This window comes from Pseudomonas sp. 9Ag, from assembly GCF_902506445.1.
In the GTDB taxonomy this organism is placed as follows: Bacteria; Pseudomonadota; Gammaproteobacteria; order Pseudomonadales; family Pseudomonadaceae; genus Stutzerimonas; species Stutzerimonas stutzeri_AB.
On sequence record NZ_LR733836.1, the window covers coordinates 3,222,920 to 3,279,053 of the forward strand.

The following is a 56,134-nucleotide window of genomic DNA, read 5'->3' on the forward strand; positions in this document are numbered from 1 at the left end:
GTCCTGCAGGGTCTTGCCTGCTTCCAGCGTGCACATGGCCATCAGCTCGGCACGGTTGGCTTCGAGCAGGTCACCAAGGCGCTCGAGGATCTGTGCGCGCTGTTCGATCGGCGTGGCGTTCCAGCGCGGCCAGAAAGCGGCCAGACCGTCGATAGCCTGCTTGGCCTGCTCGGCGGTGGCGAACTGAGCGGTGCCCACCTCCTGGCTGAGCTGATACGGGCAGTGCACCTTGTGCGGCGCACCGGTGAGTTTCTGTCCGGCGATTACCGGGGCGGCCTGCCACTGGCGGCCAAGGAACTTCTGATAGGCGCTGGACAGTTCGTTCCACTGGGTCTGGATGTTCATGTTGATGCCTTGCGAGTTGGTCCGGTTGCCGTACAGCGCCGGCGGAAGCGGAATGCGGTGGTTGCCGAGGGTCTTGAATTGACGCAGCTGGGTCACCGGGTGGTCGATCAGGGAATCGACCGGTACGCGCGGGTCGACCAGCTGGTGGACGAACGAGGAGTTCGCGCCGTTCTCCAGCAGACGACGAACCAGGTACGGCAGCAGGTCTTTATGCGCACCGACCGGCGCGTAGATGCGCACGTTCTTGCGGTACTTCTCGATCACGGTGTCGTAGAGCGCGTCGCCCATACCGTGCAGACGCTGGAACTCGAATTCACGCGGCGTCTTCAGCGCGCCGACCATCGACAGGATGCAGCTGACGGTGTGCGCGTTGTGGCTGGCGAACTGCGGGTAGATCACGCCGCGTGTCTGTTCGGACAGTAGGTAGCGAGCGCAGGCCAGATAGGAGGTGTCGGTGCCTTCCTTGCGGGTGTAGACCGGATAGCCGTCGAGGCCCTGCACCTGGCACTGCTTGATCTCGCTGTCCCAGTAGGCACCCTTCACCAAACGCAATGGAATCCGTGCATTCAGCTCCTTGCCCAGCAGGGTCAGCCAGACCAGCACCGGCAGACAGCGCTTGGAATACGCCTGAATGACCAGACCAAACTCGCCCCAGCCAGCGATGGCTGGGTCACGCATCAGCTTTTCATAGAGTTCCAGCGACAGCTCGAGGCGATCGGCCTCTTCGGCGTCGATGGTGATGCCGACATCCAGGCGGCGCGCCAGGATCGCCAGTTCGCGGACGCTGGCGAACAGCTCGGTCAGTACGCGCTCACGCTGAGCCACTTCATAACGCGGATGCAGCGCCGACAGCTTGATCGACACCGACGGACGTGGACCGAGGCCTACCTGGGGCTCTGCGCCAACGGTTTCCACGGCCTGACGATAGTCGGCCATGTACTTGCGCGCGTCCTCGACAGTAAGTGCCGCTTCGCCGAGCATGTCGAAGGAATAGGTGTAGCCCTTCTCGCGCTCGGGGCGGCCATTCTTGAGCGCTTCGGAGATGGTCCGGCCCAGCACGAACTGCTTGCCCATCAGCTTCATCGCCTGATTCATCGCGGCGCGAATGACCGGCTCGCCGGAACGCTTGACCAGGCGGCCGATGACATTCTTTGGGCGGCCGTCGGCGTTTTCCGGATCGACCACCTTGCCGGTCATCACCAGGCCCCACGCAGCGAAGTTGACCAGCACGTTGTCGCTCTGGCCGAGGTGGCGTTCCCACTCGGCGGCATTGAGCTTGTCGCGGATCAAAGCGTCAGCGGTGGCCGAGTCCGGCACGCGCAACAGCGCTTCGGCCAGGCACATCAGCATCAGGCCTTCGTGGGTGTCCAAACTGTACTGGCGCAGCAGCGCGTCGAGGGTGTCGACGGCGTTATCACGGCCGCGTACGGCCTCGATCAGGCCACGTGCTTCGCGGCGAATGGCTTCGATGCCCGCCTCGCCGGGGTCGGCGAGTTGCAACAGCTCGTTCAGGTAGGCCGCCTCGTCAACGCTGTAATTCGCGCTGATGGCGGGGAAGAATTCGGCGGCTTTCAGATTGGCGAAATCGCCCTGCAAGACTTGACCGGCTTTGAACATCGCGCCGCTCCTCTCGTGGAGTGTTGTTGTGATGAATCAGGCCCGGCGGGTCGCCCACACCAATGATGGCGCAGCGGTGGCCGCCAAACGGGTAGGGGAATCTACGGCGAGAGAGTTTTGCGTTGTTGCAGATATCTACTGAACTTTTACAAAAACCTACGGCTTTACGTGGCCGTCTAAATACGGTCATAAAAGCTCACTAGAGCGGTGCAAAAAGTTAGCTGAAAAATGAAAAACGCACCGATGCGGTGCGTTCTATAGTTCTAGCCGTCGCTGTGTCGCAGCTTTTTAGGCGTCAGCCCCAGATAACGGCGTGTCGCCGTCGTCAAGGCACTCTGGCTTGAAAAACCGCACTCCTCAGCAATCCGAACCAAGGGCAGCGGACTCTCGCGTAGCAGCCGTGCGGCACGGTTGAGGCGACTTTTGAGCAGGTATTGATGCGGCGTCAGGCCGACGCTGTCTTTGAATTGCGCGTGAAAATGGCTGGGGCTCAGGCAGACGACCTGCGCCAGCTCGGCAACGGTAATCCGTCGAGCAAGATTGCTTTCGATGTGTGCATCCAGCCGGGCGACGTCCAGTGGACCAGTCGGCTGGCGCGTGCCTTCCCCGAACACCCGCAGGTGCAACGCGCGCAACAACACGCCACCCAGCGCCCGCGCCAGCAAGGGGTCACTGCCGTAACGGGCCAGTTCGGCACCGGCATAGTTCAACAGGTTGTGGAAGTCAGCGTCGAGCGCGGGGTAACGCGGGGTTTCGAACAATTGCGCCAGCAGGCGTGGGTCGTCGGCACTCAGGTCATTCTCATCGAGATCAATGATGAGCATGCGGTTGTCACCCTTGCCGGCGAACTCGTGTTCGGCGTATCCCGGCACAAGGCAGGCACGCATACGGCACACCTCTCCACCCGTCCCGTCCACTTCAAATTCGGCGCAGCCCGACAGCGACATGACCAACTGGTGGTAGTCGTGAGCGTGTTCGTGAGCCTGGTCATCGAGGCGAAGCAGACGTGCGTTGAGCATGGGGGATACCTGACGTATTGCCGCACTCTACCGGAGGCAAACCCGTTTTTACAGCCAGCCCCCACGGTCGATGACGGGATTGGATTGAAATCATTTGTCGGATACCCATCTAAAGAGCACGTACTCGCCACAGGTGCCGCATGAACGACGACATCCATCAGGACCTCGAGCAGGACCATTCATCTACCGGGCTGGTGTTGCCGGACCAGGAGCAGCCCGACAAGCTGTACATCATCCCGATCCACAACCGGCCGTTCTTCCCGGCCCAGGTGCTGCCGGTCATTGTCAACGAAGAGCCCTGGGCCGAAACCCTGGACCTGGTCTCCAAAACGCCGCATCAGCGCCTGGCCCTCTTCTTTATGGACTCGCCGGCGCAGGATGCTGCCAGCTTCGACCCGGACAGCCTGCCCGAGCACGGCACCATGGTTCGCGTGCATCACGCATCGAAAGAAGGCGGCAAACTGCAATTCGTAGCCCAGGGCCTGGCGCGGGTGCGAATCCGCGGCTGGCTGCGGCGCAAGCCGCCGTATCTGGTGGAAGTGGACTACCCGCAAAGCGACGAAGACCCGCGTGATGAGGTGAAGGCCTACGGCATGGCGCTGATCAACGCGATCAAGGAGCTGCTGCCGCTCAACCCGCTGTATAGCGAAGAGTTGAAGAACTACCTCAACCGTTTCAGCCCGAACGCGCCCTCGCCCCTGACCGATTTCGCCGCCGCGCTGACCACTGCGCCAGGCCCGGAACTGCAGGAAGTGCTCGACACCGTGCCGGTACTCAAGCGCATGGAAAAGGTCCTCCCGCTGCTGCGCAAGGAGGTCGAGGTCGCCAAGTTGCAGAAGGAGCTGACCGGCGAAGTGAACCGCAAGATCGGCGAACGCCAGCGCGAGTTCTTCCTCAAGGAACAGCTAAAGATCATCCAGCAGGAACTCGGCATCACCAAGGATGACCGCAGCGCCGACGCCGATGAATTTCGCTCGCGACTGGAGGGCAAGGTCGTGCCACCCGCGGCACAGAAACGCATCGACGACGAATTGCAAAAGCTATCAGTGCTGGAGACCGGATCTCCGGAATACGCCGTCACCCGAAACTATCTGGACTGGGCCACCTCCATGCCCTGGGGCCTGTACAGCGAGGACAAGCTGGACCTCGAACATGCGCGCAAGGTGCTCAATGCTCACCACGCCGGGCTCGACGACATCAAGAGCCGGATCATCGAGTTTCTCGCCGTCGGCGCCTTCCGTGGCGAAATTTCCGGCTCCATCGTGCTGCTGGTGGGCCCGCCCGGCGTGGGCAAAACCAGCATCGGCAAGTCCATCGCCGAGTCACTCGGGCGCCGCTTCTATCGCTTCAGCGTCGGCGGCATGCGTGACGAGGCCGAGATCAAAGGCCATCGACGCACTTACATCGGCGCCTTGCCCGGCAAGCTGGTCCAGGCATTGAAAGAAGTCGAGGTGATGAATCCGGTGATCATGCTCGACGAGGTCGACAAGCTCGGCAACAGCCATCAGGGCGACCCGGCGTCGGCGCTGCTGGAGACCCTCGACCCCGAGCAGAACGTCGGCTTTCTCGACCATTACCTCGACCTGCGCGTGGACCTATCCAAGGTGCTGTTCGTCTGCACCGCCAACAGCCTTTACTCGATCCCCGGCCCCCTGCTCGACCGCATGGAAATCATCCGGCTGTCCGGCTACATCACCGAGGAAAAGCTGGCGATCGCCAAGCGTCATCTCTGGCCGCGGCAACTGGACCGCGCCGGTGTGCCGAAGAAACGGCTTTCGATCAGCGACAGCGCTCTACGCAGTCTGATCGAAGGCTATGCGCGAGAAGCGGGTGTACGCCAGCTGGACAAGCAGCTCGGCAAGGTGGTGCGCAAGGCAGTGGTCAAGCTGCTCGATGAGCCAGAGGCCAACATCAAGATCGGTCCGAAGGACATCGAGAGTTACCTGGGCATGCCGTTCTGGCATCCCGAGCAGTTGCTCACCGGGGTTGGCGTGGTCACAGGTCTGGCCTGGAACAGCATGGGAGGCGCCACGCTGCCCATCGAGGCGACGAGGATCCATACGCTCAACCGTGGTTTCAAGCTCACTGGCAAGCTCGGCGATGTGATGAAAGAGTCGGCCGAAATCGCCTTCAGCTACGTGAACTCCCACCTGAAGGAGTTCAAGGGCGACCCGAAATTCTTCGACCAGGCCTTTGTGCACATGCACGTGCCGGAAGGCGCCACGCCTAAGGACGGTCCCAGCGCCGGCATCAGCATGGCCAGCGCCCTGCTCTCGCTGGCACGCAACCAGGCGCCCAAGAAAGGCGTGGCCATGACCGGTGAGCTGACCCTGACCGGGCTGGTCCTGCCCATCGGCGGGCTGCGGGAAAAAGTGATTGCCGCGCGGCGCTTGAAGCTCTACGAGCTGATCATTCCCGAGCTGAACCGGGGTGACTTCGAAGAACTGCCGGATTACCTCAAGGAAGGGCTGACGATGCATTTCGCCAAGCGCTTCAGCGACGTGGTCAAGGTCCTGTTCTGACAATGCGGGGCCGTGAACCCAGCACCACGGCCCCGCTGCCCGGACCCTCGGCCAGCAGAGAATGGCTTTACGCGCGAGTCTGCGGGTCTTATGGTTCAACCGACGCCCGAGCGTTTCCTTTCCCTTGTTTGAGTCGGTCGCCTATGCCCGTAACCCGCCTGCTGTCGTCGTTCGCCCCTTTGCTCCTGCTTGCCGGCTGCGCCAGTGGCCCGTCCAGCAGTATCGCGCTGAGCGATGATGCTGACTGTCCACTGACCTTGCGGCCCGGCCAGATGCTAATCCTGAGCCTGCCAAGCAATCCCGCCACGGGTTATCGCTGGAACCTGCGCGAGGTTTCGAGCGAACAACTGAAAAGCCTCGGCCCGGAAGTGTTCAGCTCGCCCGAAAGCGACGTCATTGGTGGCGATGGTCTGTCTACCTGGCGCTTCGAGGCAGCCGAGGCCGGCAGTGGCCGCCTCTACCTCACCTATCAGCGACCCTGGGAAGCCGACGCCGAACCGGCCGGGCTGTTCGACTGCCGCATCGACGTCGAATAGCCGGGAACGGACACCGGCCGTCCACTCGGGCACGGCCATCGGCGCGGCTTTCCGCTACAATGCCGCCCCTGTTTTTCAGCCTGCCCAGACGCCGCCGTGAGCCACGAACCCGATCGCCTGTTCGCCCAGCCCCTTGCCCAACCCCAGGACTTCGTCTTCAACGAAGACGTGGTGCGGGTGTTTCCCGACATGATCAAGCGGTCGGTGCCGGGCTACCCCACCATCGTCGAGAACATCGGCGTGCTGGCGGCGCAATTCGCCCAGCCGAACACATGCCTGTATGACCTCGGTTGCTCGCTAGGGGCGGTGACACAAGCGCTGCGTCGGCACGTCAAGATCGATAACTGTCACGTGATTGCCGTTGATAATTCTGCGGCGATGGTCGAGCGCTGCCGTGAGTATCTGCACGGGCAGGATTCGATGTTCCAGGAGCTGCTCCCGGTTGAAGTGATCGAAGCCGACGTGCTCGCTCTCCAGTTCCAGCCGGCCTCGCTGGTCGCCCTCAACTTCACCCTGCAGTTCATCCCGCCTGAACAGCGGCCTGAGCTGCTCAGCGCCATTCGCCAGGCGCTGGTGCCGGGCGGCGCGCTGATTCTCTCGGAAAAGCTGCGCTTCGAAGACGACCAGGAACAGGATCTGCTGACAGAGCTGCATATCGCCTTCAAGCGTGCCAATGGCTACAGCGAGCTTGAAATTGCGCAGAAACGCAGCGCCATCGAGAACGTGATGAGACCCGACAGCCTGGAAACCCATCGCCAGCGATTGCTGGACGCCGGTTTTTCCAAAGTCGTGCCCTGGTTCCAATGCCTGAATTTTGCCTCCCTGATTGCCCTGCCATGAATCTCGACCTAACTCCCCTCGCCTGGCGCCTGGCCGGCACCCCGCTGGCGGCCTGGGCCAACGGCCTGCAAGCGCAACTCGACGCCAAACTCGCCATTGGCCACGGCGACTTGCCGCGCTGGCGACGTGCCGTCGAAGCACTGCCTGATATCCAGCCTAGTGGGGTGGAGCTGCGTGATGCCTTCCGACTGGACTCCGACTGCGACGAGGCCACACGTGCCATCACACACGATGCCCTGTTCGGCCTGTCGCCCTGGCGTAAAGGGCCCTTCGATGTGTTCGGCGTGCATGTCGACACCGAATGGCGCTCGGACTGGAAGTGGGACCGCGTCTCCCCACATCTGGACCTGACCGGCAAGCGCATCCTCGATGTCGGCTGCGGCAACGGCTATTACATGTGGCGCATGCTCGGCGCAGGCGCCGACTCGGTTGTCGGTATCGATCCGAACTGGCTGTTCTTCTGCCAGTTCCACGCCATGAAGCGCTACCTCGATGCCCTGCCGGTCTGGCATTTGCCGATGGCGCTGGAGGAGCTGCCGAGCAAGCTCGAAGGCTTCGAAACTGTGTTTTCCATGGGCGTGCTCTACCATCGGCGCTCGCCTGTCGATCATCTGATGGACCTGAAGGACTGCCTGATCAAGGGTGGCGAACTGGTCTTGGAAACGCTGGTGGTTGACGGAAACGAGCACACCGCTCTGGTTCCCGAAGACCGCTACGCGCAGATGCGCAACGTCTGGTTCCTGCCATCGGTAGCCGCGCTGGAATGCTGGCTGCGCCGCGCCGGGTTCGTCGATGTACGCTGCGTCGACCTCAGTATCACCAGCGTAGAGGAGCAGCGCAGCACCGACTGGATGCGCTATCAGTCGCTCCCCGAGTTCCTCGACCCACAGGATCACAGCAAGACCATCGAAGGTCTTCCCGCACCGATGCGCGCCGTGATAATCGCCCGTAAGCCTTAACGCCGAGCCCGCCCGTTTCGCTGTTCTTGCACGATTTGCCGCAACGGCGTCGAAGCCTTCGCCAGCAGAAGGGGGCGGCTGAGGTCACGCAAGCGCAGCTGCCTGTCGCTGAGGAGAAGCAGACGCCGATACAAGCGGCGCTTGCGCCATGCTTTGAACCAGTCCAGCGCTAACGCGTGCATCTCCACCGGCCACATCGCGGGTAGATACACGTTAGGAATGGACGGCTCTTTTATTCCCGCTGATCGATCACGCTTCAACTGCTCTTCTGTACAGTTCATCAGATGCTCCTGGCTAGAAAGGATGCATTAATGCACCCGTTGCCTGCCGACGACTTGATGTCGACAGAACCAGACTGAGCCTCGTTGACACTTCAAACAAACGACTAGAATAGAATCGTCACTTAAGAAATATTGAAGGGTCGATCAATGTCCGGGATGCCTGAACGACTGCCGCAATCCGCCATGCCTTTACTCGAGATCGATGTGCTGCGCACGTTCGTATCCATTGCAGAAAGCGGCAGCTTTACCCGCACGGCCGCGCAGATTTTCCGCACCACGTCCGCCGTCAGCATGCAGATCAAACGCCTGGAAAACACGCTGGGCTGCGCCTTGTTCAGCCGAGAGGCCCGGCGCGTCGCCCTTACCGCTGACGGCGAGCGACTCCTCAATTACGCTCGGCGCCTGCTCAAGCTAAACGAAGAAGCCGTGGGCGCTTTCATCAAGCCAAGCCTGAGTGGCCAGGTGCGCTTCGGCGCGCCAGCCGACATCGGCACACATATCCTGCCGGGACTATTGTCGCTCTTTGCACGAACGCATCCCGGCATCGAGGTGAACGTGTCGGTCGGGCGCAGCGTCGACATGATCCAGCGAATCGATGCAGGTGAACTGGACGTCGCCTTGATCAGCGTTGGCAATCTTGGTCAGGACGACACCCGCGGCGAGGTCGTCCACCGTGAGCCGCTGGTCTGGGCCGGTCGGGCGGGTGGCGTTGCGATGAAGCGCAACCCGTTGCCGCTGGCACTGGCCAGCGCCGAATGTGCCTGGCGCCGCCAGGCTCTGGATGCACTCGACCGTGTCGGTCGCAGCTACCGCATCGCCTATTCCAGCGAGCAATGCGCCGGACAGGAGGCTGCCATGGTTGCCGATCTCGCAGTTGCGCCCTACCCGCTGAGCTTGGTCAGACCACCGCTCAGACGGCTGGACGAAGACGCCGACCTGCCAGCACTCGGTGAGTACCAGATCAAGTTGCTAAGCGCCGCACAATGCAGCGAGCCCGTAAAAGTGCTGTCGCAGCAGGTAGTGGCGGCCTTTGCGGCGTACCACTGATGAGCAGATTAGCGAATGCGCGCAGGAGGGGGAGCGGAAATGGCTAAATGGTTGATCGGCGCAGGCGTCGTGTTGCTGTTGCTCGGCGTTGCCCTTCACTACGCGCCCGGCCTGCTGAGCTGGTTCGGCAAGCTGCCAGGCGACATTCGCCTCGAATCAGAACGCAGCAAGACGTACATTCCGATCACGTCGATGATTGTGCTGAGCGTTGTGCTGACCGTACTGGTAAACCTGTTCAAACGCTAGGGTGACCCGCCTTATGCGGGCCACCTAGCGTTGTCAGCCGCGAGCTGCGGCGGTGAGGATCAGGTGCTTCATCTCCTTAACAGCCTGTTTGAACCCGACGAATAAGGCATGAGCGACTATCGCGTGGCCGATGTTCAGCTCGTTCACTCCACGAATCGCGGCTATCGCTTCGGCATTGTGGTAGTGCAGACCGTGGCCAGCGTTGACGATCAGACCATGGCTCACCCCGGACTCGACACCGTCGCGAATGCGGGCAAGCTCGCAGGCCCGCTCGGCCACGCCATGCGCATCGGCGTAACGGCCGGTGTGCAGCTCGATCGCCGGCGCGCCCACACGAGCAGCCGCTTCAATCTGCCGCGGATCGGCGTCAATGAATAGCGACACCTCAGCACCGCAACCAGCCAGGCGGTTGACCGCTTCTCGAATCCGCGCTTCCTGGCCCGCGACATCCAGGCCGCCCTCAGTAGTGAGCTCCTGTCGTGTTTCAGGCACCAGGCAAACGTGTTCGGGCCGCAATTGCTCGGCAAATGCCAGCATCGCTTCGGTGACACCCATCTCGAAGTTCATCCGCGTCTGCAGCGCATCCTTCATCATCAGCACGTCACGCTCCTGGATGTGCCGACGATCCTCGCGCAGGTGTACCGTAATGCCGTCGGCCCCGGCCTCCTCGGCATCCAGCGCAGCCTTGACTGGGTCAGGGTAGCGGGTACCACGCGCCTGTCGCAGGGTGGCGACATGATCAACATTGACGCCGAGCAGGATTCGATTCGCTTCAGTCACGCGGGACCTCCTTGATGTTCATGAACAGTTCGCGGCTAACCAATGGTCGACCGCCCAGATGCGGCGCCAACGCCTGACGCATGAGTCTCTTTGCGGCGGCCAAAGCCCCCGGCACACTCCAATCGGCCTCTGCCATGGCCAGGAGTTCCGCGCCATTGAACAGACCCGGCTGAAAATGCCCGACCGGCTCAAGCCCGGTCTCGGGCAGCAAACGATATAGCCCATCCCCAGCGATGGGCTGGTCAGCCACATCCCGGTCCAGGGCAAAGCCATAACCAAGCTCGGTCAGCAGGCGCCATTCGAACGAACGGAGAATCGGCTCCAGCGGTCGTTTAGCCGCCAGCGCTGGCAGAGTTGCAGCGTAATGATCGAACATGGCGGGATGAGCATCTTCGGCCGGCAGCAACCGGATCAGCAATTCGTTCAGGTACATGCCACTGAATAGCGCGTTGCCATCGAGCCAGTACGCCAGGCCGGCACTGTCTAGCCGTCCGACGCTTTTCAGATCCCCGCGACCACGAAACTCGACCTCGAGTGGCACGAAGGGACGCGCCAACGTGCCCGCCTTGCCGCGCGCACCGCGCAACACTGCCCGTAGCCGACCTTCGGGCGTGAAAAAATCCACAAGCGCGCTGCTTTCACGATAGGGCCGGCTGTGCAGCACAAAAGCGGTTTGGGCGGTCATGAGAGGTAGGTCACGTGCAGAGACGGAACAAATGCTGGTTGCCCGACCGCCAAAGGCTGCGGCAGTCGGGCAGGTGTCGCAGAACTTGCGTCAGCTGTAGCCGAGCGAGTGCAGTGCGCGCTCGTCGTCGGACCAGCCGCTCTTCACCTTCACCCAGAGATTGAGCATGACTTTGGAGTCGAACAGCACCTCCATGTCCTTGCGCGCCTCCTGGCCAATGCGCTTGATGCGCTCGCCCTTGTCGCCAATGATGATTTTCTTCTGGCCGTCGCGCTCTACCAGAATCAACGCATGGATATGCAGCACATGGCCCTGCTGCTTGAAATCTTCAATCTCAACGGTGATCTGGTAAGGCACCTCGGCGCCGAGTTGACGCATGATCTTTTCACGCACCAGCTCTGCGGCCAGGAAACGGCTGCTGCGATCGGTGATCTGGTCTTCGGGAAAAAAATGCTCGCCCTCGGGCAGGTGCGAAGCTACCAGCTTCTCAAATACATCCAGATTCTGCCCGTGCTGGGCGGAGATCGGCACGATCTCGGCTCTTGGCAGTTGTTGAGCCAACCATTCGAAATGCGGCAGCAACTCGCCCTTGTCTTCGACGCGATCGGTCTTGTTAACCGCAACGATGACCGGACCTTCGACATACTGGACACGCTCAAGCACCAACTGATCCTCATCAGTCCAGCGAGTGCGATCGACCACGAAGACGACCACGTCGACGTCCTTCAAAGCTGAAGAGGCGGTGCGGTTCATATAGCGGTTCAGCGCCGTCTCGCCATTCTTGTGCAGGCCAGGGGTGTCGACGTAGACCGCCTGAACGGCCCCCTCGGTCTTGATTCCAAGCATGTTGTGACGGGTTGTCTGCGGCTTGCGCGAGGTGATCGCGAGCTTCTGGCCCAAGACGTGATTAAGCAGGGTCGACTTACCCACATTGGGCCTTCCGACAATGGCTACATAGCCGCAGCGGGTGATTTCTTCACCTTCAACTCGTTCTTCAGTCATTACCGTTCTCCACACCCAGCGCTATCAGTGCCGAGGCAGCGGCAACCTGTTCGGCAATACGCCGGCTGGCGCCCTGCCCTTGTGTTTTCTCATGCAACAGTGACACCTGGCACTCGACGAAGAAGGTCCGGCAATGTGGGTCCCCTTGAATCGCCACGACCTCATACTTTGGCAATTCGCACGCCCGCGATTGCAAAAACTCCTGCAAACGGGTCTTTGGGTCCTTGTTCGTATCAACCAGCGTAAGCCCTTCCAGCTCGTTGGCAAGCCAAGCCAGCACGCGGTCCCGCGCCGCCTCCATGCCTGCATCGAGATAGATGGCGCCAATCAGAGCTTCCAGGGTATCGGCAAGAATCGACTCGCGACGGAACCCACCGCTCTTCAGCTCACCAGAGCCGAGCCGCAGGTATTCACCAAGCTCAAACCCCCGAGCAAGTACGGCAAGCGTTTCACCTTTAACCAAGCGTGCCCGAAGGCGTGACAGCTGCCCTTCCTTAGCCTGAGGGAAATGGTTGAATAACGCCTCGCCAGCGATGAAGTTGAGAATGGCATCGCCCAAAAACTCAAGACGCTCATTATTGCGTCCGGCATAGCTGCGATGGGTCAGTGCCAGGAGCATCAGCTCCTGGTCCTTGAATTGGTATCCGAGCCTACGCTCGAGACGGGCTAACGAAGTGCTCACGGCATCCTTAGGCGATATTCTTTATCGAAGTTCGCCACCAGATCGAGATTACGGATCAGGGGCTCGCGTTTTTCATAGTCCAAGTGCACCTTGAACTCGTTATTTTCAATCACGACCTTCAGCGCCTCTTCGAGGTTCAGATCGCGGATGCCGTTGACATCCATGCCCTTGCGTACATGGCTGTAAAAGTCTCGTACGGTGCGGATGTCTGCGGCCTTGTCACTTTCGACCCCAGAGATGATCTTGTCCATCGACATATAGTCGAAGTAATGCGGGAGCATCTTGAATGCGGTACTGGCAAAAAACGCCACCAGTGCCAGCACCATGATCCAGCTCAGCATGGACAGCCCTTTTTGCGAACGAGCGAAACTCATGTCGACCTCTATGTCGTACGTTACCCGCGGATCGGGGCTGTGCAAATATAACGGTCCGGCTCGCTGGAACCGGGCCCTGATTCACAGACTTAGTGAATCAATCCGACGCGCGAAAAGTGCGGCAGGTTGCTGAACTTCGGATCGGGCCAGCTCATCCATACGGCGAAGGCCTTGCCGACGATGTTGCGGTCCGGAACCATACCGGCAAATTCCGCCGGAATCGCCGCGTCATGCCAGTAGCGACTGTCATTGGAGTTGTCGCGGTTGTCACCCATCATGAAGTAATGACCAGCCGGAACCCGCCACTCGCGGTTAGGTTCGATCCGATAGCGGGCCATTTCCTTGCGAATCAGGTGTTCCACCTCGCCGAGTTTTTCCTGGTAGAGCTTGGCGCTGCCCAGACTCCCGGGCTCTTCGCCAATAAGCATTTCAGGAACCAGCTCGCCGTTAATGCTCAGCCGCTTGTCGCTGCTGTACCGAACCACATCGCCCGGCAGGCCTATGACACGCTTGATGTAGTTGATATTGGGATCGCTGGGATAACGAAACACCATGACATCGCCACGCTGCGGATCACTGACCTCGATGATTTTGGTGTCGACCACCGGCAGCCGAATGCCATAGGCGAACTTATTGACCAGAATGAAATCGCCGACCTCAAGTGTTGGAATCATTGAGCCCGACGGAATCTGGAACGGCTCGATCAGAAACGAGCGCAATACCAGCACGATTGCCAGAACTGGGAAAAACGATTTGCCGTACTCGATCAGAACCGGTTCTTTATTCAAAGCGTCCAGCGTTGACTGATCAGGCTCCCCGGTCTGGCCCTCGTAGTTAGCGATTGCAGCCCGACGACGAGGTGCGAACACCACCAAATCGAGCAGCGCCAGAAAACCGCACACAGCAACGGCAATGACCAGCAACAGCGGGAAGTTGATCGACATATCAGCTATCTACCTTGAGCACTGCGAGGAAGGCTTCTTGCGGAATTTCCACGTTGCCTACCTGCTTCATCCGCTTTTTACCGGCCTTCTGCTTCTCAAGAAGCTTACGTTTACGGCTCACGTCGCCGCCGTAGCACTTCGCCAGAACGTTCTTGCGCAAGGCTTTGACTGTGCTTCGCGCGACGATCTGACCGCCGAGGGCAGCCTGGATGGCCACGTCGAACATCTGTCTGGGAATCAGTTCCTTCATCTTCTCGACGAGGATTCGGCCTTTGTAATGCGCATTGTCGCGATGCACGATCAGCGCTAGCGCGTCGACCTTGTCACCATTGATCAGGATATCCAGACGGGTGAGATTGGCTGACTGGAAGCATTCGAAGCTGTAATCCAGCGAAGCGTACCCGCGACTGACTGATTTGAGACGATCGAAGAAGTCGAGTACCACTTCGCTCATAGGCAGGTCATAGCGAACCTGGACCTGCGTTCCGAGAAACTGCAGGTCGCGCTGGATGCCACGCTTTTCGACGCAAAGCGTAATGACGCTACCCAGATGTTCTTGAGGTACAAGAATGTTGGCCCGGACGATAGGTTCACGCATGTCTTCAATGGAAGACAGATCGGGCAGCTTGGATGGGCTATCGACATAGATAGTCTCGCCGCTCTTCAACAACAGCTCATAGACCACGGTCGGTGCCGTAGTGATCAGATCCAGGTCGTACTCACGCTCGAGGCGCTCCTGGATGATTTCCATGTGCAGCATACCGAGGAAGCCGATACGGAAGCCGAACCCAAGCGCGTCCGAGCTCTCGGGCTCGTACTGCAGCGCGGCATCGTTGAGAGTCAGCTTTTGCAGCGCTTCACGAAAATCTTCAAAATCATCGGAGCTTACTGGAAACAGGCCCGCATAGACCTGCGGCTTAACCCGTTTGAAACCAGGTAGCATCTCGACATCAGGCGTATTGGACAGCGTCAGGGTGTCACCAACGGGGGCACCATGGATATCTTTGATGCCGGCAATGATAAAGCCTACTTCGCCGGCCTTGAGGTCGGACGTACTGGTATGTTTCGGATTGAATACTCCGACGCTATCGACCTGGTGCACCTTGCCGGTGGACTTGACCAGGACCTTGTCACCCTTCTTGATCCGGCCATGGCGAACGCGGACCAGCGAGACAACACCGAGATAGTTGTCGAACCAGGAGTCGATGATCAGAGCCTGCAGCGGCGCATCGATTTCGCCGGTTGGAGGAGGAATGACCGCAACCAAACGCTCAAGCACGTCGTCTACGCCCATGCCGCTTTTGGCGCTGCACGCCACTGCGTCGGTCGCATCGATGCCGATGATATGTTCGATTTCGTCCTTGACCTTATCGGGGTCGGCCTGAGGCAGGTCCATCTTATTCAGCACTGGCATAACTTCCAAGCCTTGCTCAATAGCCGTGTAACAGTTGGCTACCGATTGCGCTTCTACGCCCTGCCCCGCATCGACCACCAGCAACGCACCCTCGCAGGCGGCCAGCGAGCGACTGACCTCGTAGGTGAAGTCAACGTGACCTGGAGTGTCGATAAAGTTCAGCTGATAAGTTTTGCCATCCTTCGCTTTGTAGTACAGCGTGACGCTGTGCGCCTTGATGGTGATGCCTCGTTCGCGCTCGAGATCCATCGAATCAAGCACCTGAGCGTTCATTTCACGCTCGGTCAAACCGCCACACATCTGAATGAAACGGTCAGCCAGGGTCGACTTGCCATGATCGATGTGCGCGATGATGGAAAAATTGCGGATATGACTCAGGTCGCTCACAGCTCAACACTCTAATACGTCGCGAGCCGATTGCCCGCCGAAAATAGCCGCAAAGTGTACCTGATAGGTCTAATCAGTGCCACGCCGCTCCCAGCGACTTGCAACACCAGGCCTCCTCGACACCAACTGCACACCCGTAGCCGCCAAGAGGCGCGAAAAGCGTTCAAACTAGCGCATATCCATCACTGCGGGCATGCGGTTCGACGCCATATACGATGGAAATTTCACTGCCGCTGAGCAACACGTGAATTAAACCTGAGCGATTTGCGGAAGATGGTTGACGCAAAGAACGAGGAGATAGAAGTGGATGACTGGCCAGGCTGGCCTTGACATGCCTGCAGCCACAAAGCCTGATTACACCGCCGCAGCGGCCATTGAGGCGCGCAGAACGACCGGTTGTAACGCTGGATCCATTGCTGTTTGCTGACTGCGCTTGCGCACGAGGAGCCAGGCCACCAGAAACCCACCAAGGCCGGCGAGCATCACGTATGGCTCGGCAGCCGAAAGCTCAGAAGCGACGAGTGCAGCGATGAAGAGCATGATCAGCGGAAAAAGGTAGACAAGCACTGCGCCGCGTAGCAACACGCTTTCGCGGATACCGACCACAACGGTGTCCCCTACACTGAGCCGAAGGTCAGAAACCGCCAGTATTAAACCCCGGCGCTCGCGAATACCAAGTCTTTCACCCAGCCCCTGGCCGCAGCCACTCCTCGCAGAGCAGCCTGAACAGGTGCTATGGCGCTCAGTCTCAACCCAAACAGCACCGGGCGCCAACGCGACTACACGACCTGACTCCTCGATCATTGCGGCGTCTGATCAACTCCAGAGCGCATGGACAATGCGATTCGCTCCGCAGTACCTAGAGGAATTTCCCCAATGACAGTGACCATGACATCGCCGCCAGCCGTGGATATACGCTTCGATACGGCCACAGTCGGCCCCATCTGACTACGCGCATCCTCGACCACAGCGCCGCCCAATGGCTCGATAAATACCGATACACGAGCAATGCCATCACCGTAAGCCAGCCAAGTCACCGACTCTTGTGAAGCGGGGCTTGGACGCACGCTTGAGTCGATTAGCTGAAACCCATCAGGCAGCCAATCAGAGCGCCATTGAATTGATGCCGGCTCCGCTTGCCCTGCGGGAACCGAGACCGATTTGCAATCAGCTCCACCTTTTACCTCTGCGGCAGCCACTGAGCCTGGTGCAAAATGCGTGAACTGAAATCGCTCGAGCAACTGTCCGCTTTCGTCAAGCAACAACGATTTAAGCGGCAGGGAGGTTTCACGATCGAGATGCAGCTCGAAGCCATAGCGATGCTGATCCCGGGGACGAACCGCTAGCGCGACCGTGGGCCGCCCTGCAACTCGGGATTCGCCGATAACTTGAAAGTTGTACCACTTGGAGAGCAGCTCCGGCTTCAGTTGCTGCTGGCGCCATGGCGTAACCTCCCGCACTTGGGAAGCCATGTCTTCAGATGCACACTGAATCTTCCCATTGAGCAGCACAACCTCTGCAGCCGGACCATCAAGCTGCAAAAGTCGCTCATGCAGCTGTTGTTCATCTACCAGCTGCCAGACAGAGTGACTGGAAAAACTTCCGTTGCGCTCATAGACAAAAGTGCCTTGATAGCTTTGCTTTTTCTCAGCATCAGCAAGTCGCTGCATCAGCACATCGGCCTCAGCAGCAAAGGCCGGCATAGATAGCCAGCCTCCGAGCACCACAAACAGCGGCATTACACGCATGTTGTTCCTTAACGATCTTCCATGCTGGCAGCACGAGCATAGGGCAGGGCACTTTCCGAACCGCTACCGAAAGCGGCCTGCTGAGCGTGCTGACGCACATAAGCCGGCAATCTCTTTTCATGCCAGCTTTCAGCCGGCGCCTCCGCACCCGACACCTGGGCACCGGAAGTAACCGTACCTTCGCTATACCCAGCTAGTACAGCCGGACCTTGAGTAGCTTGCGGGACTGCAATGCTCGGTTGCGCAGGTTGCTGAGCAATCTGAGGCCCGGCTACTTCACTCTGATTGTACAGGCGCACACCTGCCAACACAGCGACTGTAACCGATGCCGCTACAGCGAGACGACCAACATTACGCCAAGCGAAGCGCTGTGGCTTAACGGCGGTGATTGCAGGCTCATCAGCCAACGCCGCCGACACTGCCGAGGCAATATCCAGACGAGGCTCGATCAGCTCCTTATGCATTGCGGCACGCGCGATCTGGTAGCGCGACCAGGTCGACCGCATTTCATTGTCGCCCTCTGCGGAGAGCACTCGACGTAATTCCAACTCGTCCGCTTCGTTATCCATCACCGCGGACAGCGATTCATGCAGGGCTTCACGACTCATGGCGGTTCCTCTCTTGGCTATCGCCGCTGTCTCAGGATTCATGCAACAAGGGTTGCAATGCTTTATCGATGGCTTCCCGCGCCCGGAATATCCGTGAGCGGACCGTACCCACCGGACACTGCATGACGTTTGCAATGTCTTCATAACTAAGACCATCAAATTCACGCAGTGTTAGAGCGGTACGTAAATCTTCTGGAAGTTGCTGGATAGTTCTATGAACTGTGTCTTCAATTTCATCCCTGAGAAGCGCTCGTTCCGGCGACTCGATATCTTTGAGGGCGTGATCGCCTTCATAGAACTCGGCATCCTCGGAACTGACATCGCTGTCAGGCGGCCGCCTTCCTCGAGCAACCAGATGATTCTTTGCCGTATTGATGGCAATGCGGTACAGCCATGTATAAAAAGCACTGTCCCCGCGGAAATTCGCAAGCGCGCGATAGGCTTTAATAAAGGCTTCCTGCGCAACATCCTGGGCTTCGTGAGAATCATGCACAAAGCGCACGATCAACCCTAGAATCTTGTGTTGGTATTTCAATACCAATAAATCGAAAGCCCGTTTATCTCCCCGCTGCACTCGTTCGACCAGTTGCTGGTCCTGCTCCTGGGTTAGCATAAACACTCCTCCATGACCCGGAAGGGGTGCTGCGCTCGCCTACGAGCTGACCTGCCAAAATAGACCCGGGCTTTACACAAAAGTTCTCCCCCTCCAAGCAAGCATTCCTGCAACACACCTGACGGCATTGACGAGCGACGCGCCAAAACGAACCGTTTCGACGACACCCCTCTAATATCCACAGCAAAAAACCGCCGCCCACCGAACCATGGCCAGCCGGTCAGCATCCACAACTGTCTATAGAGACGAGCCTGCAAGAAAAGTTCCAAAGCATCCAGCCAAGTCCAACAAGGCCCGCTATTTTGCCGGGGGACGCGCCTATATACTAGCGCTCGCCTCAACGTGAGATTCGAAATGAGCCGACATTATCAATACGACGTTCTAGTCATAGGCAGCGGCGCAGCCGGTCTGACCCTGGCGCTCAACCTTCCACCCTCGCTTCGGGTCGCAGTGCTGAGTAAGGGCGAGCTGGCGAACGGCTCGACGTATTGGGCTCAGGGCGGTGTGGCCGCAGTACTGGACAACACCGACACAATCGAATCGCATGTCGCCGACACCCTCGTTGCCGGCGGCGGACTGTGCAAGGAAGAAGCGGTTCGCTTTACCGTCGAACACAGCCGCGAAGCCATCCAGTGGCTGATCGAACAAGGCGTCCCCTTCACCCGCGACGACGCCGAACGCGAAGAAGACGGCTTCGAATATCACCTGACCCGGGAGGGCGGACACAGTCACAGACGCATCATTCATGCGGCCGATGCGACCGGCGCAGCGATATTCAACACCTTGCTTGCCCGCGCTCATGATCGGGAAAACATTGATCTGCTGCATCAGCGCGTCGCCGTTGACCTGATCACTGAACGCAAGTTGGGATTGAGCGGCAAGCGGTGCCTTGGCGCGTACGTGCTGAACCGATACACAGACGAAGTGGATACCTTCCACGCGAAGTTCACCGTACTGGCAACGGGTGGCGCCGCGAAGGTATATCTATATACCAGCAACCCCGACGGGGCATGCGGCGACGGCATCGCGATGGCGTGGCGCGCAGGATGCAGAGTGGGCAACCTGGAGTTCAATCAATTTCATCCGACTTGCCTTTACCATCCAAAAGCCAAAAGCTTCCTCATTACCGAGGCTTTACGCGGCGAGGGTGCCGTACTGAAATTGCCCAACGGCGAACGCTTCATGCCACGTTTCGATCCACGCGCGGAATTAGCGCCACGTGACATCGTGGCCCGCGCGATCGATCATGAAATGAAGCGCCTCGGCATCGATTGCGTCTTCCTGGACATCAGCGACAAGCCTTCGGAATTCATCAAAGCGCACTTTCCGACCGTATATGAACGTTGTCTGGAGTTCGGCATCGACATTACCTGCGAGCCAATTCCCGTAGTGCCTGCGGCTCACTATACCTGCGGCGGCGTGCTGGTTGACCAAGCCGGCAGAACCGACATACCTGGGCTCTATGCAATCGGCGAAACCAGCTTCACCGGCCTGCACGGCGCCAATCGCATGGCCAGCAATTCGCTGCTCGAGTGTTTCGTCTACGCGCGCTCTGCTGCCCAGGACATGCTGCGCGAACTACCGGGCGTCGCCTCGCCCAACGTCCTGCCGACGTGGGATGCAACTCAGGTTACGGACTCAGACGAAGACGTCATCATTGCGCACAACTGGGACGAGCTGCGACGGTTCATGTGGGACTACGTTGGCATCGTTCGCACCACCAAGCGACTGATGCGCGCGCAACACCGGGTTCGCTTGCTGCTTGGGGAAATCGATGAGTTCTACAGTAATTACAAAGTCAGTCGGGACCTCATCGAGCTGCGGAACCTAGCAACGGTTGCCGAGTTGATGATCGGGTCGGCTATGCAACGCAAGGAAAGTCGAGGCTTGCATTTCACGCTGGACTACCCTGAACAGCTACCCGAAGCGACAGACACTATTCTGGTGCCGCCCACCTACGACGACTGAACTTCAGCCTGAGCCGCAAACGTCGGTGCTGCTCAGGCGTCATAGCCCCGCGCGGAATGCAGAGCCCTTGAGAGAACCAATCGCCCGGCAATTTAAATCGCAGCACCACCACCAGCGGTAGCGCAATGCTGTCAGGTAACAATTGCACCGGCTGCCAACCGCCCTCCCGACTCCTTAGCGACCAGCCGTGCTGATCATGGCGCAGACCAAGCCATGAACAACCACGACAGAGCAAGACGTGCGACGGTATAACCCAGGCTGCGTGCAGCGCGCACAGCAACAACCCGAGCACACTTAGCCAGGATGGCACTGGCAATGACAAGAGTGTGATTACGGCCAGCATCACTATCAGCAGATACAGCGCCAACAGCGTGCCAGATGCATGCCACCGACATTCGAATGCCTGGTTACTATGGCTGGACACGGTCAAGAATCATTCGAACCATGTAGCGCAGATCTTCGTCCTCGGGCACGGCGCGCTCCATGAACCAGCCAAACATGTCCTGGTCCTCACAGCTCAGCAGTTTGCGGTAACGGCGCTGATCCTCTTCGTCGAGCTGCGGATAGACCTCCTTGACGAAAGGCACCAGCAGCACATCTAGCTCGAGCATGCCGCGACGGCTCTGCCAGAACAGGCGATTGAGTTCGGATTGTTCGACCATGCAAAAGCTCCTGAGTTGAAGCGCGGCATTATACCGACTGCAGCGTTCAGGCGGCACACGCATTAACAGGCCCCGGAGTGGCAGTTGGCGCACACTGTATTTCGCCGATGGCCTGCTATGATGCCGGTCCGGATTTCTCCACGGCGACTCGTCATGACTGACACTGCTTTCTTTTGCGTTTTGTCGCACGAAGGCGTCCTGGCCGTACGCGGCGCGGATGCGAGCAAGTTTCTGCAGGGACAACTGACCTGCAACCTCAATTACCTCAATGAACAGCATTCGAGCCTCGGTGCGCGCTGCACACCCAAAGGTCGAATGCAGTCCAGCTTCCGCATCCTCCCAGAGGGAGACGGCTATCTGCTGGCGATGGATCGCGAATTGGTCCAGCCACAACTCGCCGAGCTGACCAAGTTCGCCGCGTTCTCAAAATCCAAACTGCATGATGAGAGTGCAGAATGGGTTCGATTCGGACTCAGCGAAGGTGACGGTGCTCTTGTCAGCCTTGGCCTAGATCTTCCCCAGACGGCCGACGCCGTGGCCGCCGCGCACGGATTGATCGCCGTGCGCCTTAGCGATGGCCGCGCCGAGCTCTGGACCCGTTCAAAGGACGCCGAGACCACCCAGCTTCGGCTGGCGGCCCAGCTTCCCGAGGCGTCGACTGATCGCTGGCTGCTGGCACAGATTCGCGCCGGTATCGGCCAGGTGGTAGCCGCGACCCGTGAGCTGTTTATCCCACAGATGATCAACCTGCAGGCGCTGGGCGGCGTCAGCTTCAAGAAGGGCTGTTACACCGGCCAGGAAATTGTCGCGCGGATGCAGTATCTGGGTAAATTGAAGCGCCGGCTGCATCGCCTTGCGGTTCAGAACATCGATGCACCGGTGCCGGCCGCCGGGCTTGAAATCTACTCCCCGGTGCATGGCTCAAGCGTTGGCGAAGTCGTCATGGCAGCAAACGCCGAGGGCGCGCTAGAACTGTTGGCCGTGCTGCAAGAAGATGCGGCGGCTGATGGTCGACTTTTCCTAGGGTCCCCTGACGGCCTCCCGCTGACCCTGCTGCAGTTGCCCTACACGCTAGACGCGGACCGTGAGATCCAGCGCTAACCGTTGCCAGCCACATTCCACACCGAATTATAAGTAAGGAAAGACATGAGCACTCTTGCCGACAAGGTCCAGCAGGCGCTTACACAGGCTATCGAAAATGACGAACTGGTCCTGCCGACGCTTCCGGAAGTCGCGCTGCGGGTGCGAGAAGCCGCAGAGGATCCGGACGTAAGTATTCCGACGCTGGCCAAGGTGATCGGCAATGATACCGCCCTGACTGCTCGCATCATCAAAGTGGTAAACAGCCCGCTGCTGCGTACCAACAGGGAGATTAACGACCTACAGATGGCGATCAGCCGCCTGGGCATCAACTACACGTCAAACCTGGCGACCGGCTTGGCGATGGAACAGATGTTCCAAGCGACTACCGACGTGGTGGATCGCAAGATGCGTGAGGTCTGGAACAAGAGCACCGAGATTGCCGCTATCAGTCATGTGCTTTGCCGCAACTACACCCGCCTGCCGGCCGACCAAGCGACGCTCGCGGGCCTGGTTCATCAGATCGGAGTCCTGCCGATTCTCACCTACGCAGAAGAGCACAGCGCGCTGCTCAGCGATTCGATCAGCCTCAACCACGTCATTGATCGGATCCATCCGATTATCGGGGAAAAGATCCTTCGCGCCTGGGAGTTTCCCGATCCAATAGCCACGGTCCCCGGCCAGTACCTGGATTTTTCCCGAGCCTCAGTGAAGGTGGACTATGTAGATATCGTCCAGGTGGCGACATTGCAGAGCTATATCGGCACCTCGCACCCCTATACCCAACTCGACTGGAATCAGATCCCCGCATTCGCCCAGCTCGGCCTCGACCCGAGCACATTGTTACAGGAAGACGAAGATCTCTCCGCCGCGATGGACGCCGCGATGAGCATGCTCCAGTAAATAGCCGTGCGGGTGCCATTCAGCGCCCGCTTATACCGTTACCTCTGCTGTCACCTCCATCTTAATCCCGTCGACCAGCCTACCGTTCGCCTGCTGTGAGGAACCGCTACCGCGACCTCAAGTCACTTAATAGACGGCGTTCTTGCCGCATCTTGCCCGTGCCCTGGGCACATGCCCCGGCGCTACGAGCTTGTCAGGTTGAAGGAGACTTTAGATGAACCGCACGACCAACTTTTTCTTCTCCGGGACCGCAGCATTGCTGTTCAGTGTTGCTGCAAATTTCGCACTCGCCGCAGAAGGCGAAAATTTCGTAGACGAAGCCTCGGCGAAAGGCATCGCCGAAATCGAAGCCGCCAAATTGGCCATGAGTGAAAGCAAATCTCAAGACGTTAAGACTTTTGCCCAGAAAATGATCGACGACCACACCTAGGCGAACCAGAAACTCGCTGAGCTAGCTCGCCAACATGAAGACCTCGAAATGTCCGACGACGCTACGTTGATGGACCAGGCAAAGGCGATGATTCTTGAACTGCGTGAAGGCGAGAATTTTGATGAGGCCTATGCGAACAATCAGGTCGTAGCCCATGAGCAAACCATCGAGCTATTTCGTGAGTACGCCAAAAATGGTGAGAACGCTGAGCTCAAGAAGTACGCTGAGTCGACGCTCAAGACCCTAGAGCAGCATCTAAACAGGGCTCAAGAGCTGGCCTCGAAGCACGGCGAACAGCAATAACCGATCCGGTCAGCGGCGCTTCGGCGCCGCTCAGACTGACTCTGGCAACTTCCAGTCGATAGGCTCAAGGTCCCGCTGTTTTAGAAATTGATTGGTGCGACTGAAATGACCGTTACCGATGAATCCCCGGTGCGCTGAAAGTGGCGAGGGATGAACGGACTTCAGTAACAGGTGCCGGGTCGGATCAATCAGCTTCGCTTTGCTTTGGGCATGGGCACCCCATAATAGAAACACCACGTCCGAGCGCTTTTCGCTTATCACCTCAATGATCCGATCGGTCAGACGCTGCCAGCCCATCTTGGCGTGCGATCCGGCCATCCCCTGCTCCACAGTCAAAGAAGTATTGAGCATCAGCACGCCTTGATCCGCCCAGTACTGAAGATAGCCGTGGCTGGGTACGTCCAGATTCAGGTCGCGCTTGAGCTCTTTGAAGATGTTTTGCAATGAGGGCGGCGGCGCCACACCTGGCTGCACCGAAAAACATAGCCCGTGCGCCTGGCCGGCCCCGTGATAGGGATCTTGCCCGAGAATCACGACGCGAACCTGCTCCAACGGAGTCGAATTCAAGGCGCTGAATATCAGAGGCCCCGGCGGATAGATGACTTTCCCGGCCGCCTTCTCGCGACGCAGAAACTCGCCCAGCTGTTTCATGTACGGCTGCTCGAATTCTTCCTTCAGCGCTGCTTTCCAGCTGACTTCAAGTTTGACGCGGTCATCTTGATTCATGGCGTTGCCCTGGCTGCTGAGGCGCCGAACCCTAGGGAAAGGATCTGGCGGAGTCAATGCGCCAGTCTGAGCCTGTCCTTACCGCCAATAACTCTCAGAAAATGTCGGCTACCTCACAGCCAAGCGAAAGACTGCCCCCATACGACCAATGAGTGCGTGACGAAGGGCCGCAGCGCGCAGTAAAAAAGCCTCTCGCCAATAAAAAATACAACAAGGAATCAGCAATGAAACGGACTACGCTCCTCGCCCTCGGGCTGGGGTTCTGTCTGGCAGTTGAAGCTGCCGATCCGATCACCCTCGGCCTCAATTACCCTCGCACCGGTAGCTATAAAGAAGAAGGACTATCGCAGATGCGTGGGGCGTTGCTGGCTGTCGATGAAATTAACGCCAGAGGCGGCGTTCTAGGCAGACCGCTCCAGCTATCCAGCCGTAACTCTGCATCCAGACCCGAGAAAGCCGTCGCCAACGTGGACAAACTGGCCGACGAGGGTGCGGTCATGCTGTTCGGTGGCGCGTCCAGCGCCGTGGCCATCGCCGCAGGCAAGCGTGCCAAGGAAAGGGGTTTACTCTATTTCGGCACCCTGACCTATTCAAACGACACAACAGGCAAAGACGCCCACCGCTACATGTTCCGCGAATGCAACAACGCCTGGATGAGCGCGCAGGTGCTGGGCCAATACCTGAACAAGCATCTGCCGAACAAACGCTACTTCTACATCACCTCTGATTACACCTGGGGCCACACCAGCGAAAGCTCGCTACGCCAGGCCACTGGCACCCAGAACAGTAATCAGCACCCGGGCATCAAGACGGCGTTTCCCGGTGCCCGCCTCTCCGACTACCGCGAAGCACTGACCCAAGTCGCCGGCAGCGATGCCGAAGTCCTGGTACTGGTCCTGTTTGGCGAGGACCTGGTGCGCGCCATGCGGATCGCCGACGAACTCGGCCTGAACAAGCGGATGCAGGTCGCAGTACCCAACCTGACGCTGAGCATGGTCGAAACAGCCGGCCCGGACATCATGCGCGGCGTACTGGGCACCGAACCCTGGACCTGGCGCGTACCGGAGCTGGAAGGCTCGGTAGCGGGCAAGCAGTTCGTGCAGAACTACGATGAACGCTATCAGACCCACCCGTCCAGCTCGGCCGCCTCGGCCTACAGCATCGTCTATCAATGGGCCGACGCGGCTACTCGGGCCCGTAGCCTCGATAGCGAACGGATCATTGCCGCGCTGGAGGGCCACCGTTACAGCCTACTCAAGGGCGAACAAGAATGGCGCAGCTTCGATCACCAGAACGTGCAGACGGTGTACGCGGTGAAGGTCAAGCCGCGCGAGGAAGTGCTCAAGGATCGTTTCAAACAGGACTATTTCGAAATCGTCCATCGCCTCACCGGCGACCAGGCTGCCCCATCGCTTGCCGAATGGCAGACCGAGCGCCGCGCTGGCGGACAGACGCTCGCCCTCCAGTAAACGGACGCAAAGGAGCGGCTCTGGGATACCAGGCCGCTCCAAAGCCCATCGCACGTACCTCTCTCACCTTGCGCCGCTCCTGCAACAACTCCCGCTATGCACCCGCCCGCGCCACAGCGCCTCGCCAGATCGAAAAGATTGCAACTAGACTCGGTTGAAGGCATTCGATCCTGACGAGGATGACCAACACCATGAGCACCACTGCAGTAGAGCCGTATAAGTCCGGTTTTTTCGATTTGACCCACAAACTGACCGTCGAAAAGCATGGGCACACCGCGCTGATCACCATCAACCACCCCCCTGCCAACACCTGGGACCGTGACTCGCTGATTGGCCTCAAGCAAGTCGTCGAACACCTGAACCATGACGATGAGGTCTATGCGCTGGTAATCACCGGCCAGGGTGAAAAATTCTTCAGCGCGGGCGCCGACCTCAAGCTCTTCGCCGATGGCGACCGCACCCGTGCACGTGAAATGGCGAAGCGCTTCGGTGAGGCCTTCGAAGCCCTGCGAGAGTTTCGCGGGGTATCCATAGCGGCCATAAACGGGTTCGCGCTTGGGGGAGGTCTGGAGTGCGCTCTGGCATGTGACCTGCGCATCGTGGAGCAACAGACTCAGCTAGGCCTACCTGAAGCCTCGGTCGGCTTACTGCCCTGCGCTGGCGGCACCCAGGCACTTGCATGGCTTGTAGGCGAAGGCTGGGCGAAGCGGATGATTCTCTGCGGCGAACGGATCAATGCGGACACGGCTATGCGTATCGGCCTGGTCGAACAGGTTGTGGAGCCGGGTGAAGCGCGAGGCCACGCACTGTTGCTGGCCTCCCGCGTGGCGCGTCAGAGCCCGGTGGCCGTGCGCACAATCAAAACACTGATTGATTCGATGCACAGCCGCGGCCCGGCCAGTCTTGCAGCGGCAGAGCGTGAGGCATTCGTCGACCTGTTCGAAGCCGACGACACCCTGGAAGGAGTCAATGCGTTCTTGGAAAAGCGCGATCCCCGCTGGAGAAACCGCTAAGTAAAATCCGAAAACATACGCAGCGAAGGATCTACGCCAAACGCAACCCGGCAGACACCAATAGTGGCGCGTCCGCGATTCTTATCTACAGCGGGGCGGTTAACCCCACGTGCCTCAGCGGCGATAGTGGCGACCGTCGAAATCGCGCCGGTGATGCATACGGTAGTCGCGACCATCGCGCACTAACGGTGGGCGGCGAAAATCTCTCGAATGATCACGATCCCAGCGCGAAGGGTGATCGAACCTGGAGTTACGCTCATCCTTCCACCGCTGCGGATGACGACCTTCTGTCCGTCTCCTATGGTCCCAGCTGTGCCGATCAGCCCCTCGGTGGCGATCGTAATACTGCGGAGGGAGCTGGCCCTGATAGCGAGGCGGAAGGTTCTGTGGATACTGTCTGTGTTGCGGATATGGGCTGCGCGGATCGTACTGATATCCGCGGCTTTCTACACGATAGCTGCCGCCATCAGGTTGGTAGACCCACACACCACCCCGGGAGTCGGCAAACGCATGGTTCCCAAACCCCAATGCCAGCAGCAAAAGCGCCATTGGTATCTTCACTATGCACCTCCACGAACCGCTCCACCTGAGAGTTACGGCCTCACTTGATCAGACCACAGCAAATGGTCGGCTGGCTTTCAACCGGACAGGTGGTACATGTCCATATGTGTTATCAGACCGCAGTTGCCTTGGGGCCACATCACCTCCCGGCCTTGTACGGCTGCTGCCGCTTCCCGATAATAGCGGCCTTTTAGCCTCGGCTCATGCAGAGCGCCACAGGAACCCGCGATGACCGAACTCGCCCTGATCATGGTTAGCGCCATCCTGGTCAATAATTTCGTCCTGGTGCAGTTCCTCGGTCTGTGCCCATTCATGGGTGTTTCGAAGAAAATCGAAACCGCCATTGGCCTGTCGCTGGCCACAACCTTTGTTCTGACCCTGGCGGCGATGTGCAGCTACATCGTTCAGCAGTATGTCCTCAAGCCGCTGGATCTGGAATTTCTTCGCACCATCAGTTTCATTCTGGTGATTGCCGTGGTGGTGCAGTTCACCGAGATGGTGGTGAATAAGACCAGTCCCTTGCTGTACCGCGTGCTGGGCATTTTTTTGCCGTTGATCACGACCAACTGCATCGTGCTGGGCGTCGCGCTCCTAAACGCCAACAAATCCGAGTTCACCTTTCTGACCGCTACCGCAAACGGCTTTGCCGCTGGCCTGGGTTTTTCGCTGGTATTGGTGTTGTTTGCGGCCATGCGTGAGCGCATCGCGATTGCCGACGTGCCCAAATCCTTCCAGGGCGCAGCCATCGGCATGGTCACGGCAGGCCTCATGTCGCTGGCGTTCATGGGCTTCAGTGGGTTGATCAAGCTATGAGTCTGGTCGTGATAGCGGTGCTTGCGCTTCTCACGCTGTGCCTGGTTTGTGGAGCCATTCTCGGCTTCGCCGCGGTGCGCTTCCGCGTCGAAGGCGACCCGATTGCCGAACAGATCAATGCGTTGCTGCCGCAGACCCAATGCGGTCAGTGCGGCTACCCCGGCTGCAAGCCCTACGCCGAGGCGATCGCCGGCGGCGACAAGATCAACAAATGCCCCCCGGGGGGCGAGTCAACGATCCAGGCATTGGCCGACCTGCTCGATGTCGAGCCTGAGCCGCTGGACGCAGTGGAAGGCGAAGTGCCTCCGCGCGTCGCCTATATCCGCGAAGCGGAATGCATTGGCTGCACCAAATGCATCCAGGCCTGCCCGGTGGACGCCATTGTCGGCGCCGCCAAGCAGATGCACACGGTCATCGTGTCCGAGTGCACCGGTTGCGACCTTTGCGTCGAGCCGTGCCCGGTGGACTGCATCGACATGATTGAACTCGGCAGCAATCTGCAGAGCTGGAAGTGGGACCAACCGCTGACACCAGGCCAGTTGATCGCCAGTGATCGGGAGCAAGCCGCATGACCTCACTGAACGTCTGGGATATTCATGGCGGCATACACCCCCCGGAGTGCAAGGAGCTTTCCAACCGCACGCCGATTCAGCGGCCACCCCTCCCTGCTCGTCTGGTGGTTCCGCTGGTCCAACATCTCGGTGCGCCCGCTGAGCCCTGCGTTACGCTGGGCGAGCGTGTGCTCAAGGGGCAGAAGATCGCCGAGGCCGCTGGCTTTGTCAGTGCGCCGGTTCATGCACCGACGTCCGGAACGGTCAGTTTCATCGGCCCCCAGCCCTACCCTCACGTGTCAGGGATGCTCAGCGCGGCGGTCGTGATCGACAGCGATGGCCAGGACGAATGGATCGAACTGCAGCCGCAACCGGATTACCGAGCAGCGCAGCCCGATCAGCTGCTGGAACAGATCCGTCAGGCAGGCATAAGCGGACTCGGTGGCGCCGGCTTCCCAACGGCCGTCAAGCTTAACGGGCCGCCTACCCGGGAAATTCGTGCACTGATCATCAACGGCACCGAATGTGAGCCCTATATCACGGCCGACGATAGGTTGATGCGCGAGAAGGCAAACGAGCTTGTCGCGGGGATCGAGATACTTGTTCAGCTGATCCAGCCGAAGCAGGTGCTGATCGGCATCGAGGACAACAAACCGGAGGCGATCGAAGCCGTCCGCACCGCCGTGGGCGAACGAGGATTCCTGGTCAAGGTGTTTCCTACCAAGTACCCCTCGGGTGGCGAAAAGCAGCTGATACAGATTCTGACCGGCGAAGAGGTCCCCAGCGGCGGCCTGCCGGCCGACATCGGCATGCTGTGCCAGAACGTCGGTACCTGCGTCGCCATTCACGACGCCGTACTGTTGGGTAAACCGCTTATCTCCCGCGTTACAACGCTGACCGGCGAAGCCTTGGCACGCCCCATGAACGTCGAGGCGTTGATCGGTACGCCAGTGGCTGACCTGCTGGACTTCGCCGGTCTCGACCCCGCCCGGCTCAATCGGTTGATCGTGGGCGGACCGATGATGGGCTATACCCTGCCGTCGATGGACGTGCCGCTGATCAAGACCACCAACTGCCTGCTCGCCAGCACACTTTCGGAACTGCCTCCGCCACCACCAGCACTGCCATGCATTCGCTGCGGCGAGTGTGCAGAAGCGTGCCCGGCAAGCCTGCTACCGCAACAATTACACTTCTTCGCGCTGGGCCAGGAGCACGAGCAGCTCAAGGCCTACAACCTGTTCGACTGCATCGAGTGCGGCGCTTGTGCCTACGTCTGCCCGTCGAGTATTCCGCTGGTGCAGTACTACCGCGCTGCCAAGGGCGAAATCCGCGAACTGGAGCAGAAACAGCAGAAAGCCGAACACTCCAAGCAGCGCTTCGAGCTGCGCCAGGAGCGCTTGCGCCGTGCCGAAGAGCAGAAGGAGGCGGACCGTAAAGCCCGCGCCGAGCGCGCCGCGAAGGCCAAGGCGGCACAGGCCGAGGCCAGCTCCATACCGAATCAGGATGACCCCGTTGCGCGCGTCCAGGCGCAAAAGGCGGGCCTGTCCGAGCAGCAGAAGAAGCTCAAGATCGAAGCCAGCATGGCGCAGGTCGCGCTGAAAAAAGCGGAAAAGCAGCTGGCCATGCATGCAACGCCTGAACTGGAAGCTCAGGTTAACGAGCTGCGTACCGCAGCTGCCAATGCGCAGAAGGCACTGGACGAAGCCGCTGGCCCTGCTGATGCTTCCCCCGCGGCACCGCAGGTCAACGATGAGGCTGCCAAAAAAGCCAAAATCGAAGCGGCGATGCTGCGCGCTCAGGTCCGCAAGCTGGAGAAGCTCGACGCCCGTGATACCGCCCAGGACGGCGAACTGAGTCGCCTAAAGGCTCAACTGACCGAAGCGGAGAAAACACTAGCTTCAGTGCAGGACACCACCCCTCCGACGCCAGCCAAACCCGCCAATGACGACGCGGCAAAGAAAGCCAAGATCGAAGCCGCGATGCTACGTGCTCAGGTCCGCAAGCTGGAGAAGCTCGACATCCGCGATGCCGACCAGGACGCCGAGCTGAGCCGCCTGCAGGCCCAGCTGACCGAAGCGGAGAAAACACTAGTGTCAGTGCAGGACACCACCCCTGCGACGCCAGCCAAACTCGCCAATGACGACGCGGCAAAGAAAGCCAAGATCGAAGCGGCGATGCTGCGCGCTCAGGTCCGCAAGCTGGAGAAGCTCGATACCCGCGATGCCGCCCAGGACGCCGAGCTGAGTCGCCTAAAGGCTCAACTGAACGAAGCGGAGAAAACACTAGCTTCAGTGCAGGACATCACCCCTGCGACGCCAGCCAAACCCGCCAATGACGACGCGGCAAAGAAAGCCAAGATCGAAGCCGCGATGCTGCATGCTCAGGTCCGCAAGCTGGAGAAGCTCGAAACGAGAGACGCTGAGCAGGAGGCAGAATTGAGCCGTTTGCGGTCACAACTGGCCGAGGCTGAAACCGCGCTCGAGCCGCCGAAAGAAACCAGGCCTGCAGCCAAGACACCTGGCGAAGAGGCGCTCAAGAAAGCCAAGATCGAGCTGGCGATGAAACGAGCAGAACTCAAGAAAGCCGAAAAGGCCGGTGCCGAAGAGCCACAGCTGAGCAAGCTGCGCAATGCTCTGGCGAGTGCCGAACAGGCGCTTCATGACGCTGAGGCTGGATCCGGCAAGCCGGCACCAGACCTGGTGCGCACCGACAAGCAGCCCATAGATGAGCAGACCCGGACACTCAAGACCGAAGTTGCGTTTGCACGAGCCGATCTGCGCAAGCTCGAGCGCGACGACAACGGCGACCCAGCGGCCATCGAACGCGCCCAGGCACGTCTGAGCGATGCCGAGAGCAAACTTCAGGAACATACCTAATCGTCAGGAGCAGCGCCGTCGGCGCTGCTACAGGGAGTGTGGTGATCGACAGGTGATCGCCCTCCCTTTCAAGTATTCACCGGAGAGCCAATGGCCCTGCCCCGCATCACCTCACCGCACACCAAAGGAAACAACCGCACCCAGCGAGTCATGATGCTGGTGCTGGCGGCAACCTTGCCCGGCGTAATCGCCCTGACGTGGCTGTATGGCGCCGGCACCCTGATCAACCTGCTCTGGGCCAGCGCTGTAGCCCTTGGTTGTGAGGCGCTGATCCTGAGACTAAGGCAACGCCCAGTGCAATTCTTCCTGCGCGACGGCAGCGCATTGGTTACGGCGGTCCTGCTAGCACTGGCGCTGCCACCCTACTCGCCTTGGTGGCTGACATTGATCGCCACGGGCAGCGCCATCGCGCTCGGCAAGCAGCTCTATGGTGGACTGGGTCAGAACCCCTTCAATCCCGCCATGATTGGCTACGTGGTGGTGCTCGTTTCGTTTCCGGTGAAAATGACCACCTGGCCTGTGCCCCACACGGTCGGCTTGAGTGCCGGTCTGCAGCACATCCTTGGCATCGCCTCGCTGCCCGATGGCTGGACACAGGCCACCGCGCTCGATCTTCTCAAGGTCAACAAGAGCCTGACCGTGGACGAGCTTTGGGCCAACCCAGCTTTCGGTCACTTCGGAGGGATTGGCTCGGAGGTCGTCAATCTCGCATTTCTAGCTGGCGGCCTGTTCCTCCTGCACAAGCGCCTGTTCAGCTGGCATGCGCCGGTTGGCATGCTTGCCGCGCTGATCGTCATGAGTTTGTTGTTCTGGAACGGTTCGGGCTCTGATAGCCATGGTTCACCGCTGTTCCACCTGCTCAGCGGCGCCACCATGCTCGGCGCCTTCTTCATCGTCACGGATCCGGTGAGCAGCGCCACCAGCAACCAGGGCCGACTTATTTTCGGTGCAGGCGTGGGCATTCTCGTCTATGTCATTCGCGCCTGGGGCGGCTATCCGGATGCCGTGGCGTTCGCCGTGCTGCTGATGAACCTGTCAGCTCCCACCATCGACTATTACACCCGTCCGCGCACCTACGGCCATCGCAAGGCCGAGCGCGGCTTCAAGCTGGGCGAATGACATGATCATCCCTGAACTCAGCCGCTCGATGCTCAAGAACAGCCTGGTGCTCGGCCTGTTTGCGATTTTCACCGTTGGCGGCGTGACCCTGCTCCAGCAGTTCACGGCAGAACGGATTCAAGCCTCGGAGCGTGCCGCACAGCTACGGGCCCTCAACGAGATCCTCCCTAGAGACAGCTATGACAATCAGCTGCTCGACAGCAGCGTTCTGGTGCAAGATCCGCTGCTTGGCACTCGCCAGCCCATGCCGGCCTATGTCGCGATGAAGAACGGCCAGCCAAGCGCGGTGATCCTGCAAGCCATTGCACCCGACGGATACAGCGGTGCGATCCAGCTGCTGGTAGGCGTGCAGGCAGACGGGCGAGTCGCCGGCGTTCGCGTGGTCGCGCACCGTGAAACACCCGGCTTGGGCGACAAGATCGAACTGGCCAAGAGCCCCTGGATACGAAGCTTTGAAAACCGCTCACTGAGCGATCCAGACGCGTCAGGCTGGGCCGTGAAAAAGGATCGTGGCGAGTTCGACCAGTTTGCCGGAGCCACCATTACGCCGCGGGCAGTAGTGGGCGCCGTGCATCGGGCCCTGCAATACTTTGCAGCCCACAAGCAGGAGCTGCTCGCTGCCGACAGGGCGCCGATAGCAGCCGAAGCTGCGCTGGAAGATGAGGTCGAGCCGGACGAGGTCACTACCCACTCGCGCGCCGGCGCCGCTGCGACCCGCGACACATTGCAGACCAACGATCCGCAAGCCGAGCAGGAAGGCCGAACCCAATGAGCAATCCAAGCTATCGCGAACTGAGCGTGAACGGCCTGTGGAAAAACAATCCGGCACTGGTCCAGCTACTTGGCCTGTGCCCACTGCTCGGCGTGAGCAACTCGGCGGTCAACGCGCTCGGGCTCGGGCTCGCCACAGCCCTGGTGCTGATCTGCTCGAACGTTGGCGTGTCGCTGGTACGGGGCGTCGTCAATACTGCGGTGCGCCTGCCCGCGTTCGTGATGATCATCGCGGCACTGACAACCTGTATCGAGCTGCTCATGCAGGCCTATACCTATGAGCTGTACCAGATACTCGGCATTTTCATCCCGCTGATCACCACCAACTGCGTCATCCTCGGCCGTGCCGACGGTTTTGCCGCCAAGCATAATCCGTTGATTGCGGGCTTTGACGGCTTGCTCATGGGGCTCGGGTTCGCCCTGGTCCTCGTGGTGCTGGGTGGCGTGCGCGAACTGGTTGGCACCGGTGCGGTGTTCGCCAACATGCATTTGCTGTTCGGCCCGATTGCCAGCGACTGGCAGCTGACGCTATTCAGCGACTACAAGGGCTTCCTGTTGGCCATCCTGCCACCGGGCGCCTTTATCGTGCTCGGCCTGCTGATTGCGCTGAAGAATCGTATCGACGAGCACCTAGCTGAGCGCGCCAAGGCAACGCAGGCAGAGACGCCAGTGCAGAGCCGCCGCGTTCGTGTCACCGGGGTGATCGAATGATGCCGAATGGAGCGCGGTAAATGAACGCGGCCAAACGCCTGGAGATCTTCCGCCGGTTTCATGAGGACAACCCGGAGCCGAAGACCGAACTGGCCTACAGCACTCCGTTCGAGCTCTTGATTGCCGTGATCCTCTCGGCCCAGGCCACCGACGTGGGCGTCAACAAGGCAACGGCCAAACTTTACCCTGTCGCCAACACCCCCGAGGCCATCTATGCGCTCGGCTATGACGGCCTGTGCAGCTACATCAAGACCATCGGGCTTTATCCAAGCAAAGCCAAGAACGTTCTTGAGACCTGCCGCATCCTGATCGAACAACACGACAGCCAGGTGCCTGATAACCGTGAGGCCCTCGAGGCGCTACCGGGCGTTGGCCGCAAAACGGCCAATGTGGTGCTGAACACGGCGTTTCGCCAATTCACCATGGCAGTCGACACCCACATCTTCCGTGTTGCCAACCGCACCAGAATTGCGCCCGGCAAGAACGTGCTCGAGGTCGAGCGCAAACTGGTCAAATTCGTGCCGAAGGATTACCTCCTGGACGCCCATCACTGGCTGATCCTGCACGGGCGCTACGTCTGCAAGGCGCGCAGGCCGCAATGCGGCAGTTGCCGTATCGAGGATCTCTGCGAATACAAGCACAAGACCTCTGACGATTGAGCCGCCAAACAGAAAACCTATCGCCTGATTGAAAAAATCTTTTTTACGGCCTTCACTTTTGTCGCTATAAGGTGCGCCAACAGCGCGCCTTAGCCGTGGAGTGACACAAGTGTCCGAGAAAGAAGAGATCCAGATCGAAGATGACTTCGCCGCAGATGACGAAGACGATGGCGCAGAGACCCCGGTCGAAGTCGCCAAGACCAACCTGACCAAGCGCCGGATCATCGACAACCTGCTCGAAGAGCGTCGTTTGCAGAAGCAACTCAACGAGTTCGACTTCGACCTCTGAGCTGAAAAAGCCCCGTCACAGGGGCTTTTTCGCACCAAATCAGTCGCGTCGCGAGGGCGACAGCAGCTCGACCTTGTAGCCATCCGGGTCTTCGATAAACGCCAGGATGCTGGTGCCATGTTTCATCGGCCCCGGCTCGCGGGTGATCTTGCCGCCTCGACTACGGATATCCTCGCAGGCTTTGTAGACGTCTTCGACCTCCAGCGCGATATGGCCGTAACCGTCTCCCAGGTCATACTTCTCGACACCCCAGTTGTGGGTCAGCTCCAGCACACTGTTATGTGCTTCGTCACCGTAGCCCACAAATGCCAGGGTGAACTTGCCGTCCGGGTAATCCTTGCGGCGCAGCAGCGTCATGCCCAGCACTTCGGTATAGAAGGCGATGGATCGCTCCATATCGCCGACTCGCAGCATGGTATGCAGCAGTCTCATGGGTCTCTCTCCTAATCAGCGGTGCATAAAGCATAACCCCGGCTCGCGGCCGGGGTTATGGTCAGGCTGCGTAGCAGTCTCTATCAGAACTGCGTCCGGCCCTTGTTCGCGGCGATGCGCATGCGCAACGCATTGAGCTTGATGAAGCCACCCGCATCGGCCTGGTCATAGGCGCCCGCATCGTCTTCGAAGGTCGCAATGTTGGCGTCGAACAGCGAGTCGTCCGATTTACGGCCGGTGACGATGACGTTGCCTTTATAGAGCTTCAGACGCACCACACCGTTCACATTGACCTGCGAGGCGTCGATCATCTGCTGGAGCATGCTGCGCTCAGGGCTCCACCAGTAGCCGTTGTAGATCAGGCTGGCGTACTTGGGCATCAGCTCGTCTTTCAGGTGCGCCACTTCACGGTCTAGGGTAATCGACTCAATGGCGCGGTGGCCCTTGAGCATGATGGTGCCGCCCGGGGTCTCGTAGCAGCCGCGCGACTTCATGCCGACGTAGCGGTTCTCGACGATGTCCAAGCGCCCGATGCCGTTCTCGCCACCGATCTTGTTCAGATAGGCCAGCACTTCGGCCGGGGTCATGTCCTTGCCATCGATGGCAACGATGTCGCCCTTACGGTAAGTCAGTTCGATGTAGGTCGGCGTATCCGGCGCCGTCTCAGGCGAACGGGTCCAACGCCACATGTCTTCTTCGTGCTCGGTCCAGGTGTCTTCCAGCACGCCGCCTTCATAGGAGATGTGCAGCAGGTTGGCATCCATGGAGTACGGCGACTTCTTCTTGCCGTGACGCTCGATCGGGATCTCGTGGCTAGCGGCATAATCCATCAGCTTCTCACGCGAGAGCAGATCCCACTCGCGCCACGGCGCGATGACCTTGACGCCCGGCTTCAGCGCATAGGCGCCCAGTTCGAAACGGACCTGGTCGTTGCCCTTGCCGGTGGCGCCGTGAGAAATGGCGTCGGCGCCGGTCTCGTTGGCAATCTCAATCAGACGCTTGGCGATCAGCGGGCGGGCAATGGAGGTACCCAGCAGGTACTCGCCTTCGTAAACGGTATTGGCGCGGAACATTGGAAAGACGAAGTCGCGGACAAATTCTTCGCGCAGATCGTCGATGTAGATTTCCTTGACGCCCATGGCCTTGGCCTTGGCACGAGCAGGCTCGACTTCCTCGCCCTGACCGAGGTCGGCCGTAAAGGTCACCACTTCGCAGTTATAAGTGTCTTGCAGCCACTTGAGGATCACCGAGGTGTCCAGGCCACCGGAATACGCCAGGACTACCTTCTTTACGTCGGCCATTGCCATCCACTCCCGGGATTGTAAGGAAAGCGGGGATTCTACTGGTCGCGACGTTTGTTTTACAGGGGCGTGAGCACCGCTCGCCTTCAGGACGAAGGTGTACCGCCCTCTGCTGCCGCGGTGGTGGTCGCCGGCCCGCGCTCCAGACGCAGAGTCACCCGCCGGTTCTTGGCGCGGTTGGCCTCGCTGCTGTTGGGAACGATGGGATAGCGTTCGCCGTGAAAGCGCAGCGTAATCTGTTCCTTAGGAACCCCATTGCCGATCAGATACTCTTCGACCGCCAGCGCCCGGCGACGGGACAGGTCGCGATTGGTCAGCCGGTTGCCGCTGTTATCGGAGTGACCATCGAGCTGGATGCGATTGACGCTGGGGTCGGCCTTGAGGAACTGCAGAATGATGTCGAGCTTGGCCTGGCCCAACGCGTCGAGCGCGACGTCACCGGCGGGGAAACCAACCTGCGACGTGCGAATCTGCTCGAAGTTGACCGGCAGCAGCTTGGCCGCACAGCTGCGAAAGTCCTCATAGGCTTTGCCAAAGCGCACTGGCAACAGCCGCACTTCCAGCGCATCACCACCAAGCCGGGTCCGGTGACGCACCACCGGGCTGCGCCCTTCGAGAAGACCACTCAACAGGCGGCCGGCTTGCAGGTAGGTGCTGTTGAACGGAATATCGCCGCCGACTACGGAAACCAATCCGAGATTTATATCGCCACGGCTCGGCTGCCAGGGCGCGGCTGCAGCAAGCAGCGTGGCTGAACCGTTGCCCAGCCAGCGATCCGGCGACTGCAAGCGGAAAGTCGGTTGCTCGCCCGCTCGCCGTACGAACTCACCCGATCCAAACCCTGCGACCGGCTGCGTTAACCGACACTCGAACTGATCGCCTTCCACCTGCCACTGCGCACGCTCCAGACGAGTCTGGAACGTGAGGGCATTGGCTGGGGAAGCCAACAGACAGGCAATCACTAGAAGGCGCAAGCGCACGTAGGGCTCCACGGTGAACGACATTCAACCGGGGTATCGGTGCCTACCCCGAAAACTTGAACCCGCAGCGGTCAAGGTCGTACCCACCACATCATCGCCCGTTGCATGGCAACGTCCCGCCTGCAGCGATTTTTTCCCGCGTTTCCGGTAGCATTCCCGCACGTTTTACCGCCTGGAACCCTGCATGTCCGACCGACTGACATTACTGCGCCCCGACGACTGGCACATCCACCTGCGCGACGGCGCAGCGCTGCCACACACCGTGGCAGACGCTGCACGCCAGTTCGCGCGCGCCATCATCATGCCGAACCTGGTCCCGCCGGTCCGAAATGCTAGCGAGGCGGACAGCTATCGCCAGCGCATCCTTGCCGCCCGTCCGGCTGGCAGCGCCTTTGAGCCACTGATGGTGCTCTACCTCACCGACGGCACGCAGCCCGAAGATGTGCGCGCCGCCAAAGCCAGTGGCTATGTATTCGCCGCCAAGCTTTATCCGGCCGGGGCCACCACCAATTCGGCATCCGGCGTCACCCGCATCGACAACATCTTCCCGGTGCTCGAGACCATGGCCGAGGTTGGCTTGCCGTTGTTGGTCCATGGCGAAGTGACGCGCTCGGAAATTGACATCTTCGATCGCGAAAAGTACTTCATCGATGAGCAACTCAGCCGTGTCACCGAGCGTTTCCCGAGCCTCAAGGTGGTGTTCGAGCACATCACCACGCGCGACGCCGTGCAGTTCGTCGAGGCTGCCAGCAGCAATGTCGGGGCAACCATCACGGCTCACCACTTGCTCTACAACCGCAACCACATGCTGGTGGGCGGCATCCGCCCGCACTTTTTCTGTTTGCCCATTCTCAAGCGCAACGTTCATCAGGAAGCGCTGCTCGATGCCGCCACCAGCGGCAACCCGAAGTTCTTTCTCGGCACCGACTCGGCGCCGCACGCCCAGCATGCCAAGGAAAACGCCTGCGGCTGCGCTGGCTGCTACACCGCGTTCGCTGCGATCGAACTCTATGCCGAGGCCTTTGAGCAGCGCAGCGCACTGAATCGTCTGGAAGCCTTTGCCAGCCACTTCGGCGCCGACTTCTATGGCCTGCCCCGCAACACCGATACCATCACCCTGATCCGCGAGTCTTGGAGCGTGCCGGCCAACCTACCGTTCGGAGAGCACAACGTCGTGCCCTTGCGTGCAGGCGAAACCCTGCAGTGGCGGCTGGAGGCAGAAGCATGAGCGACGATCAGTTTGACGACGAGCTGGAAGGCAACCAACCAGGCAAGCCGCGCTCGCCGATGGCGAGACGCTTTCGCGGCTTCCTGCCAGTCGTTGTCGACGTGGAGTGCGGTGGATTCAACTGCGCCACAGACGCACTGCTGGAAATCGCCGCTGTGACTATCGGCATGGATGAGCAAGGTCTGCTTTACCCGCAGGACACCCTCTTCTTCCGTGTCGAACCTTTCGCCGGCGCCAATATCGAGGCGGCCGCATTGGAGTTCACCGGCATCAAGCTCGACCACCCGCTGCGCATGGCGGTCCCCGAATCGCAGGCGATGAACGAGATCATCCGCAGCGTGCGCAAAGCAGTGAAGTCAGCCGGCTGCAAACGCGCCATTCTGGTCGGTCACAACAGCAGCTTCGATCTCGGTTTTCTGAACGCGGCGATTGCCCGCTGCGACATCAAGCGCAATCCGTTTCACCCGTTCTCCAGCTTCGACACCGCGACGCTGGCCGGCCTCGCCTATGGCCAGACCGTTCTCGCAAAGGCTTGCCAGGCAGCCGGCATCGACTTTGACGGACGCGAAGCACATTCTGCGCGTTATGACACAGAAAAGACCGCCGAACTGTTCTGCGGCATCGTCAATCGCTGGAGGGAAATGGGCGGCTGGGAAGAGTTCGACGAGTAATCTCGGCATCGTCCTTCGCCCTTAACGAAAAAAGGCCAGTCGTAAGACTGGCCTTTTTCATTACTGCTGGTCAATTACAGCGGCTTGCCGCGATTGCCATGTTCGCTGACGAACGCTTGCATGGCTTTCAGATCATTCTTCAGCACAGTGCAACGCTCCGGACGCTCGAACAGGTCAGCCAGATGCGCCGGCAACTCCAGCGCCTTGCCAACCCCGGCCTTCTCCACCGCTTCAGGAAACTTGACCGGATGGGCAGTTCCCAGTGTAACCATAGGTGTTGCCAGGCTGCGGCGACACTCGCGCGCAGCATAGACGCCGATCGCCGTGTGCGGATCGAGTAATTCGCCGGTTTTGGTAAACACCTCGGCGATAGTCTTGCAGGTCTGTGCGTCGTCTACGGCCAGCGAATCGAACAGCTTGCGTGCCTCAACCCAGCGCTCCTCCTCGACAGACAACTTGCCGCTGGCCTTGAATGCACTCATCAGTTCGGCGACCGCAGCGCCGTTACGGCCGTGCAAATCGAACAACAAACGCTCGAAGTTGGAGGACACCATGATGTCCATGGAGGGCGACAGCGACGGGTGCAGTGTGTCCTTGTCGTAGCGGTTGCCACTCATGAAACGGTGGAGGATGTCATTTCGGTTGGTTGCCACCACCAGCTGGCTGATTGGCAGACCCATGTTGCGCGCCAGGTAGCCGGCGAAGATATCGCCGAAGTTGCCGGTCGGAACGGAAAACGCCACCGAACGGGCCGGGCCGCCTAGCTGCAGCGCCGCATGGAAGTAGTAAACAATCTGAGCCATGATCCGCGCCCAGTTGATCGAGTTGACCGCTACCAGCCGCGTACCCTTGAGGAAGCCCTGGTCAGCGAAGCTGTCCTTGACCATTTCCTGGCAGTCATCGAAGTTGCCTTCGATAGCGATGTTGTGGATGTTGTCGCCGAAGATGGTCGTCATCTGCCGACGCTGCACTTCGGAGACCCGGTTGTGCGGGTGGAGGATGAAGATATCCACGTTGTCACAACGGCGGCAGCCTTCGATCGCTGCCGAGCCGGTATCGCCCGAAGTGGCGCCGATAATCACTACGCGCTCACCGCGCTTGGCCAGCACATAGTCGAGCAGCCGACCCAGCAGCTGCAGGGCAAAGTCCTTGAACGCCAGGGTCGGGCCATGGAAGAGTTCGAGCACCCACTCGTTGCTGTCCAGCTGGCGCAGCGGTGCGACCGCACTATGGGCGAACACGCCGTAGGTTTCTTCCAGGATCTGCTTGAAGTCAGCATCCGGAATGCTGCCGGTAACAAACGGGCGCATTACCTTGAACGCCAGCTCGTGGTAGGGCAGCCCAGACCAGGATGCGATTTCCTCGACGGTGAAACGCGGCAGGTTTTCCGGCACGTATAGACCGCCGTCGCTGGCCAACCCGGCAAGCAGCACGTCTTCGAAATTCAGGGCGGGCGCCTGGCCACGGGTACTGATGTAGCGCATTGTTCAAACCTACGTTGGACGCTGACTGCGGGCCGCCAGAGCAGCCCGACGTTGCTGAGTTAGTTCAGTTGCTCGACACGAATCCGCACCACGTTGCCCACCACGTCGGCAAGGGCTTCAAGTGCTGCGATGGCGTCGTCGATTCGCTGCTCGACCACTCGATGCGTGACCAGGATGACCGGAACCAATCCGTCTTGCTCTTCGGCTTCCTTCTGCATGATCGATTCGATATTGATGCCACGCTCCGACAGAATAGTGGCGACCTGAGCCAACACGCCCGGGCGATCCTTGGCTTGAATGCGTAGGTAATAGGCGCTTTCGCAAGCGCCGATCGGCAGGATCGGATGAGCAGAGAGCGAGTCCGGCTGAAAGGCCAAGTGCGGGACGCGGTTGTTCGGATCGGTGGTCAGCGCACGGGCCACATCCACCAGGTCCGCGACCACAGCCGAAGCCGTCGGCTCCATGCCGGCACCGGCCCCGTAATAAAGGGTCGAGCCAACGGCATCACCGTTGACCATCACCGCGTTCATTACGCCATTGACGTTGGCGATCAGGCGATCGGCCGGGATCAGCGTAGGGTGGACGCGCAGCTCGATGCCTGAGGCAGTGCTGCGCGCGACGCCCAGGTGCTTGATGCGGTAGCCCAGCGCCTCGGCGTAGTTGACGTCAGCCGTGGTCAGCTTGGAGATCCCTTCGGTGTAGGCCTTATCGAATTGCAGCGGCACGCCGAAGGCAATGGAGGCAAGGATGGTCAGCTTGTGGGCGGCGTCTATGCCTTCGACGTCGAAGGTCGGATCGGTCTCTGCATAACCGAGCTCCTGAGCCTCCTTCAGTACGTCCTCGAAGGTCCGACCTTTCTCCCGCATCTCGGTAAGAATGAAGTTACCGGTTCCGTTGATGATACCGGCGAGCCAATTGATCTGGTTGCCCGCCAGCCCTTCGCGAATGGCCTTAATGATCGGGATACCGCCGGCTACCGAGGCTTCGAAGGCTACGATGACGCCCTTCTCGCGCGCCTTCGCAAAGATCTCATTGCCGTGCACGGCGATCAGCGCCTTGTTTGCCGTGACCACATGCTTGCCGTTCTCGATGGCCTTGAGCACCAGTTCGCGGGCTAACGTATAGCCCCCGATCAGCTCGACGACGATGTCGATCTCGGGGTTATTGGCGACATCGAAGATATCGGCGGTAATCGGGGTGTCACCGGTGTTGCACTTGGGGTTCGCATGACGAGCCGCAATCTGCGCGACCTCGATTCCACGTCCAGCACGGCGCGCGATTTCCGCTGCGTTGCGCTCGAGCACATTGAAGGTACCGCCACCGACGGTTCCCAGCCCACAGATGCCAACTTTCACCGGTTTCAAGTTGCACTCCCCATTGCCAACGGACGGCCCTACACGGCGGCCGAACAAAAGAGTCGCACATTACGAAGCACAGGAGCTTTAGTCAAATCGGCAGCGCTTGGCGGACCGGCTACTAGCTGGACTTGCTCTGCAACCCCAGCCGCTGGTGCCACTGCGCTAGCGACTCATCCGGATACTCATCGAAGCAACGATCGTCTGGCCCCAGCTGCGGCTCGACCCACGACGCCTTCGATGCCAGCATCAGGTGTGTCGTCTCGGGCGGGCTCGGCAGGTCGCTATCGATTGCCGAGGCATGTGGATGCACCAGGTCTGGCCAGTTCGGGTCCCACAACCAGAGCGCGCTGCCACACAGCTTGCAGAAATGACGTTGCCCATCACTGATACGCACCGCGCCGGTTTTGGCATCGACCATTCTGGCCTGGTAGATGCTCAGGTTTTCGCGGCCATGCACCGTAAGCGTCCGGTGATCCCCACCCAGATTGATCGCATAGCCGCCCGCCCCTGCCGTTTTGCGACAGATCGAGCAATAACAGCGCATGAACGGATAGGGTTCGGCCGACTCCACAGAAAAACCAACGGCCTTGCAATGACAGGAACCTTCGAGCTTCATTTTCTCCACCTCTTCAATATGCCTTCTGGCTTTGAACGCGAGGGGGGAAACAGTTCAGCCGCAGCTGAAATGGACAGCCTCTTCGCGACAGAAGAGGCTGTCCAGGCGGCTACTTGGCTTTCAGAGCGAGTTCGGCGAGCTGCGGCGCCGGCTGGTAGCCAGGGATGATCTGGCCATCCGCGAGGATAATTGCCGGGGTGCCCTGAACGCCGATCAGCTGGCCTAACTCATACTGCTCGGCTACCGGGTTGTCGCAGCTGGCGGCCGGTACATCCTCACGTACCTTGGCCTTGTTCATCGCAGCCTGACGATCCTTTGCGCACCATACGCTGGTCAGGGTGTTGGCACCGTGACTGCCCATCCCCTGCCGCGGAAAGGCCATATAGCGAACCTCGACGCCAAGACGGTTCAGCTCCGGTACTTCACTGTGCAGCTTCTGGCAGTAGCCGCAATCGGTGTCGGTAAATACAGTGATATGGGTCTTCGGATTTTCAGGCGAGAAAACCACCATCTTGCTGGTTGGAACAGCGTCAATCGCTTTCGCAACGGATCGGCTCTGCGCCTGCTCGGTCAGGTTGGTCGCCTGGCCGTCCTTGAACTGATACATATAGCCCTGAATCAGGAACTGACCGTCCGCGCTCGCGTAGAGCTGACGCCCACCCTTCAGCTGAACCTGATAAACACCGTTCATGGGGCTTTCGGCGATCGCCTCGATGGGCATATCGGGTTGAAGTGCGTTAAGCGACTCACGGATCGCCTGTTCAGCGTCAGCGGCCAGGACAACAGAGCTGGCGAGGCCCAGGGCAACGGCAGCAAAACTACGATTCACGCGCATGAAATCTCCTGGCGACTTCGATCGAGGGAAGGTCGGCAGATTAACATAGCCCCTGTCGCCTGTTGCAGGCGGCAGACCTTCGCTCATCGGCTTTGTGGTCTGCACCGCATCTTCTAACGTCAGCCGCTCAACCACGCGGATGGTGTTGCGCGTGGAGTTCCTGCAGCCTGGCGCGGGCAATGTGCATGTAGATTTGCGTAGTCGACAGATCACTGTGGCCGAGGAGCATCTGCACGGTTCGAAGATCCGCTCCATGATTGAGCAGGTGAGTAGCAAATGCGTGACGCAGTGTGTGGGGAGAGATCGGCACGGCTATTCCGGCCTGCCGGGCATGCTGTTTGACTCGATGCCAAAACGTCTGCCTTGTCATCAGATCCCCTCGTCGGCTTGGAAATACCACATCGCTGGCCTTGCCACTGAGCAGCTCGTGACGGGCGTCGCGAAGATAGCGTGCCAGCCAGTGCATAGACTCCTCGCCCAAAGGCACCAGGCGCTCCTTGTTTCCTTTACCGAAGGTACGCAAGACGCCCTGGCGAAGATTGATCTGCTCAAGACGAAGTTCGATCAGCTCCGTGACCCGCAGGCCGGTTGCATAGAGGACTTCGAGCATCGCCCGGTCGCGCAGCCCCAGCGGCTCGCCGATATCCGGCGCGGACAGCAGCGATTCGACATCAGTTTCCGACAACGCCCTGGGCAGTGGCCGCCCCAACTGCGGCAGATCCACTCGCAGCGTTGGATCGACCGTGATCAAGCCTTCGCGCAACAGAAATCGATAGAACCCGCGAAGCCCGGACAACAGCCGTGCGGTTGAACGAGCCTTGTAGCCGTTAGCCAGGCGCCAGGCGAGGTGATCGAGAATGGCGTCCCGTCCCACATCGACAAGACGCACATTGCGCTCGCCCAGCCAGCCGTTGAATAGCGCTAAATCGCTGCGATAGGCGTCGCGGGTGTTGTCCGAAAGTCCTTTTTCGAGCCAAAGAGCGTCGAGGAAACGATCAATAAGGGGGTCGTCGTGAGCCGGCATGCACAGAAACACTGGACGGAAAGGCGGCCAGTGTTCCATAGACCGCTCGGACCGAACAGCCACCTTGCTCATTCCAAATAGACCTGATCGGCCCGAGCAGTGTCAGACTATCCAGTAGCTCCGCAACAACGGACCCACACGGAGTGTGAGCCTGATCTAACCGACCCGCCTCTTTGAACACCTGGTAACCATGACCGAACAAGACATTCTCATTGCCCTCGCTGCGCTCGGCATCGCCTCGCTTGCCAGCCAATGGCTGGCATGGCGATTACGACTGCCAGCGATTCTGTTTCTCTTGCTGAGTGGGATCCTGGCCGGCCCCGTGCTCGGCTGGCTGGACCCGACCCGCCTGTTCGGGACACTGCTCTTTCCGCTGGTTTCCCTGGCGGTGGCGTTGATCCTTTTCGAAGGCAGCCTGACGCTACGCGTCTCGGAATTGCCTGGCATCGGCACCGTCGTGCGCCGCCTGATTGGCATCGGCGCGCTGACGACCTGGGGCGTGATCACCCTGTCCGCTCATTGGCTGCTTGGCTTTGATTGGGACCTGGCGTTGCTCTTGGGAAGCTTGACGCTTGTGACGGGCCCGACCGTGATCGTACCAATGCTGCGCGTAGTGCGCCCCAACGCGGCGGTTGCCAATATCCTGAGATGGGAAGGCATCATCATCGATCCGATTGGCGCCTTGCTTGCAGTGGTGGTTTACAGCTTCATCATTACGCGAGGCACCGAGGCCGCCTGGACGCAGAGCTTGCAGACGTTCGGCGGGGTCCTGCTGTGCGGAACCGTGCTCGGGATAGCAGGAGGATGGACGCTCGGCCAACTGGTGAAAAGACACTGGCTGCCGGAGTATCTGCAGAATCTGGCGACACTGGCGTCAGTGCTCGGCGTATTCGTCACCGCCAATACCCTGGTGCATGAATCCGGCTTGCTGGCCGTCACGCTGATGGGGATCTGGCTTGCGAACATGAGGGATGTCGACGTGCGAGACATCCTTCACTTCAAGGAGAACCTGAGCATTCTGCTGATCTCGGGGTTGTTTATCCTGCTCGCAGCGATGCTCGACCTGACAGCCTTGGTGCAGCTGGGGCCGGCAGTGTTGATTCTTCTGGTGATCGTGCAATTCGTGGCCCGACCGCTGGCGATCACCCTGAGCACTTGGGGTTCCCAGTTGAACTGGCGGGAGAGGCTGCTGCTGGCATGGATTGCACCCCGCGGAATCGTGGCGGCTGCCGTGTCCGCAATCTTTGCGGTTCGCCTGGACGAAGCGGGCCACCAGGGCGCGCTGCTGCTCGTGCCCCTCACCTTCGCCGTCATCATCGGTACCGTCGTGCTGCAAAGCGCAACCGCACGCCCATTGGCGAGACTGCTGAAAGTCGCGGAACCGTCGCCAAGCGGCTTTTTGATCGTAGGCGCCAATCCGGTTGCAAGAGCGATAGGGCGCGCGCTGAGCGAACAAGGCGTGAGAGTCATGCTCACCGACTCCAGCTGGGACAATATTCGCGCGGCGCGGATGGAGAACCTGCCAACCTATTACGGGAACCCCGCCTCGCAACACGCCGAAAACCACCTCGACCTGGTTGGACTCGGGCACCTGCTGGCGTTGTCGCCTGTTGGAGAAATGAACACCCTCGCCGCCATGCGCTTCCGTCATGAGTTCGGCGTTGATCGACTGTTTAATCTGGCAAGCACACAAGAGAATCGACGCAGCGACAAACATCGTCCCAGCGACGAACACCGAGGCCGCCCGCTAGGTACGCCCACTCTGACCTACTCGCAACTTGCCGGGCGGCTTGGCCGAGGTGACTCACTTAAAAGCAACAAACTGACCGAAACCTTTGGCTGGCCGGAATACCAGACTCTAAATGGGTCAGGCGCAATCCTGTATTTCGCCATTGACAACCACGGCCATACACACGTGTTTCACCCGGATGCCCGCATCAAGCCGGAGGCTGGCTGGACCCTGATCGCTTTAACCGACAACGCAAACGTCCAAGCAGCCGTAAACAAACCTGAACCGGACCGTCCGAAAGCCTGAGCGCGCTAACACTTCCAGGCCCTACGAACAGCAACGGCCGCCGGCAGTAAGCCGCTCGCGCCCTGGCTACCCGGATTCGAGCAAAACCAACCGCCCACAAAAAAGCAGCCCGGAGGCTGCTTTTTTTTGTTAAGGAAACTTTCCTCAGGAAAGCTTTTCCTTGATGCGGGCTGCCTTGCCGGACAGCGCGCGGAGGTAGTACAGCTTGGCTTTACGGACATCACCACGGCGCTTGACGCTGAGGCTGTCGACCATCGGGCTGTAGTACTGGAAAGTACGCTCAACGCCTACACCGTTGGAGATCTTGCGAACAGTGAATGCACTGTTCAGGCCGCGGTTGCGCTTGCCAATCACAACGCCTTCAAAGGCCTGCAGACGCTCACGATCGCCTTCCTTCACCTTAACCTGGACAACTACGGTGTCACCGGGGGCGAACGGGGGCAGCTGCTTGGTCATCTGCTCGCTTTCAATCGCCTGAATAATCTTGTTGGTCATGCTGTGCTCCTGAGACAGGCCATGCTGGCGTGCCATCGATACGTTTAACTATCGTCCCGCTGGCGGATAAATTCCGCTAGCAGCTTTTGTTCTTCCCCAGAAAGCGAGCGGCTATCCAGAAGATCAGCGCGGCGTTCCCATGTCCTTCCGAGGGACTGCTGTAAACGCCAGCGCCGGATGTGTTCATGATTGCCGCTGAGCAACACTTCAGGAACACGTTTATCCGCATACACTTCCGGTCGCGTGTAATGCGGACAGTCGAGCAGGCCGTCAGTAAACGAGTCCTCCTCGGCTGAATCAGCATGACCCAATGCTCCAGGGAGCAGGCGGGTCACAGCATCGATCAGCACCATGGCCGGCAACTCACCGCCGGACAGCACATAGTCACCAATCGACCATTCCTCATCCACATGCGCTTCTATGAAGCGCTCGTCGATACCTTCGTAACGACCTGCAATGAGGATCAATCCTTCCTCACCCGCCAATGCACGGACGTCAGCCTGTTTGAGCTGCCGTCCCTGGGGAGAAAGATAAATCACCTTGGCCTTCTCACCTGCAGCATGCCGAGCATCTGCAAGCGCGAGTTCCAGTGGCTTGATCTTCATCACCATGCCCGGACCGCCCCCGAAAGGCCGATCATCGACCGTCTGATGACGATCTTCGGTATACGCTCGAGGATTCCAGCAATGCAGCTGAAGTAACCCCTGCTTTACTGCCCGGCTGGTGATTCCATATTCACTGATAGCAGCAAACATGTCCGGAAACAGACTGATGACATCGACACGAAGATTGGGCATGTTGACTAGAAGTCCGCATCCCATTCGACCCGCATCTCGCCTGCTTCCAGATCGATCTTCAAAACACACTGATCGGTGTAGGGCAACAAGCGTTCGCGATCATCCAGACTGCCGTCGAACGGCTTGACCACCATGACGTCATTGGCGCCCGTTTCGAGCAGATGATCGACCCGACCGAGCACCTGCTCGAGCTGGTTGATGATCGTCAGACCCTGCAACTGGTACCAGTAGTAATCATCACCGGTCAGCTGGGGTAGCTCACTGCGAGGAATACAGATCTCGAAGTCGGCGTAAGTACGCGCTTCTTCTCGATCCGTCAGCCCTTTCAGCGTAGCCACCAGGATCTTGCCCTGGAGGCGACCCTTCACCATCTCAACCTGCTTGACTTCATCGCCTCGCCTCAGCGTCCAGCGACGATACTCCAGCAGATTGTCGATTGGATCGGTGAAAGAATAGATCTTCACGTCTCCACGCACGCCATGCACCGATACGATCTTGCCGATGACGATCAGGTCTTCGGCCGGAGCTGACGTTGCGTTCATATTGTTCAGGCAGCGGCCTTAGCAGCTTCCTTCAGCAGCTGAGCAACACGCTCAGACGGCTGTGCGCCCTGGCCCAGCCAGTAAGTAGCGCGCTCCTGGTTTACAGAAAGCTTCACTTCCGCACCCGAGGCGATCGGATTGAAGAAGCCGATACGCTCAACGAAACGACCATCGCGCGGGTTGCGGCTGTTGGTCACGGTCAGGTGGTAGAAAGGGCGCTTCTTGGAGCCGCCACGGGCGAGACGAATAGTTACCATGTGAACATCGTTCCTGTAGTCGGTACAGCAAATCTGAATGCAGGGCCCAAGGCCCGAAAGGCCGCATATTCTAAGGAATATCCGGTTTTTTGCAAATGGCTTTTTAAAAAACAACTGCAGGCCTCGCCAGCAGGCCTGTTCAGCCTCAGCGCAGCCCGCTGAGGCGCTCGGAAAATTAGAACTTGGGCATTCCGCCGCCGCCCGGCAGCATCCCACCCATGCCACGCATCATCTTCGCCATGCCGCCTTTGCCGCTGACCTTCTTCATCATCTTTTGCATCTGCTTGTGCTGCTTGATCAAGCGACCGATGTCCTGAACCTGCGTGCCGGAACCCATCGCAATGCGACGTTTGCGCGAACCGCTGATGATATCCGGATTGCGGCGCTCGACAGGGGTCATCGAATTGATGATGGCCTCCATCTGTTTGAATTGCTTTTCCGCAGCGCCCTGGGCATTTCCCATCTGCGACAAATTCATGCCACCGATCGAGGGCAGCTTATCCATCAAGCCGCCTAGGCCACCCATGTTCTTCATTTGCTGAAGCTGATCACGGAAATCTTCCAGATCGAATCCCTTGCCCTTCTTCAGCTTCTTGGTGAGCTTCTCTGCCTTTTCCCGGTCGAGCGTTTGCTCGGCCTGCTCGATCAGACTGAGCACATCGCCCATGCCCAGGATTCGAGAAGCGATCCGGTCCGGATGGAACGGCTCGAGCGCATCGCTCTTCTCACCCATCCCCAGAAACTTGATCGGCTTACCGGTGATGTGGCGTACCGAAAGCGCAGCCCCGCCACGCGCATCACCGTCGACCTTGGTTAGCACCACGCCTGTCAGCGGAAGCGCTTCACCAAAAGCCTTTGCAGTATTAGCGGCGTCCTGACCCGTCATGGCGTCAACTACGAACAAGGTCTCTGCGGGCTTGATCGCCGCATGGACGGCCTGGATTTCGGCCATCATCTCCGCATCAATCGCTAGACGACCCGCGGTATCGACCAGAACCACATCGATGTATTTGAGCTTGGCCTCGCGGATAGCCGCTTGAGCAATCTCGACCGGTTTCTGGCTGGTGTCAGAAGGAAAGAAAGTCACCCCCACTTCCGCAGCAAGCGTCTCCAACTGCTTGATCGCTGCAGGGCGATAGACATCGGCAGACACCACCAATACCGACTTCTTCTTGCGCTCCTTCAGGAATCTAGCCAGCTTGCCGACGGTAGTCGTCTTACCTGCCCCTTGCAGGCCTGCCATCAGAATTACCGCAGGCGGAACCACACTGAGAGCGAGGTCTTCGTTCGCCGCGCCCATCAACTCTTCCAGCTCGACGCGCACGATTTTCACAAATGCCTGACCAGGCGTCAGGCTCTTGGAGACCTCCGTACCGACTGCCCTGTCCTTGACCCTGGCCACAAACTCCTTGACCACGGGTAGCGCCACGTCGGCTTCTAGCAATGCCATTCGTACTTCGCGCAGGGTGTCCTTGATGTTGTCCTCGGTCAGCTTGGCCTTGCCGGTGACATGGCGAAGGGTCTGCGAGAGGCGGTCGGTTAGGTTTTCAAACATGTGCCATTTCCACGCTGGGTGTGGTTAAGGCCCCGATTATAGAAGCTGCGCACCCCTGGCCGGTACCCCGCCATCAATGCTTTTCATCGAGCGGCCCCAACCATAACTGTCCTGATGACCGCCAGCCTGCCGACGGTTCCCCCATCAACCGGCTTTACGGCGGCAGCCGCGGCCAACCGCACACTTTTGCGCACCCGACGTTTATGCCACACTCATCGCCTTTCGAGCCTACTAACAGACCTATGCACCCTTTGCTCCCGAGCCTAGCTGCCGCCTGCCTTTATGCCGGCGTCACCGGATACCAGGGCCTGCGCCTGGCGCAACGCACCGTGCCGGACAAGCGTTTGCTGCTTATCCTGGGCGCATTGGCGCTCGCCGCACATGGCGTGAGCCTGTTCATCCAGCTGCTTTCACCGAGCGGCCTGCATCTGGACTTCTTCACCGCCTCGAGCCTGATTGCTGCTGCTGTGATCTTGTTGATCCTGCTCGCGCTTTACCGAATGCCCGTGGAAAACCTGCTGCTGTTGCTCTTTCCGCTGGGCTGCCTGACCGTGCTATTTGCCCAGTTCGCGCCGTCCGGCACGGCACCTGCCATTGCCGAGCAGCCGGGCATCCTGGCGCATATCCTGTTTTCCATCCTCGCCTACGGGATGCTCACGATTGCCGTGTTTCAATCATTGCTGCTACTGCTGCAGGATCATCATCTTAAGCACAAGCACCCGTCCGGCCTGATCAGGAACTTCCCACCGCTGCAGACCATGGAGAGCCTGCTATTCGGTTTTCTGCTCGCCGGCTGGCTGCTGCTCTCGGCATCGCTCATTTCCGGCTGGATCTTCCTCGACAACCTGTTCGCGCAACATCTGGTACATAAAACCTTGCTGTCCGTGGTCGCCTGGGTGGTGTTCGGCATGCTGCTATGGGGGCGTCATCAGCTGGGTTGGCGCGGCTACAAGGCCATCCGCTGGACGCTGGCAGGCTTCTGCTTGCTGATGCTGGCTTACTTCGGCAGCAAGCTGGTCCGCGAATTCATTCTGCATATCTAGGACCACCACGTGGAGAATCTACACCCCGGCTTTCTGGTCGGCATGCTGGTCGCTCTGCTGTTGTGCTCGGCATTCTTTTCCAGCTCCGAAACCGGAATGCTCAGCCTAAATCGTTATCGCCTGCGTCATCAGGCCAAGGAAGGGCACCGCGGCGCAAAACGCGCCAGCGCCCTGCTTGAACGTCCAGATCGGCTGCTCGGGACCATCTTGGTCGGCAACAACTTCGTCAACATTCTCGCTTCCGCAATTGCCACCGTCCTGGCCATCAAGCTGTGGGGCGAGGCGGGAATCGCAATCGCGACCATCGGCCTGACGATCGTCCTGCTGATCTTCGGGGAAATAACCCCCAAAACCCTCGCCGCCTTGCGCCCTGAAGCCGTGGCTTATCCCGTCAGCCTGCCGCTGCTGATGTTGCAGAAAGTGCTGTACCCCTTGGTGGCACTGCTCAACTGGATCAGCAATGGCCTTCTCAAGCTGCTCGGCGTTGACCTGTCCAACAAAGGCAGCGACAGCCTGTCCACGGAAGAACTGCGCAGCGTGGTGCACGAATCAGGCAGCGACATGCCGATGAAACGGCAAAGCATGCTGCTTGGCATCCTTGACCTGGAGCGGGTAACCGTCGACGACATCATGATTCCGCGTAATGAGGTCGCCGGCATCGATCTTGAAGATGATCTCGAAACCATCGTGACTCAGTTGCGCACGACGCCACACACCCGCCTCCCCGTGTTTCGCAAGGACATCAACCAGATCGAAGGCATCGTGCATATGCGTCAGATTGCGCGCCTGCTCAGCCATGACCAGCTGACACGGGAGAGCCTGCTGGAAGCATGCGACGATCCTTACTTCATTCCAGAGAACACCCCCCTCTCCACACAGCTGGTCAATTTTCAGAAGCAGAAACGCCGAATCGGTATCGTCGTTGATGAGTACGGCGATGTGCTGGGGATCGTGACCCTGGAAGATATTCTCGAAGAAATCGTCGGTGAGTTCAGCAATCAGGACGCATTGCGCAGCCCGGACATACATCCTCAGGACGACAGCACCCTGGTGATCGACGGCGCCGCTTACCTGCGCGAAGTCAACCGCGCGCTGGGGTGGCAGCTACCCTGCGATGGCCCCAAGACGCTTAACGGGCTGATTACTGAAGCGCTTGAACACATTCCTGACAGCGGAATATGCCTGCAAATCAACCAGTACCGACTCGAGATCTTGCAGGCGGCAGACAACCGCGTCAAAAGCGTACGCGCCTGGGTGATCGAGGAGCCTCAGGATTCAAAGGGCGACGCTCAATAACCGACGGCGCCCAGGTAGCCCGGGACTAGAGCGCTGTATCGATCGCCGAGGCCGCCCGCAACGCTTTTGCACGCGCCGCCTCTATCGACGCGTCACGGGCCAGTGCAATCCCCATGCGCCGCTGACCACTGAGACCGGGCTTGCCAAACAGGCGCAGCGCAGTATCCGGTTCATCCAGCGCAGCAGCCAGATTGCCGAAGCTCACCTGATCGGACTCACCCTCTACCAGCAGCACGGCAGAAGCAGACGGACCGAACTGACGAATCGCCGGAATCGGCAGTCCGAGAATCGCTCGCGCGTGCAAGGCGAATTCGGACAGGTCTTGGGATATTAGGGTTACCAGCCCCGTATCATGTGGCCGCGGTGAAACCTCGCAAAACCACACCTTGTCGCCCTTGATGAACAGCTCGACCCCAAAGATGCCACGCCCACCCAGGGCACCGGTGACCGCCAAGGCGATTCGCTCTGCCTCCGCCATCGCAGAGACGGTCATCGCCTGCGGTTGCCACGACTCCTGGTAGTCACCCTTTTCCTGACGATGCCCGACCGGCTGGCAGAAGGTAGTCCCGCCTGCGTGGCGGACCGTCAGCAAGGTAATCTCGTAGTCAAAATCAATGAAGCCCTCCACGATCACGCGCCCTTTCCCCGCGCGACCGCCGGCCTGGGCATACTCCCAGGCCTTGAGAAGATCGTCTTCACTGCGCAAAACCGATTGCCCCTTGCCTGACGAACTCATCACAGGTTTGATCAAGCAGGGAAAGCCGAGCTCGGAGACCGCCGCACGGCACGCCTCCAGGGAATCAGCGAAACGGTAAGGCGAGGTTGGCAACCCCAGCTCTTCGGCAGCCAGTCGGCGGATACCCTCCCGATTCATGGTGAGCTGCGCGGCCCGCGCGGTAGGGATAACGGTATAGCCTTCGCGCTCCAGTTCCACTAGCGTCACAGTGGCAATCGCCTCGATTTCGGGAACGATGAAATGCGGATTTTCCTGCTCGATGATGGACCGCAATGCTGCGCCGTCGAGCATGTCGATCACATGATGACGGTGCGCAACCTGCATGGCTGGCGCGTTGGCGTAGCGGTCCACCGCGATGACTTCCACGCCCAGACGTTGAAGCTCGATGACCAGCTCTTTGCCAAGCTCACCAGAACCACAAAGCAGCACGCGGGTAGCACTGGCCGATAGCGGCGTACCAATTCGGGGCATGACATTCCTCGCAATACGGAAAAGGGAAAGATGATCAGCAGCATGGTGCGCTTCGACTAAAACAGCAGACCGCTTTGGCGAGCACGCTCGTGACAACGCAACAGCACCTGTCGCCGTTCAGGATTATCCATTCGTCCCCAGCGCCGAATCTCATCGATACTACGCTGGCAACCCGTGCAGATATCGTCTTCGTCCAACGCGCAGACACTTACGCAAGGGGATGCGACCGGCTTCTCCGCTGCTATCAATCGTTCTGCTCCGCCAGCTCACGCGCATAGCGCTGAGCGTTGTGCACGTAGTGCGCCGCGCTGGCTTCAAGCATTTTCTTCTGCTGTTCGGTCAGCTCACGGACCACCTTGCCCGGCGAACCGACCACCAATGAACCGTCCGGGATCTCCTTGCCCTCGGCAATCAGCGTGTTGGCGCCGATGATGCAGTATTTGCCGATCTTCGCGCCGTTGAGAACCACGGCATTGATACCAACCAGGCTGTAGTCACCCACCGAGCAGCCGTGCAGCATGGCGTTGTGACCAACAGTGACTCCGGTACCCAGCGTCAGCGGATAGCCCATATCAGTGTGCATAACGCTGCCATCCTGCACATTGCTGTTCTCACCGATATGGATCAGCTCGTTGTCACCACGCAGCACGGCACCAAACCAGACGTTGGCGCCGGCATCAAGGCGAATCTTGCCCACCAACGTGGCATTTGGTGCTACCCAGCTCTGCGGATGGGTTTCAACGAGGGAATCACCCAGGCGATATTTCACGGTTATGACCTCTTCTGGCTCAGATCGATGTAGGAGGTGGGAGGCCGGCGCATTTCGATCCCGGCGTCGTACACCAGGTTGACTAACTCAACGACCATGATCGCTGTCAGACCCCAGATCTTGTATTCGCCATATTGGTAAGACGGGACGTACCATGCGCCGCCTTGGTAGTCGATCCGGTGGGTTACTTCACGCGCATCCTCGCAGAAGAACTCCAGCGGGACGGAAAACACCGACGCGATTTCCGCATCGTTGGCGCGATATTCGACGTAGTCCGGGACGATTCCGACGTAGGGGGTGACATGGATCCCGTGCAGTGAAACCAGACTGCTCAGAGGCCCAACGATTTCAACTATCCCCGGCGCCAGCCCGACTTCCTCCTCAGCCTCGCGCAAAGCGGTGTGGATAAGGTCACGATCTTCCGGATCGCGTCGCCCCCCAGGGAATGCCACCTCACCGCCATGGGTAGACAGACCACTGGCGCGCAGGGTCAGCACCAGTTCCGGCGAGTCGCTGCGGGTAATGGGCATCAATACGGCCGCCTCGGGCATCCTGCCTTCCGGCTCCAGAAGATGCGGAGAGTAATCACGCACCCGTTGGAGAATCTTGTCCAGCATCGAACTTCTCTTTCTGTCTTTGCCTCGCATCATGGCATG

The 56,134-nt window shown here is 59.5% G+C and carries 58 protein-coding genes and 1 pseudogene (1 of these 59 only partly in view); 25 read left to right on the plus strand and 34 right to left on the minus strand.

Annotation, left to right across the window (positions count from 1 at the left end):
• Together putA and ALTERO38_RS14570 are read right to left on the minus strand one after the other, a co-directional pair.
• Window positions 1–1,962 carry the 5' portion of a bifunctional proline dehydrogenase/L-glutamate gamma-semialdehyde dehydrogenase PutA gene (putA, locus tag ALTERO38_RS14565; protein ID WP_159968816.1) on the minus strand. The gene continues 1,200 nt to the left of window position 1, outside the view, so the window shows 1,962 of its 3,162 coding nt (coding positions 1–1,962); the start codon lies at window positions 1,960–1,962; the stop codon falls past the left edge of the window.
• Window positions 1,963–2,225: 263 nt separating this feature from the next.
• The gene (locus tag ALTERO38_RS14570) at window positions 2,226–2,981 is read right to left on the minus strand and encodes an AraC family transcriptional regulator (RefSeq protein ID WP_102835755.1); all 756 of its coding nucleotides are present in this window, start codon (window positions 2,979–2,981) and stop codon (window positions 2,226–2,228) included.
• A 140-nt stretch (window positions 2,982–3,121) separates the two neighbouring features.
• Between ALTERO38_RS14570 and lon the strand changes: the two genes are divergently transcribed.
• The 4 genes from lon to cmoB all read left to right on the plus strand — a co-directional run bounded on the left by lon (window position 3,122) and on the right by cmoB (window position 7,838).
• Window positions 3,122–5,503 (plus strand): endopeptidase La, encoded by a 2,382-nt coding sequence (gene lon / locus ALTERO38_RS14575; RefSeq protein WP_148926638.1) that lies wholly within the window; start codon window positions 3,122–3,124, stop codon window positions 5,501–5,503.
• A 143-nt stretch (window positions 5,504–5,646) separates the two neighbouring features.
• Window positions 5,647–6,039, plus strand: coding sequence for a protease inhibitor I42 family protein (locus tag ALTERO38_RS14580; protein WP_159968817.1), 393 nt, complete (start codon window positions 5,647–5,649; stop codon window positions 6,037–6,039).
• Between the two features lie 96 nt (window positions 6,040–6,135).
• Window positions 6,136–6,879, plus strand: a complete 744-nt coding sequence (gene cmoA / locus ALTERO38_RS14585; RefSeq protein ID WP_159968818.1) for a carboxy-S-adenosyl-L-methionine synthase CmoA — start codon at window positions 6,136–6,138, stop codon at window positions 6,877–6,879.
• On the plus strand, window positions 6,876–7,838 hold the full coding sequence (gene cmoB, locus ALTERO38_RS14590; protein WP_159968819.1) for a tRNA 5-methoxyuridine(34)/uridine 5-oxyacetic acid(34) synthase CmoB: 963 nt from the start codon (window positions 6,876–6,878) through the stop codon (window positions 7,836–7,838). Before cmoA ends, cmoB begins: the two co-directional genes overlap by 4 nt.
• Here the strand turns inward: cmoB and ALTERO38_RS14595 are convergent.
• A complete protein-coding gene (locus ALTERO38_RS14595) occupies window positions 7,835–8,119 on the minus strand; it encodes a hypothetical protein (protein WP_178114596.1) in 285 nt (94 codons plus the stop codon). The genes cmoB and ALTERO38_RS14595 overlap by 4 nt on opposite strands.
• Window positions 8,120–8,275: 156 nt before the next feature.
• Between ALTERO38_RS14595 and ALTERO38_RS14600 the strand changes: the two genes are divergently transcribed.
• A complete protein-coding gene (locus ALTERO38_RS14600; RefSeq protein ID WP_159969718.1) occupies window positions 8,276–9,166 on the plus strand; it encodes a LysR substrate-binding domain-containing protein in 891 nt (296 codons plus the stop codon).
• Between the two features lie 39 nt (window positions 9,167–9,205).
• On the plus strand, window positions 9,206–9,412 hold the full coding sequence (locus tag ALTERO38_RS14605; RefSeq protein ID WP_148926642.1) for a DUF2905 domain-containing protein: 207 nt from the start codon (window positions 9,206–9,208) through the stop codon (window positions 9,410–9,412).
• 33 nt (window positions 9,413–9,445) lie between these two features.
• Here ALTERO38_RS14605 and pdxJ read toward each other — a convergent pair whose 3' ends face one another.
• The 11 genes from pdxJ to rpoE form a co-directional block, all read right to left on the minus strand.
• Window positions 9,446–10,192 (minus strand): pyridoxine 5'-phosphate synthase, encoded by a 747-nt coding sequence (gene pdxJ / locus ALTERO38_RS14610; protein ID WP_159968820.1) that lies wholly within the window; start codon window positions 10,190–10,192, stop codon window positions 9,446–9,448.
• Window positions 10,185–10,877 (minus strand): DNA repair protein RecO, encoded by a 693-nt coding sequence (gene recO, locus ALTERO38_RS14615; protein ID WP_159968821.1) that lies wholly within the window; start codon window positions 10,875–10,877, stop codon window positions 10,185–10,187. The genes pdxJ and recO overlap by 8 nt, the downstream gene beginning before the upstream one ends.
• Window positions 10,878–10,967: 90 nt before the next feature.
• On the minus strand, window positions 10,968–11,879 hold the full coding sequence (gene era / locus ALTERO38_RS14620) for a GTPase Era (protein WP_102835746.1): 912 nt from the start codon (window positions 11,877–11,879) through the stop codon (window positions 10,968–10,970).
• Window positions 11,872–12,561 carry a ribonuclease III gene (rnc, locus tag ALTERO38_RS14625; RefSeq protein WP_102835745.1) on the minus strand — a complete coding sequence of 230 codons (690 nt, stop codon included), beginning with the start codon at window positions 12,559–12,561 and terminating at the stop codon, window positions 11,872–11,874. The genes era and rnc overlap by 8 nt, the downstream gene beginning before the upstream one ends.
• Window positions 12,558–12,935 (minus strand): DUF4845 domain-containing protein, encoded by a 378-nt coding sequence (locus ALTERO38_RS14630; protein ID WP_102835744.1) that lies wholly within the window; start codon window positions 12,933–12,935, stop codon window positions 12,558–12,560. Before ALTERO38_RS14630 ends, rnc begins: the two co-directional genes overlap by 4 nt.
• 89 nt (window positions 12,936–13,024) lie before the next feature.
• Complete coding sequence (gene lepB, locus ALTERO38_RS14635) at window positions 13,025–13,879, minus strand: signal peptidase I (protein ID WP_159968822.1); 855 nt, start codon at window positions 13,877–13,879, stop codon at window positions 13,025–13,027.
• Between the two features lies 1 nt (window position 13,880).
• Complete coding sequence (gene lepA, locus ALTERO38_RS14640; RefSeq protein WP_159968823.1) at window positions 13,881–15,680, minus strand: translation elongation factor 4; 1,800 nt, start codon at window positions 15,678–15,680, stop codon at window positions 13,881–13,883.
• A gap of 354 nt (window positions 15,681–16,034) precedes the next feature.
• Window positions 16,035–16,484 carry a SoxR reducing system RseC family protein gene (locus tag ALTERO38_RS14645; RefSeq protein ID WP_159968824.1) on the minus strand — a complete coding sequence of 150 codons (450 nt, stop codon included), beginning with the start codon at window positions 16,482–16,484 and terminating at the stop codon, window positions 16,035–16,037.
• A complete protein-coding gene (locus ALTERO38_RS14650; protein WP_159968825.1) occupies window positions 16,481–17,428 on the minus strand; it encodes a MucB/RseB C-terminal domain-containing protein in 948 nt (315 codons plus the stop codon). Before ALTERO38_RS14650 ends, ALTERO38_RS14645 begins: the two co-directional genes overlap by 4 nt.
• Before the next feature lie 8 nt (window positions 17,429–17,436).
• Complete coding sequence (locus tag ALTERO38_RS14655; RefSeq protein WP_102835739.1) at window positions 17,437–18,036, minus strand: sigma-E factor negative regulatory protein; 600 nt, start codon at window positions 18,034–18,036, stop codon at window positions 17,437–17,439.
• 31 nt (window positions 18,037–18,067) lie between these two features.
• A complete protein-coding gene (gene rpoE, locus ALTERO38_RS14660; RefSeq protein WP_019342233.1) occupies window positions 18,068–18,649 on the minus strand; it encodes an RNA polymerase sigma factor RpoE in 582 nt (193 codons plus the stop codon).
• 354 nt (window positions 18,650–19,003) lie between these two features.
• On the opposite strand from rpoE, the gene nadB reads away from it, so the two are divergent.
• Window positions 19,004–20,617 (plus strand): L-aspartate oxidase, encoded by a 1,614-nt coding sequence (gene nadB, locus ALTERO38_RS14665; RefSeq protein ID WP_159968826.1) that lies wholly within the window; start codon window positions 19,004–19,006, stop codon window positions 20,615–20,617.
• Here the strand turns inward: nadB and ALTERO38_RS21570 are convergent.
• Window positions 20,586–21,041, minus strand: coding sequence for a protein YgfX (locus ALTERO38_RS21570; RefSeq protein WP_256663948.1), 456 nt, complete (start codon window positions 21,039–21,041; stop codon window positions 20,586–20,588). The two genes, nadB and ALTERO38_RS21570, sit on opposite strands and share 32 nt — an antisense overlap.
• Window positions 21,028–21,279: a succinate dehydrogenase assembly factor 2 gene (locus ALTERO38_RS14670; protein ID WP_159968827.1), complete on the minus strand. Its 252-nt coding sequence runs from the start codon at window positions 21,277–21,279 to the stop codon at window positions 21,028–21,030. The genes ALTERO38_RS21570 and ALTERO38_RS14670 overlap by 14 nt, the downstream gene beginning before the upstream one ends.
• A gap of 153 nt (window positions 21,280–21,432) precedes the next feature.
• On the opposite strand from ALTERO38_RS14670, the gene ALTERO38_RS14675 reads away from it, so the two are divergent.
• The 3 genes and pseudogenes from ALTERO38_RS14675 to ALTERO38_RS14685 all read left to right on the plus strand — a co-directional run bounded on the left by ALTERO38_RS14675 (window position 21,433) and on the right by ALTERO38_RS14685 (window position 23,995).
• Window positions 21,433–22,380, plus strand: a complete 948-nt coding sequence (locus ALTERO38_RS14675; protein WP_159968828.1) for a folate-binding protein YgfZ — start codon at window positions 21,433–21,435, stop codon at window positions 22,378–22,380.
• Between the two features lie 45 nt (window positions 22,381–22,425).
• Window positions 22,426–23,262, plus strand: a complete 837-nt coding sequence (locus ALTERO38_RS14680; RefSeq protein WP_102835734.1) for an HDOD domain-containing protein — start codon at window positions 22,426–22,428, stop codon at window positions 23,260–23,262.
• Window positions 23,263–23,476: 214 nt separating this feature from the next.
• A pseudogene (locus ALTERO38_RS14685) lies at window positions 23,477–23,995 on the plus strand (DUF4142 domain-containing protein).
• 30 nt (window positions 23,996–24,025) lie between these two features.
• Here the strand turns inward: ALTERO38_RS14685 and ung are convergent.
• A complete protein-coding gene (gene ung / locus ALTERO38_RS14690) occupies window positions 24,026–24,721 on the minus strand; it encodes a uracil-DNA glycosylase (RefSeq protein WP_159968829.1) in 696 nt (231 codons plus the stop codon).
• Window positions 24,722–24,945: 224 nt separating this feature from the next.
• On the opposite strand from ung, the gene ALTERO38_RS14695 reads away from it, so the two are divergent.
• The 10 genes from ALTERO38_RS14695 to ALTERO38_RS14740 all read left to right on the plus strand — a co-directional run bounded on the left by ALTERO38_RS14695 (window position 24,946) and on the right by ALTERO38_RS14740 (window position 35,553).
• Window positions 24,946–26,190 carry an ABC transporter substrate-binding protein gene (locus ALTERO38_RS14695; protein WP_159968830.1) on the plus strand — a complete coding sequence of 415 codons (1,245 nt, stop codon included), beginning with the start codon at window positions 24,946–24,948 and terminating at the stop codon, window positions 26,188–26,190.
• 191 nt (window positions 26,191–26,381) lie between these two features.
• A complete protein-coding gene (locus ALTERO38_RS14700) occupies window positions 26,382–27,203 on the plus strand; it encodes an enoyl-CoA hydratase (protein ID WP_159968831.1) in 822 nt (273 codons plus the stop codon).
• Between the two features lie 789 nt (window positions 27,204–27,992).
• Window positions 27,993–28,577, plus strand: a complete 585-nt coding sequence (gene rsxA / locus ALTERO38_RS14705; protein WP_159968832.1) for an electron transport complex subunit RsxA — start codon at window positions 27,993–27,995, stop codon at window positions 28,575–28,577.
• Window positions 28,574–29,149, plus strand: a complete 576-nt coding sequence (rsxB, locus tag ALTERO38_RS14710; protein ID WP_159968833.1) for an electron transport complex subunit RsxB — start codon at window positions 28,574–28,576, stop codon at window positions 29,147–29,149. Before rsxA ends, rsxB begins: the two co-directional genes overlap by 4 nt.
• On the plus strand, window positions 29,146–32,004 hold the full coding sequence (gene rsxC / locus ALTERO38_RS14715) for an electron transport complex subunit RsxC (RefSeq protein ID WP_159968834.1): 2,859 nt from the start codon (window positions 29,146–29,148) through the stop codon (window positions 32,002–32,004). Before rsxB ends, rsxC begins: the two co-directional genes overlap by 4 nt.
• A gap of 90 nt (window positions 32,005–32,094) precedes the next feature.
• A complete protein-coding gene (locus tag ALTERO38_RS14720; RefSeq protein ID WP_159968835.1) occupies window positions 32,095–33,123 on the plus strand; it encodes an RnfABCDGE type electron transport complex subunit D in 1,029 nt (342 codons plus the stop codon).
• 1 nt (window position 33,124) lies between these two features.
• Complete coding sequence (gene rsxG / locus ALTERO38_RS14725) at window positions 33,125–33,895, plus strand: electron transport complex subunit RsxG (protein ID WP_148926657.1); 771 nt, start codon at window positions 33,125–33,127, stop codon at window positions 33,893–33,895.
• The gene (locus ALTERO38_RS14730; RefSeq protein ID WP_159968836.1) at window positions 33,892–34,605 is read left to right on the plus strand and encodes an electron transport complex subunit E; all 714 of its coding nucleotides are present in this window, start codon (window positions 33,892–33,894) and stop codon (window positions 34,603–34,605) included. Before rsxG ends, ALTERO38_RS14730 begins: the two co-directional genes overlap by 4 nt.
• A gap of 20 nt (window positions 34,606–34,625) precedes the next feature.
• Window positions 34,626–35,264: an endonuclease III gene (gene nth / locus ALTERO38_RS14735; protein WP_148926659.1), complete on the plus strand. Its 639-nt coding sequence runs from the start codon at window positions 34,626–34,628 to the stop codon at window positions 35,262–35,264.
• A gap of 109 nt (window positions 35,265–35,373) precedes the next feature.
• Window positions 35,374–35,553 carry a PA3496 family putative envelope integrity protein gene (locus ALTERO38_RS14740; protein ID WP_148926660.1) on the plus strand — a complete coding sequence of 60 codons (180 nt, stop codon included), beginning with the start codon at window positions 35,374–35,376 and terminating at the stop codon, window positions 35,551–35,553.
• A 39-nt stretch (window positions 35,554–35,592) separates the two neighbouring features.
• Here ALTERO38_RS14740 and gloA read toward each other — a convergent pair whose 3' ends face one another.
• The 3 genes from gloA to ALTERO38_RS14755 all read right to left on the minus strand — a co-directional run bounded on the left by gloA (window position 35,593) and on the right by ALTERO38_RS14755 (window position 38,266).
• Window positions 35,593–35,985 carry a lactoylglutathione lyase gene (gloA, locus tag ALTERO38_RS14745; RefSeq protein WP_159968837.1) on the minus strand — a complete coding sequence of 131 codons (393 nt, stop codon included), beginning with the start codon at window positions 35,983–35,985 and terminating at the stop codon, window positions 35,593–35,595.
• Window positions 35,986–36,068: 83 nt separating this feature from the next.
• Window positions 36,069–37,286 carry an argininosuccinate synthase gene (locus tag ALTERO38_RS14750; protein ID WP_159968838.1) on the minus strand — a complete coding sequence of 406 codons (1,218 nt, stop codon included), beginning with the start codon at window positions 37,284–37,286 and terminating at the stop codon, window positions 36,069–36,071.
• An 86-nt stretch (window positions 37,287–37,372) separates the two neighbouring features.
• Window positions 37,373–38,266 (minus strand): OmpA family protein, encoded by an 894-nt coding sequence (locus ALTERO38_RS14755; protein ID WP_102835988.1) that lies wholly within the window; start codon window positions 38,264–38,266, stop codon window positions 37,373–37,375.
• Between the two features lie 184 nt (window positions 38,267–38,450).
• On the opposite strand from ALTERO38_RS14755, the gene pyrC reads away from it, so the two are divergent.
• Complete coding sequence (pyrC, locus tag ALTERO38_RS14760; RefSeq protein ID WP_159968839.1) at window positions 38,451–39,494, plus strand: dihydroorotase; 1,044 nt, start codon at window positions 38,451–38,453, stop codon at window positions 39,492–39,494.
• A complete protein-coding gene (rnt, locus tag ALTERO38_RS14765) occupies window positions 39,491–40,165 on the plus strand; it encodes a ribonuclease T (RefSeq protein WP_064481720.1) in 675 nt (224 codons plus the stop codon). The genes pyrC and rnt overlap by 4 nt, the downstream gene beginning before the upstream one ends.
• Before the next feature lie 74 nt (window positions 40,166–40,239).
• Here rnt and thrC read toward each other — a convergent pair whose 3' ends face one another.
• The 5 genes from thrC to xerD form a co-directional block, all read right to left on the minus strand.
• Window positions 40,240–41,649, minus strand: a complete 1,410-nt coding sequence (thrC, locus tag ALTERO38_RS14770; protein WP_073301409.1) for a threonine synthase — start codon at window positions 41,647–41,649, stop codon at window positions 40,240–40,242.
• Window positions 41,650–41,708: 59 nt separating this feature from the next.
• Complete coding sequence (locus ALTERO38_RS14775; protein ID WP_102835718.1) at window positions 41,709–43,013, minus strand: homoserine dehydrogenase; 1,305 nt, start codon at window positions 43,011–43,013, stop codon at window positions 41,709–41,711.
• A 112-nt stretch (window positions 43,014–43,125) separates the two neighbouring features.
• Complete coding sequence (locus ALTERO38_RS14780) at window positions 43,126–43,623, minus strand: GFA family protein (protein WP_159968840.1); 498 nt, start codon at window positions 43,621–43,623, stop codon at window positions 43,126–43,128.
• A 109-nt stretch (window positions 43,624–43,732) separates the two neighbouring features.
• A complete protein-coding gene (locus ALTERO38_RS14785; RefSeq protein ID WP_159968841.1) occupies window positions 43,733–44,458 on the minus strand; it encodes a DsbC family protein in 726 nt (241 codons plus the stop codon).
• A 127-nt stretch (window positions 44,459–44,585) separates the two neighbouring features.
• Complete coding sequence (xerD, locus tag ALTERO38_RS14790) at window positions 44,586–45,482, minus strand: site-specific tyrosine recombinase XerD (RefSeq protein WP_159969719.1); 897 nt, start codon at window positions 45,480–45,482, stop codon at window positions 44,586–44,588.
• A gap of 190 nt (window positions 45,483–45,672) precedes the next feature.
• Here xerD and ALTERO38_RS14795 point away from each other — a divergent pair, with 190 nt between their 5' ends.
• Entirely contained in the window at window positions 45,673–47,517 is a 1,845-nt protein-coding gene (locus ALTERO38_RS14795; protein WP_159968842.1) for a sodium:proton antiporter, read from the plus strand.
• A gap of 144 nt (window positions 47,518–47,661) precedes the next feature.
• On the opposite strand, the gene rplS is transcribed toward ALTERO38_RS14795, so the two are convergent.
• From rplS to ffh, 5 genes are all read right to left on the minus strand, one after another.
• Window positions 47,662–48,012 carry a 50S ribosomal protein L19 gene (gene rplS, locus ALTERO38_RS14800; protein ID WP_102835714.1) on the minus strand — a complete coding sequence of 117 codons (351 nt, stop codon included), beginning with the start codon at window positions 48,010–48,012 and terminating at the stop codon, window positions 47,662–47,664.
• A 44-nt stretch (window positions 48,013–48,056) separates the two neighbouring features.
• Window positions 48,057–48,809: a tRNA (guanosine(37)-N1)-methyltransferase TrmD gene (gene trmD, locus ALTERO38_RS14805; protein ID WP_102835713.1), complete on the minus strand. Its 753-nt coding sequence runs from the start codon at window positions 48,807–48,809 to the stop codon at window positions 48,057–48,059.
• A gap of 5 nt (window positions 48,810–48,814) precedes the next feature.
• The gene (rimM, locus tag ALTERO38_RS14810; RefSeq protein WP_159968843.1) at window positions 48,815–49,351 is read right to left on the minus strand and encodes a ribosome maturation factor RimM; all 537 of its coding nucleotides are present in this window, start codon (window positions 49,349–49,351) and stop codon (window positions 48,815–48,817) included.
• A 5-nt stretch (window positions 49,352–49,356) separates the two neighbouring features.
• Complete coding sequence (rpsP, locus tag ALTERO38_RS14815; RefSeq protein ID WP_102835711.1) at window positions 49,357–49,608, minus strand: 30S ribosomal protein S16; 252 nt, start codon at window positions 49,606–49,608, stop codon at window positions 49,357–49,359.
• A 175-nt stretch (window positions 49,609–49,783) separates the two neighbouring features.
• Window positions 49,784–51,163, minus strand: coding sequence for a signal recognition particle protein (ffh, locus tag ALTERO38_RS14820; protein ID WP_102835710.1), 1,380 nt, complete (start codon window positions 51,161–51,163; stop codon window positions 49,784–49,786).
• Window positions 51,164–51,405: 242 nt separating this feature from the next.
• On the opposite strand from ffh, the gene ALTERO38_RS14825 reads away from it, so the two are divergent.
• Together ALTERO38_RS14825 and ALTERO38_RS14830 are read left to right on the plus strand one after the other, a co-directional pair.
• Window positions 51,406–52,206: an inner membrane protein YpjD gene (locus tag ALTERO38_RS14825; protein WP_102835709.1), complete on the plus strand. Its 801-nt coding sequence runs from the start codon at window positions 51,406–51,408 to the stop codon at window positions 52,204–52,206.
• Between the two features lie 9 nt (window positions 52,207–52,215).
• Window positions 52,216–53,502 (plus strand): HlyC/CorC family transporter, encoded by a 1,287-nt coding sequence (locus ALTERO38_RS14830; RefSeq protein ID WP_159968844.1) that lies wholly within the window; start codon window positions 52,216–52,218, stop codon window positions 53,500–53,502.
• A gap of 25 nt (window positions 53,503–53,527) precedes the next feature.
• Here the strand turns inward: ALTERO38_RS14830 and purT are convergent, their stop codons facing one another.
• From purT to ALTERO38_RS14850, 4 genes are read right to left on the minus strand one after another with little or no spacing between them, the layout of a single operon-like run.
• Entirely contained in the window at window positions 53,528–54,709 is a 1,182-nt protein-coding gene (purT, locus tag ALTERO38_RS14835) for a formate-dependent phosphoribosylglycinamide formyltransferase (protein ID WP_159968845.1), read from the minus strand.
• A gap of 56 nt (window positions 54,710–54,765) precedes the next feature.
• Window positions 54,766–54,957 carry a DUF1289 domain-containing protein gene (locus ALTERO38_RS14840; RefSeq protein WP_148926669.1) on the minus strand — a complete coding sequence of 64 codons (192 nt, stop codon included), beginning with the start codon at window positions 54,955–54,957 and terminating at the stop codon, window positions 54,766–54,768.
• A complete protein-coding gene (locus ALTERO38_RS14845; protein WP_159968846.1) occupies window positions 54,954–55,478 on the minus strand; it encodes a gamma carbonic anhydrase family protein in 525 nt (174 codons plus the stop codon). The genes ALTERO38_RS14840 and ALTERO38_RS14845 overlap by 4 nt, the downstream gene beginning before the upstream one ends.
• 2 nt (window positions 55,479–55,480) lie before the next feature.
• Window positions 55,481–56,095, minus strand: a complete 615-nt coding sequence (locus ALTERO38_RS14850; RefSeq protein WP_102835704.1) for a CoA pyrophosphatase — start codon at window positions 56,093–56,095, stop codon at window positions 55,481–55,483.
• Window positions 56,096–56,134 lie beyond the last annotated feature (39 nt).

Bases quoted from the DNA above. Each gene is read 5' to 3' on its own strand.
- ALTERO38_RS14570 (WP_102835755.1), bottom strand. From the start codon at position 2,981: ATGCTCAACGCACGTCTGCTTCGCCTCGATGACCAGGCTCACGAACAC.
- lon (WP_148926638.1), top strand. From the start codon at position 3,122: ATGAACGACGACATCCATCAGGACCTCGAGCAGGACCATTCATCTACC.
- ALTERO38_RS14580 (WP_159968817.1), top strand. From the start codon at position 5,647: ATGCCCGTAACCCGCCTGCTGTCGTCGTTCGCCCCTTTGCTCCTGCTT.
- cmoB (WP_159968819.1), top strand. From the start codon at position 6,876: ATGAATCTCGACCTAACTCCCCTCGCCTGGCGCCTGGCCGGCACCCCG.
- ALTERO38_RS14595 (WP_178114596.1), bottom strand. From the start codon at position 8,119: ATGAACTGTACAGAAGAGCAGTTGAAGCGTGATCGATCAGCGGGAATA.
- ALTERO38_RS14600 (WP_159969718.1), top strand. From the start codon at position 8,276: ATGCCTGAACGACTGCCGCAATCCGCCATGCCTTTACTCGAGATCGAT.
- ALTERO38_RS14605 (WP_148926642.1), top strand. From the start codon at position 9,206: ATGGCTAAATGGTTGATCGGCGCAGGCGTCGTGTTGCTGTTGCTCGGC.
- recO (WP_159968821.1), bottom strand. From the start codon at position 10,877: ATGACCGCCCAAACCGCTTTTGTGCTGCACAGCCGGCCCTATCGTGAA.
- era (WP_102835746.1), bottom strand. From the start codon at position 11,879: ATGACTGAAGAACGAGTTGAAGGTGAAGAAATCACCCGCTGCGGCTAT.
- ALTERO38_RS14630 (WP_102835744.1), bottom strand. From the start codon at position 12,935: ATGAGTTTCGCTCGTTCGCAAAAAGGGCTGTCCATGCTGAGCTGGATC.
- lepB (WP_159968822.1), bottom strand. From the start codon at position 13,879: ATGTCGATCAACTTCCCGCTGTTGCTGGTCATTGCCGTTGCTGTGTGC.
- ALTERO38_RS14645 (WP_159968824.1), bottom strand. From the start codon at position 16,484: ATGATCGAGGAGTCAGGTCGTGTAGTCGCGTTGGCGCCCGGTGCTGTT.
- ALTERO38_RS14650 (WP_159968825.1), bottom strand. From the start codon at position 17,428: ATGCGTGTAATGCCGCTGTTTGTGGTGCTCGGAGGCTGGCTATCTATG.
- ALTERO38_RS14655 (WP_102835739.1), bottom strand. From the start codon at position 18,036: ATGAGTCGTGAAGCCCTGCATGAATCGCTGTCCGCGGTGATGGATAAC.
- rpoE (WP_019342233.1), bottom strand. From the start codon at position 18,649: ATGCTAACCCAGGAGCAGGACCAGCAACTGGTCGAACGAGTGCAGCGG.
- nadB (WP_159968826.1), top strand. From the start codon at position 19,004: ATGAGCCGACATTATCAATACGACGTTCTAGTCATAGGCAGCGGCGCA.
- ALTERO38_RS14670 (WP_159968827.1), bottom strand. From the start codon at position 21,279: ATGGTCGAACAATCCGAACTCAATCGCCTGTTCTGGCAGAGCCGTCGC.
- ALTERO38_RS14675 (WP_159968828.1), top strand. From the start codon at position 21,433: ATGACTGACACTGCTTTCTTTTGCGTTTTGTCGCACGAAGGCGTCCTG.
- ALTERO38_RS14680 (WP_102835734.1), top strand. From the start codon at position 22,426: ATGAGCACTCTTGCCGACAAGGTCCAGCAGGCGCTTACACAGGCTATC.
- ung (WP_159968829.1), bottom strand. From the start codon at position 24,721: ATGAATCAAGATGACCGCGTCAAACTTGAAGTCAGCTGGAAAGCAGCG.
- ALTERO38_RS14695 (WP_159968830.1), top strand. From the start codon at position 24,946: ATGAAACGGACTACGCTCCTCGCCCTCGGGCTGGGGTTCTGTCTGGCA.
- ALTERO38_RS14700 (WP_159968831.1), top strand. From the start codon at position 26,382: ATGAGCACCACTGCAGTAGAGCCGTATAAGTCCGGTTTTTTCGATTTG.
- rsxA (WP_159968832.1), top strand. From the start codon at position 27,993: ATGACCGAACTCGCCCTGATCATGGTTAGCGCCATCCTGGTCAATAAT.
- rsxB (WP_159968833.1), top strand. From the start codon at position 28,574: ATGAGTCTGGTCGTGATAGCGGTGCTTGCGCTTCTCACGCTGTGCCTG.
- rsxC (WP_159968834.1), top strand. From the start codon at position 29,146: ATGACCTCACTGAACGTCTGGGATATTCATGGCGGCATACACCCCCCG.
- ALTERO38_RS14720 (WP_159968835.1), top strand. From the start codon at position 32,095: ATGGCCCTGCCCCGCATCACCTCACCGCACACCAAAGGAAACAACCGC.
- rsxG (WP_148926657.1), top strand. From the start codon at position 33,125: ATGATCATCCCTGAACTCAGCCGCTCGATGCTCAAGAACAGCCTGGTG.
- ALTERO38_RS14730 (WP_159968836.1), top strand. From the start codon at position 33,892: ATGAGCAATCCAAGCTATCGCGAACTGAGCGTGAACGGCCTGTGGAAA.
- nth (WP_148926659.1), top strand. From the start codon at position 34,626: ATGAACGCGGCCAAACGCCTGGAGATCTTCCGCCGGTTTCATGAGGAC.
- gloA (WP_159968837.1), bottom strand. From the start codon at position 35,985: ATGAGACTGCTGCATACCATGCTGCGAGTCGGCGATATGGAGCGATCC.
- ALTERO38_RS14750 (WP_159968838.1), bottom strand. From the start codon at position 37,286: ATGGCCGACGTAAAGAAGGTAGTCCTGGCGTATTCCGGTGGCCTGGAC.
- pyrC (WP_159968839.1), top strand. From the start codon at position 38,451: ATGTCCGACCGACTGACATTACTGCGCCCCGACGACTGGCACATCCAC.
- rnt (WP_064481720.1), top strand. From the start codon at position 39,491: ATGAGCGACGATCAGTTTGACGACGAGCTGGAAGGCAACCAACCAGGC.
- thrC (WP_073301409.1), bottom strand. From the start codon at position 41,649: ATGCGCTACATCAGTACCCGTGGCCAGGCGCCCGCCCTGAATTTCGAA.
- ALTERO38_RS14780 (WP_159968840.1), bottom strand. From the start codon at position 43,623: ATGAAGCTCGAAGGTTCCTGTCATTGCAAGGCCGTTGGTTTTTCTGTG.
- ALTERO38_RS14785 (WP_159968841.1), bottom strand. From the start codon at position 44,458: ATGCGCGTGAATCGTAGTTTTGCTGCCGTTGCCCTGGGCCTCGCCAGC.
- xerD (WP_159969719.1), bottom strand. From the start codon at position 45,482: ATGCCGGCTCACGACGACCCCCTTATTGATCGTTTCCTCGACGCTCTT.
- ALTERO38_RS14795 (WP_159968842.1), top strand. From the start codon at position 45,673: ATGACCGAACAAGACATTCTCATTGCCCTCGCTGCGCTCGGCATCGCC.
- rplS (WP_102835714.1), bottom strand. From the start codon at position 48,012: ATGACCAACAAGATTATTCAGGCGATTGAAAGCGAGCAGATGACCAAG.
- trmD (WP_102835713.1), bottom strand. From the start codon at position 48,809: ATGCCCAATCTTCGTGTCGATGTCATCAGTCTGTTTCCGGACATGTTT.
- rimM (WP_159968843.1), bottom strand. From the start codon at position 49,351: ATGAACGCAACGTCAGCTCCGGCCGAAGACCTGATCGTCATCGGCAAG.
- rpsP (WP_102835711.1), bottom strand. From the start codon at position 49,608: ATGGTAACTATTCGTCTCGCCCGTGGCGGCTCCAAGAAGCGCCCTTTC.
- ffh (WP_102835710.1), bottom strand. From the start codon at position 51,163: ATGTTTGAAAACCTAACCGACCGCCTCTCGCAGACCCTTCGCCATGTC.
- ALTERO38_RS14825 (WP_102835709.1), top strand. From the start codon at position 51,406: ATGCACCCTTTGCTCCCGAGCCTAGCTGCCGCCTGCCTTTATGCCGGC.
- purT (WP_159968845.1), bottom strand. From the start codon at position 54,709: ATGCCCCGAATTGGTACGCCGCTATCGGCCAGTGCTACCCGCGTGCTG.
- ALTERO38_RS14850 (WP_102835704.1), bottom strand. From the start codon at position 56,095: ATGCTGGACAAGATTCTCCAACGGGTGCGTGATTACTCTCCGCATCTT.